Raw genomic sequence first — 54,801 nt, forward strand, 5'->3', positions numbered from 1 at the left:
GACCGACCAGACCCACCGCGTGGCCGATGCGGCCGGGTGTATTTTCCTGCAGGACCAGACATTGATAGACGGCCTGCGCCGCGCGCGCAGCGACTGGATTTTGTTCATCGAACCCGGTGCGCGGTTGATCGACGGCTGGATCGAGGCTGTCTCCCTTCATGTGGAACGCATGCAGGGCCCAGCCTGTTTCACCCGTTCCCACGCGCATCGGAAGCCGTTCTTCGCGCGGGTTTTCGCGCCCGGAAATCCTCTGGCCAATGGGCTGCTGATTTCAAAGCGTCAGGCGATGGCCTTGTCGGCTCCGGGCAAGAGTGCGGCGGACCTGGCGCGTGGTCTCGCCATGAAGCGTCTGCGGGCGGAGATTATTCCCGGCGCGGCGAAGTAACTGTCAGCCCCGTTTGAGATGTTCGTCCAGCCGAGGCATGATCTCGACGAAATTGCAGGGCATGTGGCGGTAGTCGAGCTGGAACTGGAGAATATTATCCCAGGCATCCTTGCAGGCGCCGGGTGAGCCCGGCAGCACGAAAACGAATGTTGCATTGACCACGCCGCCGGTTGCCCTGGACTGAATGGTCGACGTGCCGATCTTGTCGTAGGAAATGCGGTGGAATACCTCGGAAAAGCCGTCCATGCGCTTTTCGAAGATCGGCTCCAGGGCTTCAGGGGTCACATCCCGGCCGGTAAAGCCCGTACCGCCTGTGGTGATGACCACGTCCACATCGGGGCTGTTCGACCAGGCAAGCACCTTGTCGCGTATCGCTTCGCGGTCATCGGTCACGATGGCGCGGTCCACCAGGCGGTGTCCTGCTGCCGTGATGCGGTCGGCCAGCGTCGTGCCGGATTTGTCGTCATCGAGCGTGCGCGTATCGGAAACAGTCAGCACGGCAATCCCGACGGGTACAAAGGGGCGTGTCTCGTCAATGCGGGCCAAGATCAGTTCCCTTCCATAGTGCTGCTGGTGGCGACGACAAACCACGCGGGTTGGCTTTGGCGCAACCGCGTTGCGGCTGCATCAGCCGCCGCGTCATCGCTGTAGAGTGCAAAGCAGGTGCCGCCCGAGCCGGACATGCGCGCGAGCAGCGGATTGGTGTCCAGCAATGCCTGCATGCTGCCGTTGATCGAGGGCGCAAGCTTTTGCGTGGCTGCGAAAAGATGGTTGTCCGTCTGCCGAAGATAGGTGCAAACTTCCGCAAGGCATGTCAGGGGAGGCAGCGCGGGCAAGGGAGGATTGTCGCGGCGGGTCAGCGCGGAAAAGACCTGCGGTGTCGACACCGTCACCCCATTGTTGACGAGGACCATGGGCAGGCGCGGAAAGGCTGCGATGCGCTCGATCTCTTCGCCGATGCCGCGTGCGATCAGCGCCTCGCCGTGCAGGCACATCGGCACGTCGGCACCCAGCGGCAGGCCGAGTGCGGCCAGGTCCGTCAGGCTGGCATCGATAGCCCAGAGGGCTGCCAGAGCGCGCAGGGCAGCAGCAGCATCGCTGGAGCCGCCGCCGATGCCGGAGGCGACAGGGAGATGTTTTTCCAGATGGATGGCGACGGGCGTTGCCTGCCTGTCATACCGCCGGCGCAGGGCGTCTCGTGCCCGCAGCACCAGGTTCGTATCGTCGGCGGGAAGCCCCATGCCGTAGGGACCGGACAGGGTGAAGGAATCCGCCGCCGCTTTCGTCACGCTCAACCGGTCGCCGAAACGGGCAAACACGACGAGACTGTCGAGCAGATGGTAGCCGTCGTCACGTCTGCCGGTCACATGCAACGCGAGATTGATCTTGGCCGGGGCGGTCAGGCTGATTGTATGGTCAGGACTGGCAAGCATGGACGCTCAATCTTTGCGCAGGCGGTATTCACCGGTTTCGGGATCCTGGACCAGTGTTCCCTGCGCACGATTCTGTGCCTCTTTTTCGGCCTCGCGCACGCGCTGCGAGACGCGCTGTGCTTCCTTCTTGAACGAACGATAGCCGTAATAGGCGGCGGCGCCGACAAGAGCAAAAAAGATCAATTGTGGCATCGTCTGTAACCCTCAACTACCGATATCATTCCTGTCCGTATTCATAGCACGGAGTTCCGGCCTTGCCAAAAAATCCTGCGCCGGTTTACAGTCCGAAACGCGACCAGAGCGCCCGTTCCTCGGCTGCGTCCATCAGCCCATTGGCCAAACCGCTGCCAAGCCCTTCGATCTGCACGCTGGCGGATGGAATTCTGCGCCCGAACAGTCCGCGCGGCTGCGAGATCAGTTTTAGCTTGGTTTTGGGGCCATATTGCGACTGGAGATAGGAGCGCATGTCGCCAAGACCGTCGACCAGACCGAGTTCAACGCCGCGTGTTCCCGTCCAGAACTGGCCGGTGAAGAGATCGGCGCTGTCGCTCAGCTTGTCGCCGCGCCGTTCCTTGACCAGGGCGATGAAGGTGTCATGGATTTCCAGCTGCAACGCCTTCAGATGTTCGATATCAGCCTTGTTTTCCGGCTTGAAGGGGTCGAGCGTCGCCTTGTTCTTTCCTGCCGTATAGACGCGCCGTTCCACGCCGATCTTCTTGATCAGTTCCGTAAAGCCGAAACTTGCCGAGACAACGCCGATCGAGCCGACGATCGATGACGGATCGGCAATGATCTCGTCACCGGCAACGGCGATCATATAGCCGCCGGAAGCCGCGACGTCCTCGACGAAGACATAGACCTTCTTGTTCTTTTCGGCTGCAAGGTCACGGATGCGCCGGTAAATCAGCCGCGACTGTACCGGAGAACCGCCCGGCGAATTGACCGAAATCGCCACTGCAGGCGAATCCTTGTCGTCAAAGGCTTTTTCCAGAACCGATGCGACGGACGCAAGGGAAAGATTTTGCCGGAATTGACCACCGCCAGACATGATGGCGCCGTGCAGGCGAACCACCGGTATCTCCACGAAATCGGGGCGCCAGCGGCGCGGCAGCAATTTTCGGATCAATCGGGCCAATGCTTTCTCCTTTGATGCTTTCAGGTCATGCGCATGTAAGCGGTGCACATCAAATCACAATGGCACCGTGCGGAAAATGCTACAAAAGTGACGTCAGGCCATTGTTTATCGCCGTTGCGCGCTCGGTAAAGCCGTTGCCGGTCTCATGATGCATGATCAGGGCAGGAGCAAGCGTAAGGCCGGCACGGCTGCCGCGAATTCCCCGGATGATGATACGGATGGCCGCGTCCTGCGGTCTTGGCTGCACCGGCACGATAATCACCCCCCCGAAGCGGCGCTGCAAGGCGTCGAGCAGTTCGGCTATCGAAGCCGGGCGGGCGATGATGGCCAGCGCGCCGCCGGGTTTGACGATGGCAGCGGCTGTGCGGATCCATTGCTCCATCATGCCGTCGGTCATGACATGGGCTTCCGCTTTCACCGGATCGGGCGTTGCGCGGTCGGTGGGCCGGTTGAAGGGCGGGTTCATGATCACGAAGTCAAAGCTATTGTCGGCAAGCCCTGCCGCAACCCGTGCCTTGCCGGTCAGGGTGACATCCGCCTGCACAAGTTCGGTACGGGCAGCGATGGCGGCATTTTCTGGCAGAGCGAGCGATCTGCGGGCAAAGTCGGCCATGAAATCGGACCGTTCGATCAAGACCGCCTTGGCCTTGCTGCAGCGCGCGAGCACGGCAAGGCCTGCCGCCCCGGCACCGGCGCCAAGGTCGGCGACACGACCGGAAAAATCATCGGGTACGGCGCTGGCAAGCACCATGGCATCGACCCCCGACCGGTGCCCCTTCAGCGCGGGCTGGAGCAGGTGGAACCGGCCGCGATGGAATGCATCCAGCGTATGGGGCGTATCGGTCGATGGCATGGATCAGCCGCGCAGCTCGCGCTCAAGGCAGGCGTCTTTGAGCAACCGCCGGACTTCGTCCTCCCGGTTGGCATCGACCAGCACCCGGCGTGCGAGAATGCCGACGGAACCTTCAAGGACGCTCATGTTGGAATCGGCGATAAAGTGCCGGATGCCGGCATCCTTGAGCAGTGATTCGACAAAGGAGATGAGAACAGGATCGTTCGTACGCATGATTTCGATCATTGCCATTACCCATATGACTGGCCCGGAAGTGCCGTAAGTCCTGTAGCATATGTGTGGGCTTTATCACGAATTTGTAACCCCTGCCATTTTTGCGCGCCAATTCGCCGCTTGCGGGATATAGCCTGTCAAAATAAGGTGTCGCCGCATTATGCGAGAAGTTTAGGAGTTTCGTTTTGGGCGTTGTTGTCAGTCTGGACGATAAGAAGAGCAGCACGGGATCGGTGCAGCCGCTGATTGATCTTACCAAGGCCGACATGGCCCGTGTCAACGAACTGATCCTGTCGAAAGCAGGTTCGGACGTCGAGATGATTCCCGAAGTGGCGAACCATTTGATCTCGTCCGGCGGCAAACGTCTGCGCCCGATGATCACGCTCGCGGCTGCCCGCATGTTCGGTTACCAGGGTGATGGCCACGTCAAGCTCGCCACCAGCGTCGAGTTCATGCACACGGCAACGCTGCTGCACGACGACGTGGTTGACGAGAGCGACCTGCGCCGCGGCAAGAGCACGGCGCGCATGATCTGGGGCAATCAGGCCAGCGTTCTCGTCGGTGATTTCCTGCTCGGCCAGGCGTTCAAGATGATGGTGGATGTCGGCTCGCTCGAAGCGCTCGATGTGCTGGCAACCTCGGCTTCGGTCATTGCTGAAGGCGAGGTCATGCAGCTTGCGGCGGCAAAAAATCTCGAGACCACCGAAGATGAGTATCTGGCGGTGATCAAGGCCAAGACAGCCGCGCTGTTTTCCGCAGCGGCGGAAGTGGGGCCGATCATTGCATCCTCCTCGCGCACGGATCGCCAGGCACTGCGCTCCTATGGCCTCAATCTCGGCCTCGCATTCCAGTTGGTGGATGATGCGCTGGATTACGGCGGCAATGCCAAGGACCTCGGCAAGAACACCGGCGATGATTTCCGCGAAGGCAAGATTACCCTTCCGGTGGTTCTGACCTATCGTCGCGGCACGGCGGAAGAACGCATGTTCTGGAAGGAAGCGCTGGAGAACGGTGTCAACGACGACAAGGCGCTGGAAAAGGCCAAGGGCTTGATGACACGCTACGGCGCCCTCAGCGATACGATCCAGCGCGCCCGGCATTTTGGCGGCATTGCCCGCGATGCATTGGCCCCGCTCGATCAGTCGCCGCAGAAGGATGCCCTTCTGGAAGTCATCGACTTTTGCATCAGCCGGGTGAACTGATCTGTCGTGGATCGAACGCCTGCCATGGCCTCTGGCAGGCAATTGCCTTTATTCTTTCGATGAAACTTGAGAGTGGACCGTAAAAAGGCCATGCTTTTCCTGAGGATTCGGGCGATCATTTCATGATGACGACAATGAAGAGGGATTTTGTATATGCAGCGCAGTAAATTGCTTGGCTCCGTGATGGGCGCAACACTCGCTGCCTTGACCATCAGTGTCATTTCCGCACCGGCCGCGACCGGCAAAGATCTGGTAACTGCTGCGGGATCATTGTCCGGCGCCTTCCTCTCTGCCCGCACCGCTGAACGCAGCAATGATTTCGACAGCGCCATTTCCTTCTACCGGCAGGCTCTTGCCTATGATCCGAAGAACAAGGAACTGCGCCAGAGCCTCCTGCTGGTTCTCCTGACCGACGGTCAGTTCAAGGAAGCATTGCCGATTGCGCAGGAACTGAAATCGGTTCCGGAGATCGAACGTTTTTCGCGCCTGGCGCTCGGCATCGATGCCCTGAACAAGAAGCAGTACCAGAAGGTGGATACCCTGATGATGCTGTCGCTCCAGTCGGATCTCGACAGGATGATCACCGGTCTGATTTCGGCCTGGGCCAAGGCCGGGGCAGGCAAGCCCAATGAAGCGCTGGCCATGATCAGCAAGCTGAAGGGTCCGGATGGCTTTGCCCTGTTCAAGATCTACAATTCGGCGCTCATCGCCGACATGGCCGGACAGAAAGACAAGGCGGCAGCGTTCTATCAGAGCGCTCTCGAGGACCGCCCGAGCCTGGCTGCGGCGCCCGATACCTATGAGCGGCTGATCGAGGCCTATGCCTCGTTCAAAATGCGCAACGGTGACAAAGCCGGCGCGGAAACGCTGATCAAGGACGCATCGGAAGTGCTGTCCGGCCGCATGGTTCTGGTCGAATTCGGCAAGCAGCTTTCGTCGGGCAAGGCCGTCAAGCCGCTCGTGGAGACCCCGCAGCAGGGCGCGGCGGAAGTGCTCTATACCTTGGCAACCGCGATCAATCGCAGTGGAGCGGAGGCTTTTTCCAAACTCTATCTGCAGATGTCGCTGCCGCTGCGCCCCGATCACGATGCGACCCTTTTCCAGATCGGTGACATCAGTGCCAAGCTGGAGCAGCCGGAAAAGGCCGTCGAATACTTCACGCGCATTCCAGCTGATTCCGCCTACAACCGCGATGCGGAAATGCAGATTGCCATCAATCTTGCCATCTTGAAGCGCCACGACGAGGCGATCACGCATTTGAACGGACTTCTGGCGGCCGATCCGAAGGATATCCGCACCTATCTTGCCATCGGCAGCATCTATGCGCAGGACAAGAACTACGCCAAAGCCGCCGAAACCTACGACAAGGCTGTTGCGGCGATCGAAAAGCCCGAACGCAATGACTGGATGATTTTCTACCAGCGTGGCATTGCCTATGAGCGGCTGAAGCAGTGGGACAAGGCAGAGCCGAATTTCACCAAGGCGCTTGAACTCTATCCGGATCAGCCGCAGGTGCAGAATTACCTCGGCTATTCCTGGATCGACATGAATATCAAGCTGGAGCAGGGGCTGGACCTGATCAAGAAGGCTGTCGCCTCCCGTCCGCAGGATGGTTATATCGTCGACTCGCTCGGCTGGGCCTATTACCGGATGGGCAATTATGCCGATGCTGTCATCCAGCTGGAGCAGGCGGTGAAGCTGCGTCCCGAAGATGCAACCATCAATGATCATCTGGGCGATGCCTATTGGCGTGCAGGGCGCAAGCTGGAAGCGACTTTCCAATGGGCCCACGCCCGCGATTCCAAGCCTGAGCCGGAAGATCTGGTCAAGATCGAGGAAAAGCTGAAGAACGGCCTTCCCGATGCAAAGGAGCCGGGCGTTGCCAAGAATGGCGGCGGTGCCCCGAAAGCGCCGGAACCTCCAGCGCCGCAACCGGCTCCTGTCCCGGCTCCGGACAACAAGGGCTGATTATCGTGGAAAACAAGGGTGCTGTTCCCGGTACCCTTGCCATGATTTCCGCTGCGGGTGCCTGCGAAAGCCATTGTCATGGCTTCCTTTCTCTTGACCGGCCAGACGGCACGCCTTAGGACGGGCACTCCATTTCCGTTCGTCAAAAAGGCCTGACCGGTGACCGTCCCATTGCCCGATCATATGCACCCGACCCGTTCGTTCCAGGGTCTCATCCTGACGCTTCACAATTACTGGGCCCAGCATGGATGTGTCATCCTGCAGCCCTATGACATGGAAGTTGGCGCGGGTACGTTCCACCCGGCGACAACATTGCGTTCGCTCGGTCCCAAGCCGTGGAAGGCAGCCTATGTCCAGCCATCGCGCCGCCCCAAGGACGGCCGTTACGGCGAGAACCCCAACCGCTTGCAGCATTATTACCAGTATCAGGTGATCATGAAGCCATCGCCTGCCAACCTGCAGGAGCTTTACCTCGGCTCGCTGGCGGCCATCGGCCTTGATCCGCTGCTGCATGATGTGCGTTTCGTCGAGGATGACTGGGAAAGCCCGACGCTCGGCGCCTGGGGTCTGGGCTGGGAATGCTGGTGCGACGGCATGGAAGTGTCGCAGTTCACCTATTTCCAGCAGGTCTGCGGCATTGAATGCGCGCCTGTTTCGGGTGAGCTGACCTATGGTCTGGAGCGGCTCGCCATGTATATCCAGGGCGTCGACAGCATCTACGACCTGAATTTCAATGGCCTCGAGGGCGATGAAAAGGTCACCTATGGCGATGTGTTCCTGCAGGCGGAGCAGGAATATTCGCGGCACAATTTCGAACATGCCAACACGTCGGTCCTGTTGCGGCATTTCGAGGATGCGGAAGCCGAATGCGCGGCGCTTCTGCGCGCGGGCGCTCCCAAGGACGGTGACAACAGCCCGATGCACCGCATGGTCCTTCCGGCCTATGACCAGTGCATCAAGGCTTCCCATGCGTTCAACCTCCTCGATGCGCGCGGTGTGATCTCGGTGACGGAACGGCAGAGCTATATCCTGCGGGTCCGCAATCTCGCCCGGCAGTGCGGCGAGGCGTTCCTTTTGACCGAAGCCGGCGGCGTCAATTTCAAGAGTGAGTCCGTATAATGCCCGATCTTTTGCTCGAACTTCGCTCGGAAGAAATTCCCGCCCGCATGCAGCGCAAGGCGGCCGGTGATCTGAAAAAGCTTGTCACCGATGGCCTGGTCGAGGCTGGCCTCACCTATGAAGCGGCTGGTGACTACTGGACGCCGCGCCGTCTCACGCTGGATATCCGCGGCCTGACCGCACGGTCAAAAGACGTGCATGAGGATCGCAAGGGACCGAGCGTCAGCGCGCCGGAGGCAGCCATTGCAGGCTTTCTGCGTTCCGCCGGCCTGACGGATATTGCACAGGCCCACGTGCACACCGACCCGAAGAAGGGTGATTTCTACGTCGCCCATCTGACAAAGCCGGGCCGGCCCGCCGAAGAAATCATCGCGGAACTCCTGCCAAAGATCATTCGCGAATTTCCATGGCCGAAATCCATGCGCTGGGGGGCAGCCTCGGCAAAGGCTGGCAGCCTGCGCTGGGTGCGTCCGCTCCAGTCGATCGTCTGCATGTTCGGCGGTGAGACCGAAGAACCGGTTGTCGTCGATTTCGAGGTGAGTGGCCTGCGTTCCGGCAATATCACCTATGGGCACCGGTTCCTGAGCGATGGCCAGCCGATCACCGTTCGCCGCTTTGACGATTATGTCGCCAAGCTGGAAAAGGCCAAGGTCGTGCTCGACGCTGATCGCCGCAAGGAGATCATTCTGGCGGATGCGCAGAATATCGCCTTTGCGTCGGGCCTTGAACTGGTCGAGGATGAGGGCCTGCTGGAAGAGGTGTCGGGTCTCGTCGAATGGCCCGTCGTGCTGATGGGCGAATTCGAGGACAATTTCCTCGCCATCCCGCCGGAGGTCATTCGTCTCACCATCAAGACGAACCAGAAGTGCTTTGTCACGCGCAAAGCCGGCGAGACGGACAAGCTCTCCAACAAGTTCATCCTGGTTTCCAACATCGTTGCCAGCGATGGCGGCAAGGAGATCGCCTACGGCAATGGCAAGGTCGTCCGTGCCCGTCTTTCCGACGCGCTCTACTTCTGGACGACCGATCAGCACGATCTGCCCGATATGGAAAAGCTCGCGGCTGCCGCCATCCGCTTCGATCTCGATCTGAAGAAGCCGCTCGATCAGCGCATGGCGCGGCTCGATGCCCTGAATGTAACCTTCCACGCCAAGCTCGGCACCCAGGGCGAACGCGTCACGCGGATCAAGGCGTTGGCACGCGACATCGCGCCGCTGGTCGGGGCCGACCCGGTACTGGCCGCCCGTGCGGCCGCACTGGCCAAGGCCGACCTTACGACGGAAATCGTCGGCGAGTTCCCGGAACTGCAGGGTGGCATGGGCCGCAAATATGCGCTGCTGCAGAAGGAACATCCATCGGTCGCAGCCGCGATTGAAGAACATTACAAGCCGCAAGGGCCATCCGACTTTGTGCCGAGCGATGCGGTTTCCGTGGCTGTGGCGCTTGCCGACAAGCTCGATACACTGGTCGGTTTCTGGGCCATCGACGAAAAGCCGACGGGTTCGAAAGACCCCTATGCCCTGCGCCGTGCGGCGCTTGGCGTCATCCGCCTGCTGCTTTCAAGCGACTGGCAGATCGCGCTTCTTCCGCTGTTCCAGGCCGCCTTTGCGCAACTGCGCGAAGACGCCGTCGAAAAGCATATCGAGCGCTACGAGGCGCAGCAGGCCGCCCAGAATTCCGGCGATGTTGATGGTGAGGAAGATGTCACCAATGCCATTTCCGGTTTTGAAAAGCGTTTGCGCGGTGAGGTGGCCGAGCATGCGCAGCCGGTTCTGCTCGACCTTCTGGCGTTCTTCCATGATCGCCTGAAAGTGCATCTGCGCGAACTCGGCGCACGGCATGACCTGATCGATGCGGTGCTGACGGACGGCGCCGATAATCTTCTGCTGATCGCTCGCCGCGTTGAAGCGCTGGTGGTCTATCTCAACTCGGAAGAGGGCAAGAACCTTCTGGCCGGCACCAAGCGCGCGGCCAATATTCTGAGTGCAGAGGAGAAGAAGGGTACGGTTGTCGCCGATACGGTTGACCCGGCGTTGCTTGCACTCGATGCGGAAAAGACGCTCTTTGCCGCGGTGAATCAGGCTGAGAAGGACGCGGCGCAAGCCATTCAAAAGCAGGATTTTTCCGGCGCCATGATTGCACTGAGTGCTTTGCGTGAACCGGTTGATTCATTTTTTGAAGATGTGCTGGTTAATGACGAGAATCCGGCCGTTCGAGCCAATCGCCTGGCGCTGCTTGCCCGTATCCGCGCAGCCACGAACACGGTCGCTGATTTCTCGAAAATTGCTGGATAATCAACGGGCAGGCGCGAAAACCTCGCGCTTGTCCGCTGGCCTTGCGCTGGCTTATTGCATGCTGGAGCGCAGCGGCGTCGCTTCGACTGCAAGCAATCCGCTGGCGGCGGCGGGTGCCGCTGGTGCCGGCGTTGCCGTGGTTTGCGCGACTGGTGCTGCGTGTGCTGCCGGCAGTGTCGCTGCATTGGCGGTGGCGATAAAGGAGTCCGGTTTGGGGCCGTTGCCCTGAAGGCGGGCCATGTACTGGCGCGAGCGTTCGCGGCGTTCCAGATAGGCCTGAAGCTTGGCGGCTTCCGCCGCGCGCTGCTCGATGCAGGGCGTGCAGACCGGATTGCCATTGGCATCGAAACTGTCATAGCCGACAAAGGTGACCGAGTTTGGCCGTGCCGACGGGCCCTTGAGCTTGATGGATTCTCCGGCGTGCGCAATGGCCGGTGCAATCAGGGCAGCAGCTATGATGGCAAGCAGATGGCGGAACATGTGGCTCTATCCTCGTTGACCGCCCATCTCTATCAGCCAAACCTTGCTAATTTTTACCACGGGTGGATTCAATTTTACGCATCACCTCATACGGTGAGTTCATCAGCGCAGGCTTGCGGCGAGCCCTGCCCATCGTGTAGGCAATGCGCACGATCGGAGAAGCGCCCTTGGCCGAGACAATAGCACCAGATGAACAGGCAATTCTGAAGGCGGCCCAGACGCTGGCTGCAGGCCAGCTTGTCGCCATTCCGACCGAGACAGTCTATGGCCTGGCGGCTGACGCCACCAATGGCGATGCCGTTGCCGGCATCTTCGAAGCGAAGGGCAGGCCGCATTTCAATCCGCTGATCTGCCATGTCTCGGATATCGCCATGGCGGAACGCTATGCGGTGATCGATCCATTGTCTCGCAAACTGATGGATGCGTTCTGGCCCGGTCCCCTGACACTGGTCCTGCCGTTGCGGCCCGACACCCATATTCATCCCCTGGTGGCCGCCGGTCTCGATACGGTGGCATTGCGCATGCCGCGCGGTATCGCCGGAAAGATCATCGCAGCGCTCGGTCATCCCCTGGCTGCACCCAGTGCCAACACGTCGGGCAGGATCAGCGGCACCAGCGCACAGGCTGTGGCCGACGATCTCGGCAGCAAAATCACCCTGATCCTCGATGCGGGGCCGTCCGAGGTCGGGCTGGAGTCGACCATCGTCAAGGTGGATGGCGACGCGGTTCTGTTGCTGCGGCCCGGCGGGCTTGCCGCCGAGGAGATCGAAGTTTTGATCGGCCGGTCATTGCAGCGCATGGACCAGCGTGCCGCCATTGAAGCGCCCGGCATGATGGCCTCGCACTACGCTCCTGCCGCCGGTGTCCGCCTCAATGTGCACGAGGTGCGGGATGGCGAGGCATTGCTGGCCTTCGGTCCGGACCGCGCTGCGGATGCCGATAGGGCGAGCGCGTGTCTCAACCTCAGCGAGACGGGCAATCTGCGTGAGGCCGCCACCAATCTTTTCGATTACATGAAGCGTCTCGACCGTCTCGGCGGTGCCGTCATTGCTGTCGAGCCGATCCCCTTCACCGGACTGGGCGAAGCCATCAATGACCGCCTTGTTCGCGCTGCCGCGCCGCGCGTGCCTCCCATAGAAGAGTTGGAACAGATCAAATGACCCTGACGCCAGACCTTGTTGCCCGTTTTACTGCCATCGTGGGTGAGAAAAACGCCTTGCATGACGCGCAGGACATCGAACCCTACCTGATCGAGCCGCGGGAAAAATTCGGCGGCAAGACAGGGCTGGTTTTGCGGCCGTCCACCGTCGACGAGGTTTCGGCAATCCTCAAACTGGCGACTGAAACCGGTACGGCCATCGTGCCGCAGGGTGGCAATACCGGCCTTGTCGGCGGCCAGATGCCCGATGGGACAGGCCAGCAGGTCATCCTGTCACTGTCACGCCTGAACAAGATCCGCTCGGTCGAGCCCGCCGGCAATCTCATTATCGTCGAGGCCGGTGTCGTCCTGCAGAAATTGCAGGAAGCGGCAGAACAGGCCGGGCGCCTGTTTCCGCTTTCGCTGGGCTCGGAAGGCTCCTGCCAGATCGGCGGCAATCTCTCCTCCAATGCGGGTGGCACGGCGGTGCTGGCCTACGGCAACACGCGCGAACTCTGCCTTGGCGTCGAGGTGGTACTGCCGACCGGCGAGATTCTCAACGATCTGCGCTACGTCAAGAAGGACAATACCGGCTACGACCTGAAGGATCTGTTTGTCGGCGCGGAAGGCACGCTTGGCGTCATTACTGCGGCTGTCATGAAGCTCTTCCCGCTGCCCAAGGGCAAGGGTGTTGCCTATGCCGGGCTGAACAGCCCCGAGGACGCCTTGAAACTTCTGGGGCTGGCGCAGAGCCATGCGGGTGCGGCGTTGACCGGCTTCGAATTGATGCCGCGTATCGGCGTCGAGTTTTCGGTGGCGCATACGGAAGGTGTGCGCGATCCGCTGCAGGGCGTGCACAACTGGTATGTGCTGATCGATATTTCCTCGTCGCGCTCGGCTGAAGATGCGCGCGAGACCATTGAGGCCATTCTGACGGAGGCTTTTGAGGCGGGACTGGTCGAAGATGCCACGATCGCCGACAGCACCGCGCAGGAAAAATCCTTCTGGCATATGCGCGAAGCCATGTCGATGGCGCAGAAGCCCGAGGGCGGCTCGATCAAACACGACATTTCCGTGCCCGTGGCCCGCATCCCGGAATTCATTGCCGAAGCCGATGCCGCCGTGCTCGCGATGATACCCGGTGCGCGCATCGTTTCCTTTGGTCATATGGGCGACGGCAATCTGCATTACAACATCACCCAGCCCATCGGTGCCGACAAGGAAGCGTTCCTTGCGCGCTGGGGCGAGGTGAATGCCCGCGTGCACGGGATCGTCCGCGCCTACAAGGGATCGATCTCCGCCGAGCACGGCATCGGCCAATTGAAGCGCAAGGAATTGTCGGAAACCAAGTCGCCGGTGGCACTCGATCTGATGCGCCGGATCAAGGCATCCTTCGATCCGGCCGGCATCATGAATCCCGGCAAGGTGATCTGAGCGCGCTGATTCATGGTTTTATCGATGGCGGGGAAGCGTTTCGATGCAAGTCGAGCTTCCCCGTCAGTCTTTTGTTTATCTCTCTTTTTGAAACCTTACCGATGGTCGAATTTCGATAACCATTCCCCGCGATGAGAAACGGTTAACCGCGTTCGTTAAGCGGAAGCGGGGGGATTGGCGCCTATTGTTTCCCCATACGAGACCAGAAAAAATTGGTCCGCTTCTACAGGGAAATACAAAAGAGAAGACCGGAAAACCGGCTCTCAGGATCGACAGAAGGCGTCACATGAAAAAAGCCGGAGCAAAGCCGGTTTGGGCAGGCCAGGAATTCCGGCTCGACCCATTCCACCTGCCACAGACCGTCACCTACGCCACGCGCGATGACCGGGGCGACATTACCTTCTCGCTGCATGAGCGCGGCGCGGTGGTCAAGCGCGTACTGCCGAACAGCAACCTGCCGGTCTCGCTGGCCCTGCCCGTCTGCGCCTTTCAGGGCGTGACGGCCCGTGCCGCCGAGGACGAGCTTGGCGACATCACCGTGACGCTCGAACTGATGCACAGCGATCCGCATCTTTCGGTGCCGCTGCTGGTCGCCCATGATCTCAATGATATCGCGGCGGACTGGCGGGCCTGGTCCAATCTGTTCAAGCTGCCGATGATGCTGGTCGAGGAAGACGGCGAAGCCCGCCATCTCGAGCAGAGCATCGGACCGGTTGCCGTGGGCGAACCCGTGGAACGCCGCCAGGGCCGCGAACCGCGCCGCCGCCGTCCGCGTTTTCTGGCTCGCCGCAAGATGGGCGATCTCGGACTGCGTCTCGTCGTCGGCGGTGAGGAAATCATCGCCTCCGGCAACCGCTGAACAATCGGCTTCACCGTCCATTCCTTCATGCAGCTGTGACATTGGAGTCCTAATCAGGAACCAGATGGAACACAGCGCGTGAAGGATCGGTCCGATGCCAGGTATAGAACGTCGTCATTTTCTGATGGGCAGCGCGGCAACCGCGCTCGCCGCAACAATCGTCAAGGCATCAGCCATGGAAACAGCGGTGCTTCCTGCCGCCAATGACACGGCTATTGCCACGGACCGTGCCTATTGGGCCGCCGTGAGCGATCTCTACGATGTGGAGCGCTCGATCGCCAATCTTGAGAATGGCTATTGGGGTATCATGGCCCGCCCTGTGCTGCAGGCCTATCTGGAAAACACCCAGCGCGTAAACCGGCAGAATACGGTCTATGCCCGCAATGCCTTTGGCAAGGATGCCGAGGATGTGCGCAACCGGGTTGCCGGGGCGGTTGGTGCAGCGCCGGAGGAGGTCGCCCTGACGCGTGGCGCCACCGAAGCCCTGCAAAAGCTGATCACCGGTTACAACAAGCTGCAGCCGGGCGATGCGGTGATCTATTCCGATCTCGATTATGATTCCATGCAGTATGCCATGAATGCGCTGGCGGGCCGCAGGGGCGTCGAGGTCAAGACCTTCGCCATTCCGGAGCCGGCGACGCGGGAAGCCGTGCTGGATGCCTATCGCACGGTGCTGGAGGCGACCCCCAAGGCAAAGCTGCTGCTTTTGACCCATCTGTCCCATCGCACCGGGCTTGTCATGCCCATTCGCGAGATTGCCGACATGGCCCGTGCCCGCGGCGTGGATGTGGTGGTTGATGCAGCCCACTCCTGGGGGCAGATGGATTTCAAGGTAACTGATCTCGGCGCGGATTTCGTCGGCTTCAACCTGCATAAATGGATCGGCGCACCGGTTGGCATGGGCTTCCTGTACATTCGCAAGGAAAGGCTGGCCGATATCGACCGCGATCTGGCCGATGAAGACTGGCCGAAGGACGATATCCGCTCGCGTGTTCATACCGGTACGACCAACTTCGCCGCGACCTTGAGCGTGCCTGCCGCGCTCGATGTGCACGAGATGATCAGCTCGAAGCGCAAACAGGCACGCCTGACCTATCTTCGCAACTATTGGGTGAAACAGGCGCGGGCGATCGAAACTGTTGAAATCCTCACGCCCGACGATGATACCATGCATGCCGGCATCACGTCGTTCCGCATCAAGGGCAAGATCAGCAAGGACGATAACAACGCCTTGATGACGGCACTGCGCGACAAGCATCGTGTCCTGACCGTCCGGCGCACCGGGGTGGCCAAAGGCCAATGCCTGCGGGTTTCGCCCGCGCTCTACACGAGCGAGGCTGAGCTTGACCGTTTGGTTGAAGGCTTGAGTGCGATCAGTTCAAGCTAAAAGAACGGTTTGACCACCGTCCACAGCGCGCCGAGCACCAGTCCGGCAAAAATCAGCCAGCCGACAACCTTGTTGGAGTGGAAGAGGCGCAGGCATTGTGCGGGATCGTCGATGTCGAGCACCATGATCTGGCGGTACATATGTGCTCCTGCCGCCAGAAGACCGGCAACGGCGGGCATGGGCACTTCCGCCATGGCAAAGGCTCCGAGGAACAGCGCCAACGCGCCGCCATAGAGCACCATCAGCGCTTCGCGGGTGCGGCTGCCGAACAGCCGCGCGGTCGAACCCACGCCGACGAGGGCATCGTCTTCCTTGTCCTGATGGGCGTAGATCGTGTCATAGCCGATCACCCAGAGGATCGAGCCGGCATAAAGTAGCAGCGGCGGGAGAAAGTCTTTCAGCGTCGCTGGTGCCCCGAAATGCGCGGACCAGCCGACAAGGGCACCCCAGGAGAAGGCAAGCCCGAGCACAAGCTGCGGCCAGTTGGTGATGCGCTTCATGAACGGATAGATCGCAACGATCACCAGCGAGGCGATGGAGAGAAGAATGGTGAAGAGGTTGAACTGGATGACGACCAGCAGTCCCACAAGCGCCTGCAGCACTATAAAAATTTTGGCCTGTTTGCGCGTCACCTGGCCCGAAGGCAGCGGACGCGAACGGGTGCGCGCCACCTGGTTGTCGATGTCCTCGTCGGCCAGATCATTATAGGTGCAGCCCGCGCCGCGCATGGCGACCGCACCGATCAGGAACAGGGTGAGGTGCCACGGGGAAGGAATGATCGACCAGACGGAATCGCCGACCTTGGCGCCGGCACTTGCCGCCAGGGCGACGGACCACCAGCAGGGCCAAAGCAGGAGCCACCAGCCGATGGGGCGGTCCCAGCGCGCCAGCTGCGCGTAGGGCCAGAGCCAGGCTGGCAGTGCACGATAAACCCAATGTCCCGACGGCGCGTCGAAAACGCGGCCCCGGCCTTGGCTTGACTGTATGATGTCTTTTTCCGGTGTCATGGCGTGACCTTGCAGCGGGCGCTGCGCCAGTCAAGTAAATTACGCCTGAATTCGGGGCAAATCTGTGATTGCGCGCTTGACCCTTCGCGCCCGACGCCATACCGACACAGCAACCCCTTCATGCACGGAGCAGAAAACGATGAACGTCTTGCTTATTGGTTCCGGTGGCCGCGAACACGCTCTGGCCTGGAAGATCGCGGCGTCTCCTGTGCTGACAAAGCTCTACTGCGCTCCCGGCAATCCCGGCATTGCGCATGAGGCCGAATGCGTGGCGCTCGATCCGGCCGATCACGCCGCCATCGTTGCATTCTGCAAGGAAAAAGCGGTTGATTTCGTGGTTGTCGGCCCGGAAGCACCATTGGTTGCCGGTATCGCCGACGATCTGCGCGCCGCAGGCATTTCCGTATTCGGCCCGTCCAAGGCGGCTGCGCAGCTTGAAGGCTCAAAGGGCTTCACCAAGGATCTCTGCGCCCGCTTCAACATCCCGACCGGTGCCTATGGCCGCTTCAGCGATGCTGCAGCCGCCCGGGCCTATGTGGAAAAGCAGGGTGCGCCCATCGTGGTCAAGGCGGATGGTCTGGCGGCAGGCAAGGGCGTCGTGGTGGCCATGACCGTGCAGGAAGCCCTCGACGCGGTGGATGCCTGCTTTGACGGTGCCTTCGGTGGCGCCGGCGCCGAAGTGGTGGTGGAAGAATATCTCGATGGCGAGGAAGCCAGCTTCTTCTGCCTCTGCGATGGCAAGACAGCCCTTCCTTTCGGCACGGCACAGGATCACAAGCGTGTCGGCGACGGCGATACCGGTGCCAATACCGGCGGCATGGGCGCCTATTCGCCCGCACCTGTGATGACGCAGGCGATCATCGACCGCACCATGCGCGAGCTGATCGAGCCGACTATGCGCGGCATGGCGGAAATTGGTGCGCCGTTCAGCGGCGTGCTGTTTGCCGGCCTGATGATCACCGGGGACGGCCCGAAGCTGATCGAATACAACACCCGCTTCGGTGACCCGGAAACACAGGTGCTGATGCTGCGGCTGAAGGACGATGTGCTTCTCCTGTTGAAGGCAGCCGCCGATGGCGCGCTGGACCAGATGTCGGTGCGCTGGAACGACGATCCGGCGCTGACCGTCGTCATGGCCGCAAAGGGCTATCCAGCATCTCCGCAGAAGGGCAGCGTGATCCGGGGTGCCGATGCGGCGCAATCGGATACGGTAAGAATATTCCATGCGGGCACCGCCGAGAAAGACGGCGCGCTTGTCGCCAATGGCGGGCGTGTGCTTAATGTCACAGCGAGCGGCAAAACGGTGCAGCAGGCGCAGGACGCCGCCTATGCTGCGATTGCCCGGATCGACTGGCCGGAAGGCTTTTACCGGCGTGATATCGGCTGGCGCGCTATCGCCCGCGAGAAGGGTGAGGTATAGTAAAAACGCCGTTCATCCGGTTTTCAACATTGACATCGGCGGTTCGTAGCGCAATGTCTCATGCAAATCGGAACGAACGGTTCGCTGAGCCGAGTCCTCTGTTCAAACTGTCGGAGAAATTCACCGTGTCCATAACAGCCAAGCGAAGCCTCACTGCGATCCTGCTGATGACTTCGGTTCTGACAGCAACGCCTTCCATGGCCGAAACGATTTTCGGCGCGATGTCGAAGGCCTATCAGAACAATTCGACGCTGAATGCGAACCGCGCGGGCGTCCGGGTAACGGACGAGAACGTGGCGATTGCCAAATCCGGTTACCGCCCGAGGGTGACCGGCCAGGTCTCGGTCAATACAGAGCGCAGCAAAATTGATGGCCAAAGGGCAGTAACGAAAAGCTCCTCCACCGAAGGTGTCGAGGTTGACCAGATGCTGTTCGATGGTTTCCAGACCAGGAACAACGTTGCGGCGGCAGAGACCGGTGTGCTTGCGGCCCGCGAAAACTTGCGCGGCAGTGAGCAGAATATTCTGGCGACGACCGTGCAGGCCTATATGGATGTCTACCTCAACCGCCAGATTGTTGCTCTGCGCGAAAAGAACCTGGCATTCCTCAACGAGCAGGTGCGCTCCAACCGTGCACGGTTCGATGTGGGCGAGGGCACCCGCACCGACGTCGCCCAGGCAGAAGCATCGCAGGCGACAGCCGTCAACGACCGCAATACCGCCCGTGCCAATGTGAAGATTGCCGAAGCCACCTACATCCAGACCGTCGGGGCTACTCCAGGGTCTCTGACTGCGGCGGCAACCGCCAAATCCTTGCCGAAATCGCTCAATCAGGCCTATTCCATCGCCGATGCCAATCATCCGCTGATCGGGGCTGCGAAACTCAACACCGATGTTGCCGGGTATCAGGTCAAGGTGAACGAGGGTGTGCTGCTGCCGCAGGCCGGCGCCACGGGAACGCTCAGCCGGACGGATTTTTTCCAGGGCGGATCGGCGACCTCACCCAACAATTCCGCAGCATCGGCCAAACTGAACGTGACGATTCCGATCTATGGGGCCGGTCGAACAGCGGCAACAGTGCGCCAGTCGAAGGAAAATCTCGGCCAGCGGCGCATCGAGGTGGATGTGTCGAAAGACAGCGTCCGTCAGGCCGTTGCGGCCGCCTGGTCAAAACTGGATGCCGCGAGAGCCTCGATTGTGGCGCAGAGGAGCGTTGTGGCCGCAGCCCAGCTTGCGCTCAATGGCGTGATCGAAGAGCGCAAGGTCGGGCAGCGCACCACCCTCGACGTCTTGAATGCTCAGGCCGATGTCATCACAGGCCAGCTCGCGCTGGTGCAGGCGGAGCATGACAGCGTCGTCAGCAGCTATCAGGTTCTTTCCGCCATGGGCCGCCTGACGGCAAAGCAGGTTGGCCTGCAGGTTGCCGAATACAAGCCGGAAGAGCATTTTGACGCCGTGAAGGACAAATGGGGCGGTACAAAAACCCCCGACGGCCGCTGAACAGGCCCTTTGAGTATCCCAGATCCGGAGCGCCTTGGCAGGGGCGTTCCGGATTTTGCTTTACGGGATACGGTTCACACCCAGGATATCAGAACCCGAGGAGACATCCATGCAGGCAACGAGTGTTCCGTTTTCTCTGGTGGGCATCGATCATGTGGTCTTTCTCGTCGATGACATGCCGTCCGCGCTGAAATTCTACTACGAGGTTCTCGGCTGCCGGCCTGGCTATATCTATCCGGCGCTCGGGATGGAGCAGGTCTGGTGCGGGTCGGCGCTGATCGTCCTGTGGGACATGACCCACCCCGGCGCCGCCAGTGCTGTTCCGCCGGTGACGGGCGGGCGCAACGTCGATCATGTCTGCATCGCAACCGGGCCGTTCGATCATGAAGCGCTGCGCGCCCATCTCGATGCCCATGGGGTCGAGATCGAGCGGGAGGCGATGCATGGCGGCGCCCGCGGTATGGGACACTCGTTTTACATCCGCGATCCCTTCGGCAACAAGATCGAGATCAAGGGACCGGCGGTCTATCCGGACGGACGAGGCTAGATCAGCTCTTCTGCAGGGCGAGATGAACGCCGAGCCCCACCAGGATTGTTCCGCCGGCACGCTGCATCAGCCGCTGGGCATGGCTTGAGCGCTTCAGGCGCGTGACCACGGCTCCCGCCAGGATCACGCAGACCAGATCGGCGGAAGAGAACATCAGATTGACCATGGTTCCGAGCAGCACGAACTGCAGCCAGACCGGAAACGCCGCCGAGGTGTCGATGAACTGCGGCAGGAACGCCATGAAGAAAATCGCCGTCTTCGGGTTAAGAACCTCGACGCTGATGCTTTCAAGAAAGGCGCGGCGGGCGGATTTCTGCTCCACGCCCGGCATGGTGACATCGCCATTGACCTTGGCGCGAAACAGCGAAATGCCAAGCCAGACCAGATAGGCCGCGCCGCAGAATTTGACCGCGAGATAAAGCACCGGCACGGCATGGAACAGCACCGACAATCCGGCCGCCGCAGCAAACACATGCACATAGCCGCCGAGATGAATGCCGAATGCCGCCATCAGCCCGGACCAGCGGCCGCGCGCAATGGTTTGTGCCGCCGCGTACAGCATGGCGGGGCCGGGAATATAGGCAAAGATCGCCGTGGTGATGAAAAAAGCGATCAAAAGTTCGGTGGATGGCATGTGCTGCTCCGGACGTGGGTCCCAGGGGAATGGAACTGGAACTATAGACAAAAAGTGTCCGGGCGGAAGCGGCATTCGGTTTTGGCCGGGGTGTCATGTCGCCCATCCGTCTCTCCGATCATTCCGGTTGATTGAAAACGGCCTCGATGCGGTGTCCGTCGGGATCGATGACAAAGGCTGCGTAATAATGCGCGCCGTAATGAGGCCGCAAGCCGGGTTTGCCGTTGTCGCTGCCGCCATGGCTGAGAGCCGCCGCATGAAACCGGTCGACAGCTCGCCGATCCGGTGCGGCAAAGGCAAGGTGAAAGCCGGGCCCGGGCGCGTGTTGGCCCTCCGGGCGATGCTTGATCGCCAGCTTGTCGCCGCCACCCGGCGCGCCATAGCCGACCGCCTGATCCGCTTCACCCGGCCGCAAATCCTCCCAGACCCTGACATATCCAAGCGGGGCAAGCGCCGCGTCGTAAAAAGATGCCGCGCGCTCGATATCGGCAACGCCGAGCGAAATGTGATGAAGCATGTGCATGGCGGGGAACTCCGGCGCAGTTTGATAGGATGTGATGAGATGCTAAGCGCCCATCGATTGGGACACAAGCGGCGCCAACATCCGGAATACCTCCATGAGACGCGGTTGACATATTTCCTATATAGAGATAATTTCTCATATATGGAAAATGTCTCGATTGATACCGCTGCTATGGATCAACGCATCGCCAAGCGCCTCAAAGCATTGCGGGCGGAGCGCGAGTGGTCGCTGGATGAGCTTGCCCGCCGCAGCATGGTGAGCCGTGCGACGCTGTCCCGGCTCGAAAATGCCGAGGTCAGCCCCACCGCCCAGGTGCTCGGCAAGCTGTGCTCCACCTATGCCCTCACGATGTCGCGGTTGATGCATATGGTCGAGGATGAGTTCGCACCGCTGATCCGCCGCGATGCGCAAGCCGTGTGGATTGATCCGAGTGTCGGCTTCAAGCGCCGTTCCGTATCGCCGCCGGCGCAGACCCTGGCGGGAGAGATGCTGGAATGCGAACTCGATCCGGGCGCCAGCATTTCCTATGACAACCCGCCACGGCCGGGTCTCGAACACCATTTGCTGCTGATCGAAGGCCAGCTTGAGGTGACCGTCGATGGCCAGACCCATGCTCTCAATCCCGGCGACTGCCTGCGCTATCAGCTGTTCGGGCCCAGCGCCTTCGCCACATCCGAACATTCCGGTGCACGCTATGTGCTTTTCATGCTGTGAGGCCCCATTGACCAACGATAGTGCTGTTTTTCATGCCGATGACATCGAGGCCCATGCGCAGGCGCTCGGCGCGCTCCTGCATGTCTGTGTGCATGGCGGTGCCAGCATCGGCTTTGTCTTGCCGTTCTCGCAAGCGGACGCGGAGGCGTTCTGGATGATGAGCGTGCTTCCTGCGGTCCGGCAGGGCAAACGATTGTTGCTCGTGGTCCGTAAAGACGGAAGGATCGCGGGAACCGGCCAGCTTGATTACGATACGCCGCCCAATCAGCCGCACCGGGCCGAAATCCGCAAGGTGATGGTGCATCCGGATTTCCGCCGCCAGGGAATCGCCAAGGCGTTGATGGTCGAGCTGGAAAGTGCGGCGCACCGGTTGGGACGGGGGTTGATCACCTTGGACACGCGGACCGGCGACAAGGCGGAACCGCTTTACCTGGGTCTGGGTTATCAGATTGCCGGGATTATTCCGGACTACTGCCGTGATCCGTTCAAGGATCATCTCGACGCCACCACGATCATGTTCAAGGCCATCCCGGCCTAATCCTCTGCCGTCTCGAACACCGGAAGCACGCCGAGAATATTGGCCGAGCGCCGGATGATTTCCGCGGCCATCGGTGCCGCGTTGAGGCCGGCGCCGGCGGCGACCTGCCCGTCGACGGGCTTGGGTTCATCGATGATTGTCAGCACGACATAGCGCGGGTTCTCGATGGGGTAGGCGGCGATGAAGGTGTTGAAGCGCACGTCCTTCGAATAGCGTCCGTTGACGACTTTTTCGGCGGTTCCGGTTTTGCCGCCCACGCGATATCCGGGAACCTGCGTCCGGCTGGCGGAGCCGCCCGTGCCCTTCTGGGCATTCAGCCGGTAGAGATAGCGCAGATCATCGCTGGTCTTCTTGCTGACCACCCGCTTGGCCATGGTCCGCGCTTCTTCAATGCCGCGCGGCAGGAATGTCGGCGCGATCAACATGCCGCCGTTGAGCAGGGCTGCGGCACCGACTGCGGTCTGCAGCGGCGTGGTGGCCATGCCATGGCCGAAGGAAATCGTGATCGAGTGGACCTTCTTCCATACTTTCGGCTCTGTCGGCCGCGCCACCTCGGGCAATTCCGTCTGCATCCGGTCGAGCAGGCCGAGCCGGACCAGGAATTCACGATGCCCTTCGATACCGACCACATCCGCTTCCTTGGCTGAACCGATATTGGAGGAAAACAGGAATACTTCCGGCAAAGTCAGCACGCGGCGTTTGCCGTGGAAATCGTGGATGGTCTGGCGGCCGATGGTGATTGGGCGGGTGGCGTCGAAGGTGCTGTTGAGATCCACCTTGCCGGAATCGAGCGCCATGGCCGTGGTGAAGGTCTTGATGGTCGAGCCCATCTCGTAGACACCGGCCGACATGCGGTTGAGCCGGTCCTTCTCCAGCGCGTTGAACGGATTGTTCGGATCAAAATCCGGCACCGAACCCATCGCCAGGACTTCGCCGGTATCGGCGTCGAGCACCACGGCGCCCGCTGCAATGGCGCGGTAGCGTTCGACCGCATTGACCAGCACGTCGCGCACCACGTGCTGGACTCTGAGGTCAATGGAAAGCTTGACCGGTGCGAGCTTGCGCGCATGGGCAAGGCCGACATCGCGCAGGTCCGACAGACCCTGCGAGTCGATATATTTCTCCATGCCGGCAATGCCCTGATTGTCGACATTGACCAGGCCGAGAATATGCGCCGCCGTCGGGCCGCCGGGATAGAAGCGAGATTTCTCCGTGCGAAAGCCGATCCCGGGTATGCCCAGCGCCATGATCTGGCTCTTGTGCTTCGGTGTCAGGCCGCGCTTGAGCCAGGCAAAGCCGGCCTTGCCCTTCAGGCGGGCGTAGGTCTGCTCGAAATTGAGATCGGGCAGGACAGTGGCAAGCAGCTCGAACGCCTCATCCGGGTCGATGATCTTGCGCGGTTCGGCATAGAGCGAGACGGTGTTGATATCGGTTGCCAGCACCGCACCATTGCGGTCGAGAATGTCCGGACGGGAGGCCAGAATGGAGCCCGTCGGTCCATTGAAATCCACCGGATCGTCCTTCATGCCGTAAAAGACCAGCCGCCCGCTGATAATGCAGAAAATCCCGATGAAACAGGCCATGATGATCAGGATACGGTTTTGGGCGCGGGCGCTGCGTGGGGTCATTATCTCATTGTGAAACTGTGGATTGGGGCTGATCGCGCAAAGGTAGCATCCTTTGATCAGCTGCAATTCTCACGATTTCCGGAATGTCTTGTTAACCTGAACAAATGCTTAATATCGGTTTTTAGCGTGGATAACTCCGGGAAAATGCCGGTCACCTCTGGTCAAAATCCGGATGTGGCCGTTGCGCAAAACGGACCTTGCACACATCTTCCGCGAAGGCGGCAGGAGGTCCGGATGAGAAAAATTCATGCGTGCGCGTCGACCTGAAGGCATTGTAAATTTTACTTATAAATTTGAAATATTTTACAAGTAAAAATAGTATACATATTGTTTTTTGTTTTCATAAAACGACACTTGCTTGTCACATGTCCTTACATATACTCCGCCATCACAGGCTTTTTGGGAGATCATTTCGATGGCGAAAATAGTGGGTGGTGGCACAAGCGATGTTCTGCACGGAACGGACGAGAACGACAATCTCTGGGGTCTTGGCGGCAATGATATTCTCGACGGCGGCGCGGGCAATGACTTTCTCTATGGCGGGGCCGGGAATGACATTCTGACCAGTTCGAGCGGTTTTGACCAGCTTGAAGGCGGTGATGGAGACGACCGGCTGGTGTTCAACGGCGTTGGTGGCGCAGCGCGCGGCGGCGCGGGTATCGACACCCTTGCGGTCGATCTTTCCCACTCTGCCGAACCGGTCACGTTCAACGGTTCCAGCGGCCACCTCTTTTTCGGGGATGCGACGGTTCCGGCCAATCATCTCTATTTCATCGACCTGGAGCGGCTTGAGCTGACGACAGGAGCTGGCAACGACAAGATCATTGCGACGAATTTTTCCCATATCGATGTCAACGCCGGCGCAGGTGACGACCGCGTCGAAGGCGGCGACGGCAATGACCGCATATTTGGCGGCGATGGCAACGACACGCTGTTCGGCGGCGGCGGCAATGATGAGATCCATGGCGATGCCGGCAACGATTACATCGACGGCGGCAATGGCGATGACCGCATCTGGGGCGGTGACGGTAAGGATGTTCTTTTCGGCGGCCGCGGCAATGATTACCTCGATGGCGGTGCAGGCAACGATACGCTCAATGGCGGCGACGGCAATGACACGCTGCTGGGCGGTGCGGGTGACGACATCCTCAAGGGCGGCTCGGGCAACGATTTCCTGGATGGCGGTACCGGCACGGACCATCTCTTCGGTGGCGCGGGCGCGGATACATTCATATTCGATGCGAAAACTCTTGGCGGTGTTGACCACATCGCGGATTTCAATGTGGCGGAAGGCGATGTGATCAATCTTCGCGATTTCACCGCGGGCAGCACCGGCATTCACGATTTCGACAGTTTTCTCGCCGCGTCGCACGACACGGCTGACGGCGTCTATGTCAGCTTTGACGGCGATTCCAGCGGCATTCTGATCGAGCATGTGTCTCTTGCCGATCTCTCGCCGGATGACGTTGTTTTTTCTTGAGATTGCGCAAACACGCGGATGAGCTTTGAAGCAGGCGCATGCGCTCGCGTGCCTGCTTTTCTCTGAAGGTCAGCGCTGCATGGCATAGGCCGGCAGATGGCTCATGCCCGTGCTGGTTTCATCAAAGCAGAAACCGACCAAGCCGGCGATCAGATGGCTGTCCGGGTGGTCATCGGATGTTGTCATCGGTTCTCGCAGGCTGGTCCCGATCGTTTCCAGTGTCAGTTTTTCGCTTGGATGTGATTTGGCAATACGGATGACAGACGCCGTCACCATGGTATCGACCGCCTGCGGTGTGTCGCCGGGGCCATCGATAGAGGCTTGCACGGTAGCAGCCAATCCTTTCGCAGCGGCGATGAGCAGGTCCGGTATCTGCCGCAACCCGCTATAATCGACAAGCGGCGGCTCCATCGACGCCATCAGAATATCGCTGGGTAAGGCAGGCCGCTCGCCGGGTTTCGGCATGTCGTCGGGCAGCACCGCCGGTACGAGGGTGTCGAACGGCCATGCGCGTTTCAGTTCCGCAACGGTCATATCGGCGATGTTCACATCGATGTCGCGGTTCGTGCCATTGGGCCGGTAGGGACAGCGTGTCTTGCTGCAATTGTTCTGCGAGGCAAATTGCCAGAGCGCATAGTCCTGCCAGTTGCCTTTCGGGAAATGCGGGGCGATGTCGGTTTCATACCGCGCATACCAGAGCGGCAGGCGCGACAGGATCGGCAGTGCCAGCCGGTGATCGGCAATATATTTGGCCGTGGTGCCATTGGTGTAGAGCACGGGATAGCGGCCGGTGCGCAGCTTGATCTGGGCGACGAATATCTCGCCGTCCGCCAGCGACATGAACCGGGCGGGGTCATTGTCCTCGATATCGATGGCCATCAACTCGTCACTGGTCGGCTCGGCATAATCGATGAAATGGTTCGCCTGTTCTAGCGGGTTGCCGGGACGGGCCAGGTGGTAGGAGCCCCATTTCAGGCCGAGCGCTTTGGCCAGAACGCGCCGTGTCTGGTAGAGCTCGCGCGACACCGCGTAGTTGCGCCAGATGCGGCGGCATATTTCCTGATCCTTCACATCGGCAATGCGTCCGCAATGATAGGCGGCAGGCATGCCATCGGATGCCTTGTGAATGAAGGCGGCAATGCGCGGATCCTTGACGATTTCCGGGAGATTGAATGAATTGTGCTCATAGCCGTCGAGAACGATGGCGCGCTGCTGGTTGGACCAGGGGATCTGGAACTGGGAGTCCGCACGGGAAGGGGCGCTGGACATCAACGCGGTGACAAGGGCAGCAAGGGCGAAAACCTGCGCTCGGATTGTCAAATGCCTGTCCCTTCACACCTCGTGGTCTGCTGCTTCGGATACAAGCGCCCATGATCGCTGGTTCATGGTTAAAATGCCGTAAAGCACAAGGGTTGATCGGCGAGAACGCCTGTCGGAGTCGCGGGATCATGTATCTGCGGTGCCAAACAGACCGCGCCGCTGAAGGGTCAAAGGTCAGGTTTTCTTACGTTTACGTAAAAATCCACTTGCCTTGCCAGGCTGGGGGCGGCAATGTCTATCCGCAACGACGCAGCATCACTGGATGAGGAGACTTGTGATCAATGTACCGGGCGCCCGTCGAGGAAATCGCACACACACTGAAGAAAATTGCCGGTCTGGACGAGGCCATCGCTGCCGGGCGTTTTGCCGATCTTTCCGACGATCTGGTCGATGCCATCCTGGAAGAGGCCGGTAAATTCGCGTCCACGCGCGTTGCGCCGCTCCTGGAGGTTGGTGACAAGCACGGAACACCGCTGAAAGATGCCGAAGTCACCATGCCGCCCGGCTGGAAAGATGTTTACAGCGACTGGATCGGTGCCGGCTGGAACGCCCTGACCGGCAAGGAAGAGTTCGGCGGACAGGGTCTGCCGATGATGCTCGCGGTGGCGGCGCTGGAAATGTGGAATTCCGGTTCCATGGCTTTTGGCATCGGGCCGACATTGACGCTCGGCGCCATCGAGGCGCTCGAAGCCCACGCGACGGATGATCTGAAACACACCTATCTGCCAAAGCTCGTCTCCGGCGCGTGGATGGGAACCATGAATCTCACCGAACCGCAGGCCGGTTCCGATGTGGGAGCATTGCGCTCGCGGGCCGAGCGGGCCGATGACGGCACGTACCGTATTTTCGGTCAGAAGATTTTCATCACCTATGGCGAGCATGACCTTACGGACAACATCATCCATCTGGTTCTGGCGCGCCTGCCCGATGCGCCTGCGGGAACCAAGGGAATATCGCTGTTTCTGGTGCCGAAATTCCTGGTGAATGCCGATGGTTCGCTCGGCGCCCGCAATGATGTGTTCTGCAGCGGCGTCGAGCACAAGATGGGCATTCACGGCTCGCCCACCTGCACCATGATCTATGGCGATGGTTTTGCCAAGGATGCGAAGCCGGGGGCCATCGGCTGGCTTATCGGCGAAGAAAACCGCGGTCTGGCCTGCATGTTCACCATGATGAACAATGCAAGGCTGGCCGTGGGCATTCAGGGTGTGGCGGTTGCCGAGGCCGCCTATCAGAAATCCCTGGTCTATGCGCAGGAGCGCCGCCAGATGCGCGCGCCAGGCTGGACCGGCGAAGGCATGAGCCCGATCATCGAACACCCTGACGTGCAGCGCAATCTCCTGACCATGAAGGGCCTGACCGGCGCGGCCCGCTCCATCGCCTATGCCTGCGCCCACGCGTTGGATATGGCGCGGACCGGCGCAGATGACGACAAAAGGCACTGGGCGGATCGCGCCAACCTGCTGACGCCGGTCGCCAAGGCGTTTTCCACCGATGTGGGTGTGGACGTTGCCTCGATCGGTATCCAGATTCACGGCGGCATGGGCTTCATCGAAGAAACTGGTGCGGCGCAATTTTTGCGCGATGCCCGCATTGCCCCGATTTATGAGGGAACCAACGGCATTCAGGCCATCGATCTCGTCCAGCGCAAGCTGCCGCTCGATGGCGGCAACCACGCCAAGGCCTATATCGCCGAGCTGCGCACGGTGGCCGAAGCCGTTTCGCTGAGCAACAGCACCGATTTCGGCAACACGGCGGAGCGCCTGCAGGCCGGTCTTGACGATCTGGAGGCAACGACGCTCTGGCTGCAGCGGACCCTTGCCGGCGGTGACATCAGCAATGCGCTTGCCGGAGCGACGCCCTATCTGCGCCTCTTCGGCCTTGCTGCCGGTGCAACCTACCTCGCCAAGGGCGCGCTGGGTGGCGACAATGCCGGCCGGACGGCTCTTGCGCGGTTCTTTGCCGAAAATCTTCTCAACGAAACGTCGGCGCTGAGAGATCGCGTCATCAACGGTGCGCCGAGCCTGCTCGGTGCCCGCGCCGCATTGCAATAGGGAAACTTCATGTCAGATCATATCGTCATCGAGCGCCATGGCGCCGTCCAGACCATCCGGATGAACCGCCCGGACAAGAAGAATGCCCTGACACGGGCCATGTATACGGCCATGACCGGAGCGCTGGTGGAAGGCGATGCGAATCCGGATATCCGCACCCATGTTTTCCTGGGGGTGCCGGGCGCCTTCTCCTCCGGCAATGATCTGCAGGATTTCATGGCCTTTGCCACGTCGGGCACGATGGGCACCGAAGTTGTTGACTTCCTCATCACATTGACCAACAGCAGAAAGCCGGTTGTGGCGGGTGTGGATGGGCTTGCCATCGGCATCGGCTCGACGCTCAATTTCCATTGCGATCTGACCTTCGCCACGCCGCAATCCCTGTTCAAAACGCCCTTCGTCGATCTGGGTCTTGTACCCGAAGCGGGTTCGAGCCTGCTCGGACCTGCCCTGATGGGCCGTCAGCAGGCCTTTGCCTTCCTGGCGATGGGCGCCGGGTTGAACGCAGCCGAAGCGAAGGACGCCGGTCTTGTCTACCGGATCGTCGAGGCGGACCAGCTGGAAAGCACTGTTCTGGCCGTGGCGACGGAAATTGCCGCCAAGCCGCCGGAAGCCATGCGGATCTCGCGCGATCTCCTGCGCATGCCGCGCGCCGAAACGGTCGAGCGCATCAAACTGGAAGCCGGGCATTTTGCGGAACGGCTCCAGTCGGAAGAAGCACGGGGTGCCCTGATGGCCTTCCTGACGCGCAAGAAGGGCTGAAGAGCCCTATGGGTACAAGCGGGTTTTGCCCCAGTCGCCATCCGGCGTCGCGCGGCTGAAAACCACGCGGTCGTGCAGGCGGAAAGGCCGGTCATGCCAGAACTCGATGGATGTCGGGCGAATGCGGAAGCCCGACCAGTGGGCGGGCCGGGGTATCTCGCCGATGGCATAGCGGGCAGTGTATTCCGCGACGGCTTTTTCCAGGGCAAAACGGCTTTCCAGCGGCCGCGATTGCTTGGATGCCCAGGCACCGATACGGCTGCCGCGCGGGCGGGTGGCGTAGTAGGCGTCGGCTTCCGCATCGCTGACAATTTCCACGGGACCGCGCACACGCACTTGACGGCGCAGCGTTTTCCAATGAAAACACATGGCGGCCTTCATTGAGCCCAGTATTTCCTGACCTTTCTGACTTTCAAAATTTGTATAAAAAACAAAGCCTTGCTCGTCAAAACCTTTAAGAAGAACCATGCGGACATCCGGCAGGCCATCACTATCCACCGTTGCCAGAGCAACAGCATTCGGGTCATTCGGCTCGGATTTGGTTGCATCTTTGAGCCATTCGTCGAAGAGCGCGAAGGGTTCGGTTTTTTCTGTGAAGTCACCGGTTGTTAACTTCATTTCACCCATAGTCATAGCTGGTTGACCTTGTTAAAGAGAGATATGCGTTTGGCATTGGCAATACCAGATATCAAGAACCTTGGGGCGAAAATTCCGGTGCGGACTGCGCCGTTCGCCGCTGTTTTTGTGCTCTGTCTTCTCTCCGGCTGTGCCATGAAAAGCTTCAGCGTCGAGAACGCGGTCCCGGACAAGGCGACGGTGACGGGTTCGGTTGCTCCGGCGCCGCAGGTGGATGCCAAGGGTGCCGCCGACCAGTCGACGGTCCGCAATATCGTGTCTGCCCTGAACTTCACCCAATGGGGCAACAAGCCGCTGCCATGGTCCAATCCGGAGACCGGCAGTCAGGGCACGATCACGGCAATCGCCGAGAAGAAGACCGAGACAGGGCTCTGCCGTGAATTCCAGACATCGCGCGAATCTTTTGACGGGGTCATGCTCTACAAGGGTGAGACCTGCATGCAGGACGGCGGACAATGGACGCTGAAATCCTTCGCGCCGATTTGATTCTCTGCAACTGAATGATATTTTCGATGGAACCGGGCAGCGATTGCAGATTTCTTGACAGAAAGTCTGGAATTTCTTCCTATCGATGCGCATATAACGGGCAAATCCCCAACGCACCCCGTTTATGCCAGTGGAACGAATGTGACATTCGCATCCCATTGTACATGACGAGGAATATGCGAATGTCACATTCGTTCCACTAGGAAGGGCACACACATGCGCGATCCTTATACCGTGCTGGGCGTCGCCAAGACGGCGAAGCCTGAAGAAATCAAGTCGGCGTTTCGCAAGCTCGCCAAGAAATATCATCCTGACCAGAACCAGGATGACCCGAAGGCGCAGGCAAATTTCTCCGAGATCAACCAGGCCTATGAGATCATCGGCGACAAGGACCGTCGCGGGCAGTTTGACCGGGGCGAGATCGACGCCGAGGGCAAGCAGCGGGCGCCGCAGGGTTTCGAAGGGTTTTCCGGCGGCGGCGATCCCTTCGCCGGTTTTGGCGGTGCACGCGGTGCGCGGTCCGGAGGATTCGACTACCGCAGCACGGCCGGTTTTGGCGCTGAAGATATCCTAAGCAGCCTCTTCGGCGAGGGCGCCGGCGCTTTCGGCGGCGGACAGCGCCGCGCAGGCCCACGCAAGGGCACGGACCTCCAGGCCACTATCGACGTGACGCTTGAGCAGGCTGTCGGCGCCGAGAAGGTTGAGGCGGTTTTTCCAAACGGTAAAAGGCTGGCGATCAAGCTGCCCGCGCAGGTTGAAAATGGTCAAACGATTCGCCTGAAGGGGCAGGGCGAGGCCATTCCCGGCGGAACACCCGGCGATGCGCTGGTCACGATACGTTTCAGGCCGCATCCGAAATTCAAGGTGGAAGACCACGACCTGCATCTCGACCTGCCGGTGTCATTGCGCGATGCGGCACTCGGTTCCCGGCAGGAAGTCGAGACCCTGAATGGCCGTGTGGCGGTGAAAATAGCGCCATGGACCAGTTCTGACCGGGTTTTGCGCCTGAAAGGCAAGGGTTTGCCGAAAAAGCCGGATGGTCACGGCGATCTCTTTGTTCATGTTCGCGTCATGTTGCCCGAGCATGGTGATGCGGCATTGGAAGCATTTCTGCGCGATTCGAGTCTCTGAAAATCAACGGTTCCCGAAAATCCTTGACGAAACTGACACGATGCTTGAAGCCCGGCGCGGGCTGTGCGATACCGCAAATCAATCATATGTCTTTCGTGAAGGGTTGGTAAATGACCGCCAAAACTGGTTTGATGCAAGGTAAACGCGGACTTATTATGGGCGTTGCCAATAATCGGTCGATCGCCTGGGGCATTGCCAAGGCGGCCCATGATGCCGGTGCCGAGCTTGCTTTCACCTATCAGGGTGATGCGCTGAAGAAGCGCGTCGAGCCTCTGGCGCAGGAACTCGGGGCTTTTCTCTGCGGCCATTGCGATGTTTCGGATGCCTCCACCATCGATGCGTGCTTTGCCGCTCTGGAAGAGAAGTGGGGCAAGATCGACTTTCTGGTGCATGCCATCGGTTTCTCCGACAAGGACGAACTGACCGGCCGCTATGTCGATACATCGGAAGCGAATTTCACCAAGACCATGCTGATTTCGGTGTTTTCGCTGACGGCCGTTGCCAAGCGTGCGGAAAAGCTGATGACCGATGGCGGCTCGATCCTGACGCTGACCTATTACGGCGCGGAAAAGGTCATGCCGAATTACAACGTCATGGGCGTTGCCAAAGCGGCGCTGGAAGCCAGCGTGAAATATCTGGCAGTGGATCTCGGCCCGGACAATATCCGCGTCAATGCGATCTCCGCCGGTCCGATCAAGACGCTGGCCGCGTCGGGCATCGGTGATTTCCGCTACATCCTCAAATGGAACGAGTACAACGCCCCGTTGCGCCGTACCGTTACCATCGAGGAAGTCGGCGATGCGGGCCTGTATTTCCTCTCCGACCTGTCCCGTTCGGTCACGGGCGAAATTCACCATGCCGACAGCGGCTATCATGTCGTTGGCATGAAGGCTGTGGACGCGCCGGATATCTCTGTCGTCAAGGACTAGCTCCAAAGTGCATCTGCCGGACTCGATTGTTTATTTCTCGCGTCACGGCGAGACGGACTGGAACGTGTCCGAGCGAATCCAGGGGCAGGAAGACGTCGATATCAATGCGCGCGGCCAGCAGCAGGCCGCACGCAATGGCGATATGCTCAAATCGCTGATCGGGGAGGGCGCGGGTTTCGACTTTGTCGCCAGCCCTTTGCGCCGCACGCGCGATACGATGGAGCGCATCAGAACCCGCATGGGGATCGATCCCTGGGCCTACCGCACCGATGCCCGCCTCATGGAGGTGAATTTCGGCGCTTGGCAAGGTTATATGCTGGAAGACATCGAAGCCCGTTCTCCCGACCTTGTGGCCGCACGGGCCCGGGATAAATGGAACTTTGTGCCGCCGGGACCTACCGCCGAAAGCTACGCCATTCTGGCGATACGGATAGGGAACTGGCTGTCAGAAGTGCGGGAGCCAACCGTATGCGTGACGCATGGCGGCTGCATGCGGACGATTTTCCAGATGGTGGAGGGCCTTGATGGCCACGATGCGGCGAACCTTGCCATCACCCAGGATAAAATTCTGCGCCTTGAGAAGGGCAATCTGACCTGGATGTAACCATCCAGGCCTCGGCTTGTGACGAACAGGTGCTTATTGCACCGATTCTTCGATATCGGTGATGAAGCGCTCTTTGTTGACCAGATCGAACATGATCGTGACCTTCATGCCCTTGTCGATGGCGCTGAAGTCGAATTCGCCCGGCAGCTTGTAGACCTTGCCATCGTCGAGGGTAATCGTCGAATTGTCTTCGTCGATTTTGGTAATGGTGCCCTGCGCATCGTCAGCGAGCGCGCCGACCGGAAGCAGGGAAGCGACGAACATGAAGGTCGCGACGATGAAACGCATTTTGATATCCTCTTTAATCAAAATCTGGTGGCCGATTTGTCCGTCACCTTAAAGCGCGCATTTGTGGCAAAACAATTGCTTTTTTCGTGGTGGACGAAGGAATTTCAGCGGCGGGTTTGACCACAGGCGTAAACGCTCATAAAACCCCCTGACATAACGCCGGGTAATCTCATGTCGCATAATACTTTCGGTCATCTTTTTCGTGTCACCACCTGGGGTGAAAGCCATGGAATCGCGCTTGGTTGCGTGGTCGATGGCTGTCCGCCCGGCATCAGCTTTACCGAAGCCGAGATTCAGGCCTATCTCGACAAGCGCAAGCCCGGCCAGTCGAAATACACCACCCAGCGGCGCGAGCCGGATCAGGTGAAAGTCCTGTCCGGCTTCATGCTGCAGGATGACGGCGTCACCATGATCTCCACGGGCACGCCGATTTCGATGATGATCGAGAACACGGACCAGCGCTCCAAGGATTATGGCGATATCGCCCGCCAGTATCGTCCCGGCCACGCCGATTACACCTATGACGTCAAATACGGCATCCGCGACTATCGCGGCGGCGGGCGCTCGTCGGCGCGGGAAACCGCGGCGCGCGTTGCCGCCGGGGCCATTGCCCGCAAGGTCGTCCCCGGCCTGATCGTGCGCGGTGCGCTGGTGGGCATGGGCATTCACGCGATCGACCGTGACCGCTGGGACTGGGACGAGGTGGACAACAACCCGTTCTTCACGCCTGACCCCGGCTCCGTCGACCTCTTCGCCGGATATCTCGACGGTATCCGCAAGGCGGGTTCCTCCATCGGCGCCGTCGTTGAAATCGTCGCTGACAATGTACCGGCGGGGCTTGGTGCGCCCGTCTATGGCAAGCTCGATCAGGATATTGCCAGCTATCTCATGTCCATCAATGCGGTGAAGGGCGTGGAAATCGGTGATGGTTTCGCAGCGGCCACGCTCAGCGGCGAGGAAAACGCCGACCAGATGCGCATGGACAATCACGGCAAGCCGATTTTCCTGTCCAATCATGCGGGCGGCATTCTCGGCGGCATTTCCAGCGGCGCACCCATCGTCGCGCGCTTTGCCGTCAAGCCCACCTCATCCATCCTCACCCCGCGCCAGAGCATCGATGCCGATGGCAAACAGGTTGATGTGATGACCAAGGGTCGGCACGATCCCTGCGTCGGCATCCGCGCTGTTCCCATCGGCGAAGCGATGGTTGCCTGCGCGATTGCCGATCATTATCTCAGACATCGCGGCCAGACCGGCCGCATCTAAAGCATCTAATCAAGAGGCGCATACATGGCTTACAATCAGAAACGGGTCGTCGATGCGCTGCGTGCATTCGAACGCGGTGAAATCGTCGTTGTCATGGATGATGACGGGCGCGAGAACGAGGGTGACCTGATCGTCGCGGCGGTGCATTGCACCCCGGAAAAGATGGCGTTCATCGTGCGCCACACCTCCGGCATCGTCTGCACGCCGATGCCGCGCGACCACGCCAAGCGCCTCAATCTCGCGCCGATGGTGGCCGAGAACGACGCGCCGCATTCCACCGCCTTCACGGTGACCGTCGACTACAAGCACGGCACCACCACGGGCATTTCCGCCGATGACCGCACTCTGACCGTGCGCAACCTCGCCAATCCCAATGCCGGCGCTGCCGATTTCGTGCGTCCGGGACATATTTTCCCGCTGATCGCGCGCGAGGGCGGCGTGCTCATGCGCTCCGGCCACACGGAAGCCGCCGTTGACCTGTGCAAGCTCGCCGGCCTGCCGCCGGTCGGCGTCATCTGCGAACTCGTCAACGACGACGGTTCTGTGATGCGCGGCCCGCAGGTGGCAAGCTTTGCCGAGACGCATAAGCTGCACCAGGTGACGGTGGCCGATCTCATCGCCTACCGCCAGCGCAAGGAAACCCTGATCGAGCGCATCGGCGAATATGAGATCGATACCTGCGCCGGACAGGCAAAGGCGATCACCTATGCACTGCCATGGGAGCCCATGCACCATGCCGCCATCGTTTTCGGCGATATCCGCGACGGCGAGGATGTGCCTGTGCGCCTGCAGCGCGAGGACATTCTCAGCGACGTCTTTGGCGCGCGCAACACGCTCGACAGCATCATGAAGCGCATTGCCGAGGAAAAGCGCGGCGTCATCGTCTACCTGCGCGAGGGCTCCGTCGGCGTCGGCCGCGATGACGACCGCAACCGCGCCACGCTGCAGGACCGCGAGGCGCATGCGGAAGCCAAGGTGCGCGAGGAAGAATGGCGCCAGATCGGCCTTGGCGCGCAGATCCTGAAAGATCTCGGCATCACCTCGATCCGTCTCTTGTCGTCCCGTGAGCGGCACTATGTCGGTCTCGAAGGCTTTGGCATCCAGATCACGCGGACGGATATTATCTGACGCGTGGCTTCCTGCCTCTTATGGATATCAAGAAGCGATTTGGTCTGGCTGTGAAGGAAAGACGGGGATCCCTCGGCATCTCGCAGGAAGAATTGGCGATGCGTATTGGCGCAGATCAGGCTTATGTCAGCATCATGGAAGCGGGCCGGACGAATGTTACGCTTGAAACCGCCGAGCAGGTTGCAACGGCAATGCATTGCGACGTTGCAGAGCTGCTTGGCGAAGCCGGATAATGTGTTGATGAGGTTTCCGGGGGAAGACTGATCGGAGCGGTCAGGCTCTTCTTTGAACCTTCTTCTCATCATGCACGAGATGATAGGGCTGTACGAGAAGTTCGGCAGGAATATGCCATTCGCGATTAAGCTTGAACACCATATCCATCGTTAGCGCGCGCTTTCTGGCCATGACTTCAGAGGCTCTTGGCGCAGAGCCAAGAACCTCTGCCAGGGCCCGGCGATTCAGCCCGGCCATTTCCATGTGCGCGGCGATGGTGGAAATTGGGTCCAATGCCGGAATGGGATAATGCTTGTCTTCATAGGCTTCGATCAAAATTGCAAGAACGTCGAACCGGTCACCCTCAGGTGTTCCCGGCTCGGGTTGATTGTCGAAATAGTGCGTGATTTCACCAATCGCCCAGTCATAGTCTTCTTCAGTTTTGATCGGCCGAATGTTTTTCATCACACAGTCTCCGGGTCGATAGCATCGTACTCTTTATGCGTGCCGACAAATTTGATGAGCACACGTTTGAACGGGTAGGCGACATGCACGATAAGGCGGTACTTGTTGCCGGCAATGTCAAAGATCACCCTGTTGTCGCGGACAAAGTCGACAGAGTTGCCGAATTGCTTTTTTACGTCCGCCGGTGTTTTCCATTCAGCCCTGCTCACAGCCACATACCAAGCCGTTAAGGGTACTTCAGCCTGATTGTGCACCAGCCAAAATGCCCGCAGTGCTTTCTTGGCTATGATCTGCATCAGGCATGTATAGCAGCTTCCCATATTGGGAACAAGTAAAAATTCCCATTTTGGGATTGAATGACCTAGACCCGCCGCTCCTTGATCGTGTTCATGACAAAGCTGGTCTCGATGGAGGCGACGCATTTCAGCCGGGCGATCTTCTCCTTGATGAAGCGCTCATATTGTTCCAGCCCGGCGCTCATGACTTTCAGCACATAATCGCGTGAACCGGTGACAAGGTGGCATTCCAGCACCTCATCCCAGCCGCGGATCGCCTCCTCGAACATGACGATCTCATCCTCATGCTGGCGGCTGAGCCGGATCGTGGCGATGGCCGCCATGGTCCAGCCCTCGATGACCGGGTCGACAAGGGCCGTGTATCCGCGGATGATGCCGGCTTCCTCCATTCGCCGCAGGCGGCGCAGACAGGGGGAAGGGGACAGTCCGACCCGCTCGGCCAGATCGTTGTTGGTGATCCGCGCATCCGCCTGCAATTCCCTGAGAATGCGCCGGTCGGTCTCGTCAGCAATTTTCTGTGTCATAATCTCTCATTCATGGCAATTGTTAGCGTCAATCAATGCAATTTGATCGTAAAAAGCAAGGATTGATCCCTGCATTTGATATAATTTGCTTGATAGCACCCCACCCCTCACGCGAGGAGATTCGCATGGCCGCTCCCCATCCGTCCAAAACCCATATCGGCAACCACAAATTGCATCCTGAAACATTGATGCTGAACTATGGCTACGATCCGGAACTGTCGGAAGGCGCGGTCAAGCCGCCGGTGTTCCTGACCTCGACCTTCGTGTTCAAATCCGCCGAGGAAGGCCGCGATTTCTTTGATTTCGTCTCCGGCCGCAAGGAGCCGCCGGCCGGCGTCGGTGCCGGCCTCGTCTATTCGCGTTTCAACCACCCCAACAGCGAAATCGTCGAGGACCGCTTGGCCATCTATGAGCGCACGGAAAGCTGCGCGCTGTTCTCCTCCGGCATGTCGGCCATTGCGACGACCCTGCTGGCCTTCGTGCGCCCGGGTGATGCGGTGCTGCATTCGCAGCCGCTCTATGGCGGCACGGAAACCCTGCTGGCGAGGACATTCCTCAATATGGGCGTGGCTGCCGTCGGCTTTGCCGATGGCGTCAACGAAGCCTCGGTGCAGGCGGCCGCCGATGAGGCGATGAGCAGGGGCCGCGTGTCCATCATCCTCATCGAAACGCCCGCCAACCCGACCAACAGCCTGGTCGATGTGGCGATGATCCGCCGCATTGCCGACGCCATCGGCAAAAAGCAGGGGCACACGCCGGTGATCGCCTGCGACAACACCCTGCTCGGACCGGTTTTCCAGCGCCCGATCGAGCATGGCGCCGATATCTCCCTGTACTCGCTGACAAAATATGTCGGCGGCCATTCCGATCTGATCGCCGGTGCGGCGCTCGGCTCGAAGGCCGTGATGAAACAGGTCAAGGCGCTGCGCGGTGCCATCGGCACGCAGCTCGACCCGCATTCCTGCTGGATGCTTGGCCGCTCGCTGGAAACCCTGAGCATCCGCATGGAAAAGGCCGATAACAATGCGCTCGCCGTCGCGGATTTTCTGCACGATCATCCGAAAGTGGAAAAAATCCACTACCTGCCCTATCACGATGCGAACTCACCGCTCGGCCGCACCTTTGCCGCGCAATGCACCGGTGCCGGTTCCACCTTCTCGTTCGATATTCGTGGCGGCCAGCCCGCAGCCTTCAAGTTCCTGAATGCGCTGCAAATCCTCAAGCTGGCGGTCAGCCTCGGCGGCACCGAATCCCTTGCCAGCCACCCCGCCACCATGACCCATTCCGGCGTGCCCGTGGATGTGCGCCAGCGGATCGGCGTGCTCGATTCGACCATCCGGCTGTCGATCGGTATCGAACACCCCGACGATCTGATCGCCGACCTTACCCAGGCCCTGGCGGCGGCCTGACCGGCGGAGCGCCCTCCAGTTCCAGTGGGAAGGGCGTTGGCTCCCAGAATTTCTCCAGTTTGCATTTCTGGACAGCCAACGCCTCCCATTCGTGCAGAATCCTGGCGATTTCTACGCGGTCTCGCGCCAGCAGGGCCGGGCAGAAAGACGGCGCCAATCGCGCGAGATAGTGTTGCATGCCCGGCAATGGTTCGACGATGGATTGAGCAAGGTCCAGATTGCCTGTCGCTGTCGCAACCAGCATCTCAAAGAAGCGATCCCAGTCATAATAGTCACCCGAAGCTTCGTACTGCGCCGCTAATTCTCGATAATGATCAAATGTCGTTGTGGAACGAAGCTTTGGCAGAATCTTTTCTTCGAGCAGATCGAAAAGCCGCTGAACGGAGTCCGGATTCGTAGCGTCCCAATATCCTGTTTTGGGATCGGAAAGGAAATCACCGAACCCCAGCGTGATGACGTCACTTGGCGGAATTAGGAGATCCACGACGGTTATCGGATCAAACATCCAAGGTGTTCGGCAATAATCCAGATAAATTCCACGTCGAAGGTGGTGAATGGGTTTGACGACCATGAAACGCCCCACCATCGCCAGATCATCGTGACGTTCGAGCAATGGTTTTACCATCTTGCGAATTTCAGCGCCTGTTGTCATCAGCCTCCATCCATTTCCAGCGGGAAGGGCGTTGGCTCCCAGAATTTTGTGAACTTGAGATTCTTGATTGTCTTTGCTTCCAGATCATGCAGACATTTGGCCAGTGCCGCCCGGTCTTCGGAAAGCAGGGCCGGACAGAATGCTGGATAATGGACCTCAAAGCTTTGCCTTAGTCCCTCCCTTTTGCCGACGATGTATCTTGCCGTCTCGAAATCGCCGGTGGCTGCGGCCATTAGCAGCCGTGGATAATACATGAATTCAAACGGCGTCAGATTGTTCTCGTAGCGGCGGGCAAACTCCATCATTTGCTCGAACGTGACCATCGCGCGTAACGATTGCAACGCCGCCTCGGTGAACCGCAGCATCAGTTCAATATTCTCGGGATAGCGTATGTCCCAGACGCCGAAGCGCGGGTCGTTTTTCCGTTTATCGACGAGGTCAGGATCGGCGTCCTCAAAGGAACGGTAGGTGAACCGGTCACCCCAGCCGATGCCCTGTTCGGTGTCGCCATCAAATGTAAGACAGACACTCAGCGTCGGCACAAATGCGTGTTGATCGATGCTGCGATCGATGAAGACGCCGCGAACAAAATGCCGCACAGGCGTCAGGATGAGGTATCGCCCCACCAGCGCCAGATCAGAATGGCGAGCGAGCAGAGGCTGGACGGCTTGTTTGGTTTGCGTGATCGTGGTCATTCGAACGGTTTCATCCCCATGACAAAGAATTGTGTGCCTTCGCCAAAATACCTGGCGACTGTTCTGCCGATTTCACCCAACCGCGGAACCGTGATATCTCTTTTCCCGGTTTTTGCGTCATAGACACAGACAAGTTTTTCCGAGGCCCTGTCATAGACATCGACGCGAATTGTCCCCTTGCCCGCATATTTTGCCCACCTGGATGGGTCGTTGTGCGATGGATAAATGCGATCTGCCAGTGATCCGCTGAGCGATTTAAGAGCGGATATTTCAGCGCGCAGGTCGGGACTTCCGATGTTCTCGACTTTCTGCTTGAGCAGGGAATGAATCGCTGTACCCCGAAGCGTCGTCGAGCCAAAATTGGAAACCGGTCCGGCTTCTCTCGCCGCCTCATTCAGCATGGTCTGAACTCTCAGGAAGTTGGGGCAATATTTTGCCGCCTCTTCCCGTGAGAGGGCCGCGACGGCGGCCCAGACTTTCGCGTCGTCTTTGCCCTTGGTATAGGCTTGCGCACGGGACGCGATAATAGGAACGAGACGAGCATCGTCCCCAACTTCTGCGGTCAGTTCGTTATATTCTTCGACTTGACTGCCAATGTCGTCGTTCCACCGTATGCGTGGCACGATTGCTGACAGAGTGGCAATGCCACGAACATTTCCGGATGACAGCTTTGGCGTATTGGCGGGATTACGAAGCGCTGGTATAGCGGGTTGAGAGCCCTGCGCATGGGTACCTGCCGCGGCTGCTCCCAGTACGGCACTTGCGCCCGCCGCATCGGTCCACTGTCCACCCTCCGGTACTCCGGCTGGCTCGCGCGGCTGGTCGGGATCGTATTTCCGCAGAAGATCGATTTCCTCCTGCAGCCTGAGTTCGGCCTCCAGCAAGGCGCGCTGATAGTCGAGCTGGCGGTACTGATCGCTGCGCAGGCTGTTGGGCGGTGCGAGTTTCAGCGCCTTGAGCTGGAGCGCGTTGGCGGAAAGATGCCAGCGGAGCCGGAGGTGTCTGGAAGAATGTTCATTCTGCAAATTCATGAATACTATCCTTTAAAGGGATAATATTCCTACATCGGGTGGGAGGCCGTCAATTAGACATTGGTCGAGGTTTTCGCTGAAATATGCAAAATTTCAGGCGCGGCGGCACCGCTGATCCCGCCCGAAGTTCGGGAAAACCATGCAAGGTCCGCTGCTTTGGCTCTTGTGCGAAGCGCGGTGTCTGTGCACATTCTCCCGGCGCAACCCAAGCCTTGTGCCGATGTCCATTCACAGTTGCAGAAAGCCGATATGGTCACCCGTCTTTATACGCACCCGATCTATCTCGAGCATTTGACGCCCGTCGGCCATCCAGAGCGGCCGGACCGGCTGCGGGCGCTGAACAAGGTGCTGGAGGACAGTGCGTTCGATGCCCTGGACCGGGTGCTGGCGCCGCCGGGCGACGCGGCAGCCATCCTCTATGCCCATCCGGATCATTATCTCGAGCGGGTCCGTGCGGCCATTCCGGACGCGGGAATCACCCGGGTCGATGCCGATACCTCCGTCAGCCCGAAGAGCTGGGAAGCGGCGCTTGCCGCCATCGGCGCGGCCAATGCGGCGGTCGATGATGTCTTTACCGGCCAGGCGGACAATGTATTCGTCGCATCGCGCCCGCCGGGGCACCATGCGGAGCGCAACCGGGCCATGGGTTTTTGCCTGTTCAACAATGCCGCCATCGCCGCCCGCCACGCCCAGAAGGTGCATGGGGCGGAGCGGATCGCCATCGTTGACTGGGATGTGCACCACGGCAATGGCACGCAGGACATTTTCTGGGACGATCCGTCCGTGCTTTACTGCTCGACCCATCAGATGCCGCTCTATCCCGGCACCGGCGCCAGGGATGAAACGGGCGCGGGCAATATCGTCAATGCACCGCTCGCCCCCCAGACCGGGAGCGAGGATTTCCGCGAGGCGTTCAAGACGCGTATCCTGCCGTCGCTCGACAGCTTCCAGCCGGATCTGATCATCATTTCGGCCGGTTTCGATGCGCATCATCGCGATCCGCTGGCCGAGATCAATCTGGACGAGGATGATTTCGACTGGGCCACCGGCGTTTTGCTGGAAAGAGCTGGGAAGTACGCGTCGAACCGGCTTGTCAGCCTGCTGGAAGGCGGCTACGACCTCAAAGGCATGTCGCTGTCTGCCGGCGCACATATCAAACGTTTGATGAAAGGTTGAAACCATGGCCGATGTACAACCCAATGCCGATATCGCCGCCATGAGCTTCGAGCAGGCGCTCGATCAACTGGAAAAGATTGTCGATGATCTCGAGCGCGGCGATGTGCCGCTTGAGCAGTCGATCCGCATCTATGAACGCGGCGAAGCCCTGAAAAAACATTGCGATACGCTGTTGCGCGCCGCGGAGGACAAGGTCGAAAAAATCCGGCTGGGCCGCGACGGCCAGCCCGCCGGCACCGAGCCGCTCGACCCGGAATAGACCGCGGCTGTTCAGCCGGGCTGCGAGACGCTATGATGCGGCTCCGATGAGTTGGAGCAGCGTTGATGAGTTTTTTCCCCGGCAATGATCCGCAACCCGGCGACACTACGGCCGTTGATTCGATTGAAACGCTGATCATCCCGCGCACGAGCGATGTCGGCGGCCTGCAGGTTCGCCGTGCGCTGCCCTCCGCCAAGCGGCGGCTTGTCGGCCCGTTCATTTTCTTTGACCGCATGGGACCGGCCATCCTGCGTCCCACCGATGCGCTCGATGTCCGGCCGCATCCGCACATCGGCCTGTCCACGGTCACCTATCTGTTTGACGGCAATATCCGTCATCGCGACAGTCTCGGCACCGAAATGGTCATCCGGCCGGGTGACGTCAATCTGATGACCGCCGGCCGCGGTATTGTCCATTCCGAACGCTCGCCGGAAGAGCTGCGCACCCAGCCGCTGCCCATATCTGGCCTGCAGACATGGCTGGCGCTGCCCGATCATCTCGAGGAAATCGACCCCACCTTTGCCAATACGGCGGCGGGCGAACTGCCGGTGCTGCGCGAGGCCGGCATGGAAGCCCGTGTGGTCATGGGAACATTCCATGGCGCGGGATCGCGGGTAAAGCAGCATGCCGAGACACTCTACGTCGATATCCGCCTGCAACCGGGCGGGCATATCCAGATACCGGCGGACGCCGCTGAAGAGCGGGCAATCTATACGCTGGATGGGTCCGTGGAGATTTCCGGGGAGAGTTTTCCTGCCGACCGCCTGCTGGCCTTCCGCGCCGGAGACGAAATTGTCGTATCGGCACCGCAGGGTGCGCATTTCATGCTGTTCGGCGGCGCGACCATGCCATCCAAGCGCTATGTCTGGTGGAATTTCGTCTCTTCATCGAAAGAGCGGATCGAACAGGCGAAAGAGGAATGGCGCTCGGGCCGTTTCGATATGGTGCCGGGCGACGAGGAAGAATTCATCCCTCTGCCTGAAAATTGACATGCGCAGCGGGAAGGCTGGACTGCTTGCTGCTTCGGCGGAATTCATCTAGGAAGCGCCAGCCTTCTGGCAAGAATTGACCTTGGAACTGGAACCTGTGCTTTGGCGAAAAAACTGGAAACACCGCTGCTCGACCGCGTCATAATCCCCGCGGATTTGCGCGCCTTGCCGGAGACCGACCTGCCGCAACTGGCACAGGAGCTGCGGGCGGAGTTGGTGGATGCCGTTTCGACCACCGGCGGTCATCTGGGAGCCGGTCTTGGCGTTGTCGAGCTGACGGTTGCGCTGCATCACGTTTTCGATACGCCGCATGACCGGATCATCTGGGATGTCGGCCATCAGGCCTATCCGCACAAGATACTGACAGGCCGCCGTGACCGTATCCGCACGCTGCGGCAGGAGGGCGGGCTTTCCGGCTTCACCAAGCGCAGCGAAAGCCAATACGACCCTTTTGGCGCCGCTCATTCTTCGACGTCCATTTCCGCCGGTCTCGGCATGGCGGTTGCCAGCGATCTTTCCGGCATCAAGCGCAATGTGATCTCGGTTATCGGCGACGGCGCCATGTCGGCGGGCATGGCCTATGAGGCGATGAACAATGCCGGTGCGCTCGATGCGCGGCTGATCGTGATCCTCAATGACAATGACATGTCGATTGCGCCGCCGACGGGGGCCATGAGCGCCTATCTGGCGCGGCTGGTCTCCGGCCGGACCTACCGCTCCATTCGCGAGACCGCCAAGCAGCTGGCGAAGAAACTGCCGAAATTCCTGCAGGAAAAGGCCCGGCTCTCGGAAGAATATGTGCGCGGTTTCTGGACCGGCGGCACGATGTTCGAGGAACTCGGCTTTTACTATGTCGGCCCGATTGACGGGCACAATCTCGACCACCTCCTGCCGGTTCTGAAAAATGTCCGCGATACGATGGATGGCCCCGTGCTGGTTCACGTGGTCACCCAGAAGGGCAAGGGCTATGCTCCCGCGGAAGCCGCCGCCGACAAGTATCATGGCGTCAACAAATTCGACGTCATCACCGGCGCACAGGCCAAACCGCCAGCGAACGCGCCGAGCTATACCAAGATTTTTGCCACGAGCTTGATCGAAGAAGCCCGCCACGACGACAAGATCGTCGCCGTCACCGCCGCCATGCCGGGTGGCACCGGGCTCGATCTCTTCGGCGAAGTCTTTCCCGACCGGGTGTTCGATGTCGGCATTGCCGAGCAGCACGCCGTCACCTTTGCCGCGGGCCTCGCGACGGAAGGTTTCAAGCCGTTTGCCGCGATCTATTCCACCTTCCTGCAGCGCGGCTACGACCAGGTCGTGCATGACGTTTCCCTGCAGAATCTCCCGGTGCGTTTCCCGATTGATCGCGCGGGGCTGGTCGGCGCCGACGGTGCGACCCATGCGGGCTCGTTCGACACGGGTTTTCTCGCAGCCCTGCCGGGTTTCGTGGTGATGGCAGCCTCGGACGAGGCCGAGCTGCGCCACATGGTGCGCACAGCGGCGGAATATGATGAGGGCCCGATTTCATTCCGCTATCCGCGCGGCGACGGCGTGGGCATCGATCTGCCCGAACGTGGGCAGATCCTGCAGATCGGCAGGGGCCGCATCATCCGCGAAGGCAGCAAGGTCGCATTGCTCTCCTTCGGCACGCGCCTGCAGGAATGCCTGGCGGCTGCCGATGAGCTGGATGCCGCAGGGCTTTCCACCACGGTCGCGGACGCCCGCTTCGCCAAGCCGCTGGATGAAGACATGATCCGCCGTCTGGCGCGCGAGCATCAGGTGCTTGTGACGGTGGAAGAGGGGGCAATCGGCGGCTTTGCTTCACACGTCCTGCACTTCCTCAGCCGCGATGGCCTGCTTGACCATGGCTTGCGCGTCCGCACTCTGACCTTGCCTGACCTCTATCTCGATCACGCCAAGCCGGAAGCCATGTATGCGCGTTCGGGGCTTGACCGGGCTGGCATCGTCCAGACCGTCTTCGGGGCGTTCGGCCGCGACTATCTGGCAGCGCCGGCCAGGGCATAGGCGGCAATGCGGCTGGATCAACTGCTTGTCGAAAAGGGCCTGTTTGCCAGCCGTTCGCGGGCAAGAGACGCGATTGTGCGCGGCACGGTCACCGTCGACAATGCGGTGGTCACCAAGCCCGGAGCAACGTTTTCCGGCACGGCCGTCATCGGTGTCGACGACCCGGCAAGTGGTTACGTCTCGCGCGCCGCATTGAAACTGATTGCCGGTCTTGACCAGTTTTCCATCGATGCGTATGGCCTCGGTGCGCTGGATATCGGCGCATCCACCGGCGGTTTCACCCAGGTCCTGCTGGAGCGCGGCGCAACGCACGTCATTGCCGTCGATGTTGGCCACGACCAGCTGCATGACAGCCTGCGCACCGATCCGCGCGTCACCAATCTCGAAGGCCTGAATGCACGGGTGCTGTCCCGCGATCATCTGGGCGGGCAAAGCATCGGGCTGGTGGTGTCGGATGTCAGCTTCATCTCTCTGAAACTCGCTTTGCCGCCCGCGTTGGAATTAGCCGAACCCGGCAGTCACTGCGTCCTCCTGGTCAAGCCGCAGTTCGAGGCCGGCCGCGAGGCGATCGGCAAGGGCGGCATTTTGCGTGATCCAATGGATGGCGAACGCGTTGCAAATGCTCTAAGGAACTGGCTGGATGGATTGCCGGGCTGGAAAGCCCTGGGGCTGTGCCCTTCGCCCATAGAAGGCGGCGATGGCAATCGCGAATATCTTCTGGCCGGTTTGAAGAGAAAAGATTGAAGAGCTGATGAGCACGCGCGTAACAATTGAGCGGATGGGCGCCGGTGGCGACGGCATTGCCGCAACGACGGCAGGCAGTGTCTATGTGCCGTTCTCGCTGCCCGGTGAGGTCGCCAATGTCGCGCTGGAAAACGGCCGTGCAACGATGATGGCCCTGCTTGAGGCATCGGCAGAGCGGATCGATCCCGCCTGCCGCCATTTTGAGGAGTGCGGCGGTTGCGCGCTCCAGCATTGGCAGGACAGCGCCTATCAGGACTGGAAGCGGTCGCTGGTGCAGGACGCGCTCGGCGGGCGCGGACTGCAGTTCAAGCTTGATCCGCTCGTGCCCTGCGCGCCGCAGAGCCGCCGCAGGGCAGTCTTTGCCGTCCGCACCAGCGACCATGGCGCCGTGCTCGGGTTCAACAGACACCAGAGCCACGAACTCATCGACATCACGGAATGTGCTGTCACGGTTCCGGAAATCGTTTCACGGCTGGATGACCTGCGCGAAGTGGTTGCGGTGTTGGGTGGCGGCATGAAGCCGTTCAAGCTGACTGTCACGGCCACTGCCTCCGGGCTCGACATCACCGCATCGGGATGCGGCGCGCCTGATGCTGCCAAGCGGCATGCCCTGACGAACCTTGTTCTGAAAAAGGGCTTTGCCCGGTTGAGCTTCGAGGGTGAAATCATCGTCGAGCCGAAAAAGCCGCTGGTGCATTTCGGCAAGGTTCCGGTCTATCTTCCGGCCGGCGGATTCCTGCAGGCAACCGTCGAGGCGGAGGAGGCTATGGCTGCGCTGGTGACAGGGCATCTCGCCAAGGCCAAGAAAACCCTCGATCTGTTCTGCGGCTCCGGCACGTTCGCGTTGCGGATGGCGGAAAAGTCTGCCGTTCATGCCGTGGAAAGCGAACAGGTCGCGATTGATGCGCTGGATCGTGGTGCGCGTCATGTTCAGGGCTTGAAGCCGGTCAGCGTCGAGCGCCGCGATCTGTTCCGCCGGCCGTTTCTGGCGCGTGAGCTTGCTCCCTATACCGGGCTGGTCTTCGATCCGCCGCGCGCCGGTGCGGAAGCCCAGGCCATCGAGATTGCAAAATCGAATGTGCCGAAAGTGGCTGCGGTCTCCTGCAATCCGGTGACGCTCGGGCGCGATCTGAGCATCCTCGTCAAGGGCGGCTACAAGATCGACCGCGTCGTGCCCATCGACCAGTTTCTCTGGTCGTCGCATGTCGAAGCCGTGGCGCTGCTCTCGAAGAAATAGGCAGGAGAACGGCGGTTCAGACCGCCGTTCCACCTACAGTCATCTGATCCATGCGCAGGTGCGGTTGGCCGACGCCGACCGGCACCCACTGGCCGCCCTTGCCGCAATTGCCCATGCCCGTGTCGAGCTGCAGATCGTTGCCGATCATGGAAATGCGCTGCATGGCATCGGGGCCATTGCCAATCAGCATTGCGCCCTTGACCGGCGCGCCGATCCTGCCGTTCTCGATCATGTAGGCCTCGGTGCAGCCGAACACGAACTTGCCTGACGTGATATCCACCTGGCCGCCGCCGAACGAAACCGCATAGATGCCGTTCTTGACCGAGGCGATGATTTCTTCCGGCGTCTTGTCGCCGTCGAGCATATAGGTGTTGGTCATGCGGGGCATCGGCGCGTGCGCATAGGATTCGCGCCGTCCGTTCCCGGTGGGCTGCATGCCCATCAGGCGTGCGTTCTGCCGGTCCTGCATATAGCCGACGAGAATGCCGTCATCGATGAGAACGGTCTTGTTGGTTGGCATGCCTTCGTCGTCGACGGTCAGCGAGCCGCGACGCTCGGAAATCGTCCCGTCATCGACGACGGTAACGCCCTTCGACGCCACTTTCTGACCGAGCAGACCGGCAAAGGCCGATGTCTTCTTGCGGTTGAAATCGCCCTCGAGCCCATGGCCGACCGCTTCGTGCAGCATCACGCCGGGCCAGCCGTTGGACAGGACAATATCGAATGTTCCCGCCGGGGCAGGAATGGCCTCGAGATTGACCAGAGCCTGGCGCAGCGCTTCATCCGCCGCGTGCTGCCATTTTTCGGCAGTGATGAACTCGCCAAAACCCTTGCGCCCGCCCGCTCCATAGGAACCGCTTTCCTGGCGGTCGCCATCGCCGACGACAACGGACACGTTGAGCCGGACCATGGGGCGGATGTCGCGGACGAAATGCCCGTCGGCACGTAGGATTTCCACCTGCTGCCACGATCCTGCCAACGATACGCTGACCTGCCGGACCTTCGGGTCCTTGGCGCGCAGATAGGCGTCGATTTCCTGCAGCAGTTTGACTTTGGCTTCGAAGCTGGGCGAGCCAATCGGGTTCTCGTCGCCGTAAAGGCTGCGGTTGGTTCCGGGAGGGGCAGCGGTGTAGGCGCCGGCGTAGCCGGTGCGCACGGCCGAGGCCGCATCGGCGGCGCGCTTGAGCGCGCCCAGCGAAAGCTCGCCCGCATGCGCATAGCCGACAGCTTCACCGGCAACAGCGCGCAGACCAAATCCCTGATCCTGATTGAAGGTACCGTTCTTCAGACGGCCATTGTCGAAGGCAAGACCTTCCGATTCCCGGTATTCGATGAAAAGCTCGCCGTCATCAGCGCCCTCAAGGCTTTGCTTGACGGTTTCGAGGATTTTTTCGCGCGGTGCGTCAAAACTGTCGATGAGGCTTTTCATGATCATTCATCCGTTCAGGTGATTATGAAGCGGATGTAGGGCCTCGCCCGGCCCGCTACAACAGAAAACTTATGGAGCGATCAGGGGAGGGCGTCGAAACCTTCGCCAAATCCATTGAGTTCGACGGGAATACCGATGCCTTCTTCCGGCGTCTGGAAGACGATGAACGTTGCGGCCTTGCCGGTCTTGAAGGTCTGGACCAGCTGATCTTCCAGGATGACTTCCGCATAGCAGCCGTCTTCGAAGCAGCGGACGAAATAGGCGCGGCCGATATCTTTGCCATCCACGTTCAGGCCAAGCCCGTTGGGCAGGAGCACGCCGAGCGGTGCAAGCACACGCAGGATCTTGGCCTTGTTGTCGGCGGTTTTGAGAACCACGACCGAAAGACCCATTTCCGGGCGATCCGCCGCGACGACATTCTGAATCAGGGCGCATTGCTCTGATTTCGCGCCTGCCGGCGTGTCGCACAGGATCGACCATGCGCCGTGAGTGGATTTGACCGTGCCGCTCTGCTGCGCTGCCATGGCACCGCCGGAAAAACCGGCAATGGACAGGGAAAGCAGACCGAGGGCGATGCTACGTAGCGCGAAAGAGGACATGTAGGCTCCAAAACGAATCATCCAGACGTTAAACCGCCACGGCCCGGATGAAAAGAATACCGCTCAAACACTCCCCAGCATACAGCGGCTCTGTCATCTCTGGTGTAATGCAAAAATGGCCGGATTGTGAGCCCTACACGTGTCGCTGGTCAAAATCGTCCGGAAAGTGAAAAAAGATACGTCTTTACAAGATGCTGTCATCCACAGGCGGCGCGCTGCGCGCAAAAATGCCGCACGGCATCACGTTCGCCTTCCTTGCGATGTAGGCTAATGTGTGATTTGAACGCGGCATATCGCCGGGCCACTTTTGAAGCCCGGTCTTAACGTATGGAATTGAAGCTTCATTCGGGAGATTTCTAGGTGAAGAAGAACATTGTCACGCTGATGGGTGTCCTGGGGGGCCTGTTAAGTGCCGGTACTGCATATGCTGCACAGCCTGAGCCTTGGCAGATGACGTTCCAGCCGGCAGGGTCTGCCATTATGGAGCAGATCATCTGGTTCGAGCACTATACATTGTGGTTCATCGTCCCGATTACACTGTTCGTGATGGTCCTTCTGGGCTGGGTCATGATTCGCTACCGCGCCAGTGCCAATCCGGTTCCGTCCAAGACGAGCCACAACACGGCGGTGGAAGTGGTCTGGACCGTTGGTCCGGTTGTTATTCTTCTGTTCCTGGCAATTCCTTCCTTCCAGCTTCTGACCGCGCAGTATTCGCCCGAAGAAGCCAAGATGACGATCAAGGCGACGGGTTACCAGTGGTATTGGGGTTATGAATACCAGGTGGGTGATGCACCGGTCTCCTTCGACTCCGTCATGCTCAAAGATGCTGATCGCGCCGCCGCAGGCAAGGAAGACCGCAAGGCCTATCCCCGTCTGCTTGCCGTGGACAATGAAATGGTTGTTCCTGTGAACACAACCGTTCGTCTTCTGGTGACGGGTGCCGACGTGATCCACTCCTTCTCGATGCCGGCCTTCGGCGTCAAGATGGATGCTGTCACCGGCCGCAGCAATGAAACATGGTTCAAGGCAGACAAGGAAGGCATGTATTATGGTCAGTGCTCGCAGATTTGCGGCAAGGATCATGCGTTCATGCCGATTGCGATCCACGTGGTTTCGCAAAGCCAGTATGATGCGTGGTTTGCTGCTGCCGGGAAGGATCTTCCAGGCGCATACAAGACACTCACCGCTAAAATCGACGCAGACAAGAACATAAACGTAGCCGGCAACTGAGCTGGTTGACGCGAATTATTGAGGAACGGGAGCACTTTGATGGCAGGTTCTGCAGCTCACGAGGACCATGGCGCTCATAAGCCGACAGGCTGGACGCGCTGGGTTTATTCGACCAACCACAAGGATATCGGCACGCTCTATCTGATCTTCGCGATCGTTGCCGGCATCATTGGCGGTTGTCTTTCGATCGCCATGCGTGCCGAGCTTCAGCAGCCCGGCATCCAGATTTTCAGCGGTCTTGCATCGATGGTCTACGGCTTCCAGGGTGATGCCGCCATCGATGGTGGCAAGCAGATGTACAATGTGTTCTCGACGGCACATGGTCTGGTCATGATCTTCTTCATGGTCATGCCTGCGCTGATCGGCGGTTTCGCCAACTGGATGGTTCCGATCATGATCGGCGCACCTGACATGGCCTTCCCGCGCATGAACAACATCTCGTTCTGGCTGCTTCCGCCCGCACTGCTTCTGCTCCTCCTGTCCATGTTCGTTCCGGGTCCTGCCGGCGGCTACGGCACGGGTGGCGGCTGGACAATCTATCCGCCGTATTCGACAACCGGCCAGCCCGGCCCGGCGATGGATTTTGCCATCCTGTCGCTGCATATTGCCGGTGCATCGTCGATCCTGGGTGCGATCAACTTCATCACCACGATCTTCAACATGCGTGCCCCCGGCATGACGCTGCACAAGATGCCGCTGTTTGCCTGGTCCGTGCTGATCACCGCGTTCCTGCTGCTGCTGGCTCTGCCGGTTCTGGCAGGCGGCATCACCATGCTTTTGACCGACCGCAACTTCGGCACGACGTTCTTCTCACCGGAAGGTGGCGGTGATCCGCTGCTGTTCCAGCATCTCTTCTGGTTCTTCGGTCATCCCGAAGTGTACATCATGATCCTGCCGGCCTTCGGCATCATCAGCCACATCGTCTCGACATTCTCGCGCAAGCCGATCTTCGGTTATCTCGGCATGGCCTATGCCATGGTTGCCATCGGCGTGGTCGGCTTCATCGTCTGGGCGCACCATATGTATACGGTTGGCCTTTCGCTCGACACACAGCGTTACTTCGTCTTCGCGACGATGGTCATCGCCGTGCCGACGGGCGTGAAGATCTTCTCGTGGATCGCGACCATGTGGGGCGGTTCCATCGAGTTCAAGCCGCCGATGGTCTGGGCAATCGGCTTCATCTTCCTGTTCACCGTTGGTGGTGTAACGGGCGTGCAGCTGGCCAATGCCGGTCTCGACCGTGCGATGCATGACACCTACTACGTGATCGCGCATTTCCATTACGTGCTGTCGCTGGGTGCTGTATTCGGAATTTTCGCGGGCTGGTACTACTGGTTCCCGAAGATGACCGGCTACATGTACAACCACACCATTGCGCACACGCACTTCTGGGTGATGTTCGTCGGTGTTAACCTGGTGTTCTTCCCGCAGCATTTCCTCGGACTTGCCGGCATGCCGCGCCGCTACATCGACTATCCCGATGCATTCGCCGGCTGGAATGAAGTATCGTCCATCGGTTCCTACATCTCCGGTGTTGCCGTGCTGATCTTCCTCTTCGGTGTCTTCGAGGCTTTTGCCAAGAAGCGTGAAGCCGGCGCCAACCCCTGGGGTCCAGGTGCGACCACACTGGAATGGCAGCTGTCTTCGCCGCCCCCGTTCCATCAGTGGGAACAGCTTCCACGCATCAAGTGACAATACAACCGGGCCGCTGAACCCCAGCGGCCCGGGCATCTTCAAGTTGAAACGACTGAAACAACAAGACTGATCGAATGGCCCTGATTGAGAAAAACGCAACCGTAGATACCGCGATTGGCCTGTCTGAAGCCAATGCGTCGGACTATATTGCCTTGCTCAAGCCGCGCGTGATGTCGCTGGTTGTCTTCACCGCCATTGTCGGCATGATGGCCGCGCCCGGTCATATCAATCCCATTCTCGGTGTTATCGCCATTCTCTGCATCGCCGTCGGTGCCGGAGCTTCTGGCGCGCTGAACATGTGGTACGATTCCGATATCGATGCCGTGATGAAGCGCACCGCCAATCGTCCCATTCCGGCCGGCCGGATCACGCGCGAAGAGGTGCTGACCTTCGGTCTGCTGCTGTCCGCGTTCTCGGTGGTCACGCTCGGCCTTTTCGTCAATCTTCTCTCGGCGTTCCTGCTGGCCTTCACCATCTTCTTCTATGCGGTGGTCTATACGATGTGGCTGAAGCGCTCGACGCCGCAGAACATCGTCATCGGCGGAGCTGCGGGTGCATTTCCACCCATGATCGGCTGGGCTGCCGTGACCAATTCGGTCGGCATCGAAAGCATCGTGCTTTTCCTGATCATCTTCCTGTGGACGCCGCCGCATTTCTGGGCGCTGTCGCTGTTCATGTCGGATGATTACGAGAAAGCCAAAATCCCGATGATGCCCAATGTCATGGGCGAAGCGTCGACGAAGTTCCAGATTTTCCTCTATACGCTGCTGGTGGCGCCGGTTGCCGTGCTGCCCTGGGTCATGGGCTTTGCCGGCATTGTCTATGGCGTGTTTTCCATCGGCGCCGGAGCAATGTTCCTTTTCTACGCCTGGACCGTCTGGCGTGCGCCGGTTGGCGCGCCGATGATCAAGCCGGCGAAGAAGATGTTCGCTTTCTCGATCTTCTATCTTTTCAGTCTCTATGCCGTACTTCTCGGCGAAATCCTTGTGCGCAAAGCACTTTTCCTGGCAGGTGCATGACATGAGTGATGATCGCGTTACACTGACACCCAAACAGAAAAGGGCGCAGCGCAGCCGCTCCATCGCGCTTGCCCTGGCCTTGGCCGCGTTTGTGATCCTCGTTTATGTCGGCACATGGGCCAAGCTCGGTGCCAGGATTCTCGAACGGCAGATGTGATGAGCGCTCCTGTGGAAGATAACCAGACACCAGCGGCGGATAGCACCCCTGCGCCAAAGCGCCGGGTTTCCGACCGGACAATCGCGATTTCCTGCCTTGCTTTCTTCTTCGGCATGGTGGGCATGGCTTTTGCGGCCGTGCCGCTCTACGCCATGTTCTGTCAGGTCACCGGTTATGGCGGCACGACCCAGCGGGTCGAGCAGATGTCCGATACGATCCTCGACAAGAAGATCACGGTTCGCTTCGACGCCAATACCTCTGATGGGTTGGCGTGGCAGTTCAAGCCGGTGCAGCGCGAAGTGACGATGAACATTGGCGAGACCAAGCTCATTCACTACGAAGCGATCAACAAGCTGGACAAGCCGTCTGCCGGCCGCGCAGCCTTCAATGTCACGCCGCAGGCCGCCGGTGCCTACTTCAACAAGGTCGAGTGCTTCTGCTTCACCGACACCGTCCTGAAGCCGGG

Annotated in this window: 57 protein-coding genes and 1 pseudogene (2 of these 58 running past the window's edge); 36 read left to right on the top strand and 22 right to left on the bottom strand. The window is 59.9% G+C overall.

The annotated features are described in order from the left end of the window. Positions 1–385: the 3' portion of a glycosyl transferase family 2 gene (locus ACIQWS_RS03670; protein ID WP_346308338.1), read on the top strand. It extends 122 nt beyond the left edge of the window; only the last 385 of its 507 coding nucleotides appear in the window; its start codon lies beyond the left edge, outside the window; it ends in the stop codon at positions 383–385. Positions 386–388: 3 nt separating this feature from the next. On the opposite strand, the gene moaB is transcribed toward ACIQWS_RS03670, so the two are convergent. From moaB to ACIQWS_RS03700, 6 genes are all read right to left on the bottom strand, one after another. Beyond that, positions 389–931: a molybdenum cofactor biosynthesis protein B gene (moaB, locus tag ACIQWS_RS03675; RefSeq protein ID WP_346308337.1), complete on the bottom strand. Its 543-nt coding sequence runs from the start codon at positions 929–931 to the stop codon at positions 389–391. 2 nt (positions 932–933) lie between these two features. Next, positions 934–1,818, bottom strand: coding sequence for a 4-(cytidine 5'-diphospho)-2-C-methyl-D-erythritol kinase (locus tag ACIQWS_RS03680; RefSeq protein ID WP_403170297.1), 885 nt, complete (start codon positions 1,816–1,818; stop codon positions 934–936). 6 nt (positions 1,819–1,824) lie between these two features. After that, positions 1,825–2,010 carry a hypothetical protein gene (locus ACIQWS_RS03685; RefSeq protein WP_091880998.1) on the bottom strand — a complete coding sequence of 62 codons (186 nt, stop codon included), beginning with the start codon at positions 2,008–2,010 and terminating at the stop codon, positions 1,825–1,827. Between the two features lie 85 nt (positions 2,011–2,095). After that, positions 2,096–2,953: a S49 family peptidase gene (locus ACIQWS_RS03690; RefSeq protein WP_346305769.1), complete on the bottom strand. Its 858-nt coding sequence runs from the start codon at positions 2,951–2,953 to the stop codon at positions 2,096–2,098. 79 nt (positions 2,954–3,032) lie between these two features. Continuing rightward, positions 3,033–3,806, bottom strand: coding sequence for a tRNA1(Val) (adenine(37)-N6)-methyltransferase (locus ACIQWS_RS03695; RefSeq protein ID WP_403170303.1), 774 nt, complete (start codon positions 3,804–3,806; stop codon positions 3,033–3,035). A 3-nt stretch (positions 3,807–3,809) separates the two neighbouring features. Continuing rightward, a complete protein-coding gene (locus tag ACIQWS_RS03700; protein WP_117282345.1) occupies positions 3,810–4,031 on the bottom strand; it encodes a DUF2007 domain-containing protein in 222 nt (73 codons plus the stop codon). Positions 4,032–4,204: 173 nt separating this feature from the next. Here ACIQWS_RS03700 and ACIQWS_RS03705 point away from each other — a divergent pair, with 173 nt between their 5' ends. The 4 genes from ACIQWS_RS03705 (at position 4,205) to glyS (ending at position 10,602) form a co-directional block, all read left to right on the top strand. Continuing rightward, entirely contained in the window at positions 4,205–5,221 is a 1,017-nt protein-coding gene (locus tag ACIQWS_RS03705; protein WP_403170306.1) for a polyprenyl synthetase family protein, read from the top strand. A gap of 153 nt (positions 5,222–5,374) precedes the next feature. After that, a complete protein-coding gene (locus ACIQWS_RS03710; protein ID WP_403170309.1) occupies positions 5,375–7,189 on the top strand; it encodes a tetratricopeptide repeat protein in 1,815 nt (604 codons plus the stop codon). Between the two features lie 183 nt (positions 7,190–7,372). Then, positions 7,373–8,308, top strand: coding sequence for a glycine--tRNA ligase subunit alpha (locus ACIQWS_RS03715; protein WP_223612383.1), 936 nt, complete (start codon positions 7,373–7,375; stop codon positions 8,306–8,308). Next, complete coding sequence (glyS, locus tag ACIQWS_RS03720; RefSeq protein WP_403170311.1) at positions 8,308–10,602, top strand: glycine--tRNA ligase subunit beta; 2,295 nt, start codon at positions 8,308–8,310, stop codon at positions 10,600–10,602. The genes ACIQWS_RS03715 and glyS overlap by 1 nt, the downstream gene beginning before the upstream one ends. Before the next feature lie 51 nt (positions 10,603–10,653). Here glyS and ACIQWS_RS03725 read toward each other — a convergent pair whose 3' ends face one another. Beyond that, positions 10,654–11,082, bottom strand: a complete 429-nt coding sequence (locus tag ACIQWS_RS03725; RefSeq protein WP_403170315.1) for a hypothetical protein — start codon at positions 11,080–11,082, stop codon at positions 10,654–10,656. Between the two features lie 167 nt (positions 11,083–11,249). Here ACIQWS_RS03725 and ACIQWS_RS03730 point away from each other — a divergent pair, with 167 nt between their 5' ends. The 4 genes from ACIQWS_RS03730 (at position 11,250) to ACIQWS_RS03745 (ending at position 15,900) form a co-directional block, all read left to right on the top strand. Continuing rightward, positions 11,250–12,242: an L-threonylcarbamoyladenylate synthase gene (locus ACIQWS_RS03730; RefSeq protein ID WP_403170319.1), complete on the top strand. Its 993-nt coding sequence runs from the start codon at positions 11,250–11,252 to the stop codon at positions 12,240–12,242. Continuing rightward, entirely contained in the window at positions 12,239–13,654 is a 1,416-nt protein-coding gene (locus ACIQWS_RS03735) for an FAD-binding oxidoreductase (RefSeq protein WP_403170322.1), read from the top strand. Before ACIQWS_RS03730 ends, ACIQWS_RS03735 begins: the two co-directional genes overlap by 4 nt. Before the next feature lie 286 nt (positions 13,655–13,940). After that, on the top strand, positions 13,941–14,513 hold the full coding sequence (locus ACIQWS_RS03740) for a DUF6101 family protein (protein ID WP_346305761.1): 573 nt from the start codon (positions 13,941–13,943) through the stop codon (positions 14,511–14,513). A 94-nt stretch (positions 14,514–14,607) separates the two neighbouring features. After that, the gene (locus tag ACIQWS_RS03745) at positions 14,608–15,900 is read left to right on the top strand and encodes an aminotransferase class V-fold PLP-dependent enzyme (RefSeq protein ID WP_346305760.1); all 1,293 of its coding nucleotides are present in this window, start codon (positions 14,608–14,610) and stop codon (positions 15,898–15,900) included. Here the strand turns inward: ACIQWS_RS03745 and ubiA are convergent. Further along, positions 15,897–16,907 carry a 4-hydroxybenzoate octaprenyltransferase gene (gene ubiA / locus ACIQWS_RS03750; RefSeq protein ID WP_403170328.1) on the bottom strand — a complete coding sequence of 337 codons (1,011 nt, stop codon included), beginning with the start codon at positions 16,905–16,907 and terminating at the stop codon, positions 15,897–15,899. The two genes, ACIQWS_RS03745 and ubiA, sit on opposite strands and share 4 nt — an antisense overlap. 139 nt (positions 16,908–17,046) lie before the next feature. Between ubiA and purD the strand changes: the two genes are divergently transcribed. The 3 genes from purD to ACIQWS_RS03765 all read left to right on the top strand — a co-directional run bounded on the left by purD (position 17,047) and on the right by ACIQWS_RS03765 (position 20,373). Beyond that, positions 17,047–18,327: a phosphoribosylamine--glycine ligase gene (gene purD, locus ACIQWS_RS03755; protein WP_346305758.1), complete on the top strand. Its 1,281-nt coding sequence runs from the start codon at positions 17,047–17,049 to the stop codon at positions 18,325–18,327. Positions 18,328–18,494: 167 nt separating this feature from the next. After that, complete coding sequence (locus ACIQWS_RS03760; protein WP_346305771.1) at positions 18,495–19,826, top strand: TolC family outer membrane protein; 1,332 nt, start codon at positions 18,495–18,497, stop codon at positions 19,824–19,826. A gap of 109 nt (positions 19,827–19,935) precedes the next feature. Then, the gene (locus ACIQWS_RS03765; protein WP_346305757.1) at positions 19,936–20,373 is read left to right on the top strand and encodes a VOC family protein; all 438 of its coding nucleotides are present in this window, start codon (positions 19,936–19,938) and stop codon (positions 20,371–20,373) included. Position 20,374: 1 nt separating this feature from the next. Here ACIQWS_RS03765 and ACIQWS_RS03770 read toward each other — a convergent pair whose 3' ends face one another. Both ACIQWS_RS03770 and ACIQWS_RS03775 read right to left on the bottom strand, forming a co-directional pair. Continuing rightward, entirely contained in the window at positions 20,375–21,007 is a 633-nt protein-coding gene (locus ACIQWS_RS03770; RefSeq protein ID WP_346305756.1) for a LysE family translocator, read from the bottom strand. Between the two features lie 118 nt (positions 21,008–21,125). Further along, a complete protein-coding gene (locus tag ACIQWS_RS03775; protein WP_346305770.1) occupies positions 21,126–21,524 on the bottom strand; it encodes a VOC family protein in 399 nt (132 codons plus the stop codon). Positions 21,525–21,701: 177 nt separating this feature from the next. Between ACIQWS_RS03775 and ACIQWS_RS03780 the strand changes: the two genes are divergently transcribed. Together ACIQWS_RS03780 and ACIQWS_RS03785 are read left to right on the top strand one after the other, a co-directional pair. Then, on the top strand, positions 21,702–22,244 hold the full coding sequence (locus tag ACIQWS_RS03780; RefSeq protein WP_403170335.1) for a helix-turn-helix domain-containing protein: 543 nt from the start codon (positions 21,702–21,704) through the stop codon (positions 22,242–22,244). Positions 22,245–22,251: 7 nt separating this feature from the next. Further along, positions 22,252–22,782, top strand: a complete 531-nt coding sequence (locus tag ACIQWS_RS03785) for a GNAT family N-acetyltransferase (protein WP_346307639.1) — start codon at positions 22,252–22,254, stop codon at positions 22,780–22,782. On the opposite strand, the pseudogene ACIQWS_RS03790 reads toward ACIQWS_RS03785, so the two are convergent. Beyond that, positions 22,779–24,392: pseudogene (locus tag ACIQWS_RS03790) on the bottom strand (peptidoglycan D,D-transpeptidase FtsI family protein); the annotation flags it as partial. The gene ACIQWS_RS03785 and the pseudogene ACIQWS_RS03790 overlap by 4 nt on opposite strands. A 433-nt stretch (positions 24,393–24,825) precedes the next feature. On the opposite strand from ACIQWS_RS03790, the gene ACIQWS_RS03795 reads away from it, so the two are divergent. After that, entirely contained in the window at positions 24,826–25,890 is a 1,065-nt protein-coding gene (locus ACIQWS_RS03795; protein WP_346307638.1) for a calcium-binding protein, read from the top strand. Between the two features lie 69 nt (positions 25,891–25,959). Here the strand turns inward: ACIQWS_RS03795 and ACIQWS_RS03800 are convergent, their stop codons facing one another. Beyond that, positions 25,960–27,210, bottom strand: coding sequence for a glycoside hydrolase family 25 protein (locus tag ACIQWS_RS03800; RefSeq protein WP_403170340.1), 1,251 nt, complete (start codon positions 27,208–27,210; stop codon positions 25,960–25,962). A gap of 281 nt (positions 27,211–27,491) precedes the next feature. Between ACIQWS_RS03800 and ACIQWS_RS03805 the strand changes: the two genes are divergently transcribed. Continuing rightward, positions 27,492–29,264: an acyl-CoA dehydrogenase gene (locus ACIQWS_RS03805; RefSeq protein WP_403170342.1), complete on the top strand. Its 1,773-nt coding sequence runs from the start codon at positions 27,492–27,494 to the stop codon at positions 29,262–29,264. Between the two features lie 9 nt (positions 29,265–29,273). Then, on the top strand, positions 29,274–30,026 hold the full coding sequence (locus ACIQWS_RS03810) for a crotonase/enoyl-CoA hydratase family protein (RefSeq protein WP_403170345.1): 753 nt from the start codon (positions 29,274–29,276) through the stop codon (positions 30,024–30,026). 6 nt (positions 30,027–30,032) lie between these two features. Here ACIQWS_RS03810 and pdxH read toward each other — a convergent pair whose 3' ends face one another. Beyond that, positions 30,033–30,653, bottom strand: a complete 621-nt coding sequence (gene pdxH, locus ACIQWS_RS03815) for a pyridoxamine 5'-phosphate oxidase (RefSeq protein ID WP_403177461.1) — start codon at positions 30,651–30,653, stop codon at positions 30,033–30,035. A gap of 144 nt (positions 30,654–30,797) precedes the next feature. On the opposite strand from pdxH, the gene ACIQWS_RS03820 reads away from it, so the two are divergent. From ACIQWS_RS03820 to ACIQWS_RS03835, 4 genes are all read left to right on the top strand, one after another. After that, a complete protein-coding gene (locus ACIQWS_RS03820) occupies positions 30,798–31,148 on the top strand; it encodes an RT0821/Lpp0805 family surface protein (RefSeq protein ID WP_223611556.1) in 351 nt (116 codons plus the stop codon). A 216-nt stretch (positions 31,149–31,364) separates the two neighbouring features. Next, complete coding sequence (locus ACIQWS_RS03825) at positions 31,365–32,279, top strand: DnaJ C-terminal domain-containing protein (RefSeq protein WP_403170348.1); 915 nt, start codon at positions 31,365–31,367, stop codon at positions 32,277–32,279. 110 nt (positions 32,280–32,389) lie between these two features. Beyond that, a complete protein-coding gene (fabI, locus tag ACIQWS_RS03830) occupies positions 32,390–33,208 on the top strand; it encodes an enoyl-ACP reductase FabI (RefSeq protein ID WP_091880942.1) in 819 nt (272 codons plus the stop codon). Positions 33,209–33,221: 13 nt separating this feature from the next. Further along, positions 33,222–33,812, top strand: coding sequence for a histidine phosphatase family protein (locus tag ACIQWS_RS03835; protein WP_403177464.1), 591 nt, complete (start codon positions 33,222–33,224; stop codon positions 33,810–33,812). A 33-nt stretch (positions 33,813–33,845) separates the two neighbouring features. Here the strand turns inward: ACIQWS_RS03835 and ACIQWS_RS03840 are convergent, their stop codons facing one another. Continuing rightward, complete coding sequence (locus ACIQWS_RS03840) at positions 33,846–34,100, bottom strand: DUF1344 domain-containing protein (protein ID WP_182547647.1); 255 nt, start codon at positions 34,098–34,100, stop codon at positions 33,846–33,848. 171 nt (positions 34,101–34,271) lie between these two features. Between ACIQWS_RS03840 and aroC the strand changes: the two genes are divergently transcribed. From aroC to ACIQWS_RS03855, 3 genes are read left to right on the top strand one after another with little or no spacing between them, the layout of a single operon-like run. Beyond that, positions 34,272–35,366: a chorismate synthase gene (aroC, locus tag ACIQWS_RS03845; protein ID WP_403170353.1), complete on the top strand. Its 1,095-nt coding sequence runs from the start codon at positions 34,272–34,274 to the stop codon at positions 35,364–35,366. A gap of 24 nt (positions 35,367–35,390) precedes the next feature. Continuing rightward, the gene (gene ribB / locus ACIQWS_RS03850; RefSeq protein ID WP_229490889.1) at positions 35,391–36,494 is read left to right on the top strand and encodes a 3,4-dihydroxy-2-butanone-4-phosphate synthase; all 1,104 of its coding nucleotides are present in this window, start codon (positions 35,391–35,393) and stop codon (positions 36,492–36,494) included. Between the two features lie 20 nt (positions 36,495–36,514). Beyond that, positions 36,515–36,727, top strand: a complete 213-nt coding sequence (locus ACIQWS_RS03855) for a helix-turn-helix domain-containing protein (protein ID WP_403170357.1) — start codon at positions 36,515–36,517, stop codon at positions 36,725–36,727. 40 nt (positions 36,728–36,767) lie between these two features. On the opposite strand, the gene ACIQWS_RS03860 is transcribed toward ACIQWS_RS03855, so the two are convergent. From ACIQWS_RS03860 to ACIQWS_RS03870, 3 genes are all read right to left on the bottom strand, one after another. Further along, on the bottom strand, positions 36,768–37,172 hold the full coding sequence (locus ACIQWS_RS03860; RefSeq protein ID WP_403170360.1) for a type II toxin-antitoxin system HigA family antitoxin: 405 nt from the start codon (positions 37,170–37,172) through the stop codon (positions 36,768–36,770). Further along, positions 37,172–37,468: a type II toxin-antitoxin system HigB family toxin gene (locus ACIQWS_RS03865; protein ID WP_403170363.1), complete on the bottom strand. Its 297-nt coding sequence runs from the start codon at positions 37,466–37,468 to the stop codon at positions 37,172–37,174. The genes ACIQWS_RS03860 and ACIQWS_RS03865 overlap by 1 nt, the downstream gene beginning before the upstream one ends. A gap of 65 nt (positions 37,469–37,533) precedes the next feature. After that, positions 37,534–37,992, bottom strand: coding sequence for an Lrp/AsnC family transcriptional regulator (locus tag ACIQWS_RS03870; RefSeq protein ID WP_229490883.1), 459 nt, complete (start codon positions 37,990–37,992; stop codon positions 37,534–37,536). A gap of 125 nt (positions 37,993–38,117) precedes the next feature. Between ACIQWS_RS03870 and ACIQWS_RS03875 the strand changes: the two genes are divergently transcribed. Further along, on the top strand, positions 38,118–39,401 hold the full coding sequence (locus ACIQWS_RS03875) for a cystathionine gamma-synthase family protein (RefSeq protein ID WP_403170367.1): 1,284 nt from the start codon (positions 38,118–38,120) through the stop codon (positions 39,399–39,401). Here ACIQWS_RS03875 and ACIQWS_RS03880 read toward each other — a convergent pair. Genes ACIQWS_RS03880 through ACIQWS_RS03890 form a run of 3 tightly spaced genes read right to left on the bottom strand, consistent with a single transcriptional unit; the run spans position 39,376 to position 41,779 of the window. Then, positions 39,376–40,053 (bottom strand): hypothetical protein, encoded by a 678-nt coding sequence (locus ACIQWS_RS03880; protein WP_403170369.1) that lies wholly within the window; start codon positions 40,051–40,053, stop codon positions 39,376–39,378. The two genes, ACIQWS_RS03875 and ACIQWS_RS03880, sit on opposite strands and share 26 nt — an antisense overlap. Next, entirely contained in the window at positions 40,053–40,748 is a 696-nt protein-coding gene (locus ACIQWS_RS03885) for a hypothetical protein (protein ID WP_403170372.1), read from the bottom strand. The genes ACIQWS_RS03880 and ACIQWS_RS03885 overlap by 1 nt, the downstream gene beginning before the upstream one ends. Then, positions 40,745–41,779, bottom strand: coding sequence for a hypothetical protein (locus tag ACIQWS_RS03890; RefSeq protein WP_403170375.1), 1,035 nt, complete (start codon positions 41,777–41,779; stop codon positions 40,745–40,747). Before ACIQWS_RS03890 ends, ACIQWS_RS03885 begins: the two co-directional genes overlap by 4 nt. Positions 41,780–42,028: 249 nt before the next feature. Here ACIQWS_RS03890 and ACIQWS_RS03895 point away from each other — a divergent pair, with 249 nt between their 5' ends. The 6 genes from ACIQWS_RS03895 to ACIQWS_RS03920 all read left to right on the top strand — a co-directional run bounded on the left by ACIQWS_RS03895 (position 42,029) and on the right by ACIQWS_RS03920 (position 48,206). After that, positions 42,029–42,955 carry a histone deacetylase family protein gene (locus tag ACIQWS_RS03895; protein WP_403170378.1) on the top strand — a complete coding sequence of 309 codons (927 nt, stop codon included), beginning with the start codon at positions 42,029–42,031 and terminating at the stop codon, positions 42,953–42,955. 4 nt (positions 42,956–42,959) lie between these two features. Beyond that, a complete protein-coding gene (locus tag ACIQWS_RS03900; RefSeq protein WP_105736989.1) occupies positions 42,960–43,214 on the top strand; it encodes an exodeoxyribonuclease VII small subunit in 255 nt (84 codons plus the stop codon). 65 nt (positions 43,215–43,279) lie between these two features. Further along, complete coding sequence (locus ACIQWS_RS03905; RefSeq protein ID WP_403170381.1) at positions 43,280–44,203, top strand: pirin family protein; 924 nt, start codon at positions 43,280–43,282, stop codon at positions 44,201–44,203. A gap of 102 nt (positions 44,204–44,305) precedes the next feature. Further along, positions 44,306–46,225 carry a 1-deoxy-D-xylulose-5-phosphate synthase gene (gene dxs, locus ACIQWS_RS03910; protein WP_403170383.1) on the top strand — a complete coding sequence of 640 codons (1,920 nt, stop codon included), beginning with the start codon at positions 44,306–44,308 and terminating at the stop codon, positions 46,223–46,225. 6 nt (positions 46,226–46,231) lie between these two features. Continuing rightward, a complete protein-coding gene (locus ACIQWS_RS03915) occupies positions 46,232–46,969 on the top strand; it encodes a TlyA family RNA methyltransferase (protein ID WP_403170385.1) in 738 nt (245 codons plus the stop codon). A gap of 7 nt (positions 46,970–46,976) precedes the next feature. Further along, positions 46,977–48,206 carry a class I SAM-dependent RNA methyltransferase gene (locus ACIQWS_RS03920; protein ID WP_403170388.1) on the top strand — a complete coding sequence of 410 codons (1,230 nt, stop codon included), beginning with the start codon at positions 46,977–46,979 and terminating at the stop codon, positions 48,204–48,206. 16 nt (positions 48,207–48,222) lie between these two features. On the opposite strand, the gene tldD is transcribed toward ACIQWS_RS03920, so the two are convergent. Together tldD and ACIQWS_RS03930 are read right to left on the bottom strand one after the other, a co-directional pair. Then, positions 48,223–49,635, bottom strand: coding sequence for a metalloprotease TldD (gene tldD, locus ACIQWS_RS03925; protein ID WP_403170390.1), 1,413 nt, complete (start codon positions 49,633–49,635; stop codon positions 48,223–48,225). Between the two features lie 80 nt (positions 49,636–49,715). Then, complete coding sequence (locus ACIQWS_RS03930; protein ID WP_223611539.1) at positions 49,716–50,234, bottom strand: invasion associated locus B family protein; 519 nt, start codon at positions 50,232–50,234, stop codon at positions 49,716–49,718. 384 nt (positions 50,235–50,618) lie between these two features. Here ACIQWS_RS03930 and coxB point away from each other — a divergent pair, with 384 nt between their 5' ends. The 5 genes from coxB to ACIQWS_RS03955 all read left to right on the top strand — a co-directional run. Continuing rightward, positions 50,619–51,464: a cytochrome c oxidase subunit II gene (coxB, locus tag ACIQWS_RS03935; protein WP_105737343.1), complete on the top strand. Its 846-nt coding sequence runs from the start codon at positions 50,619–50,621 to the stop codon at positions 51,462–51,464. 39 nt (positions 51,465–51,503) lie between these two features. Next, positions 51,504–53,156, top strand: coding sequence for a cytochrome c oxidase subunit I (gene ctaD / locus ACIQWS_RS03940; protein ID WP_346306384.1), 1,653 nt, complete (start codon positions 51,504–51,506; stop codon positions 53,154–53,156). A 77-nt stretch (positions 53,157–53,233) separates the two neighbouring features. After that, on the top strand, positions 53,234–54,178 hold the full coding sequence (gene cyoE, locus ACIQWS_RS03945) for a heme o synthase (protein ID WP_223611537.1): 945 nt from the start codon (positions 53,234–53,236) through the stop codon (positions 54,176–54,178). 1 nt (position 54,179) lies between these two features. Continuing rightward, positions 54,180–54,335, top strand: coding sequence for a hypothetical protein (locus tag ACIQWS_RS03950; RefSeq protein WP_165401776.1), 156 nt, complete (start codon positions 54,180–54,182; stop codon positions 54,333–54,335). Next, a protein-coding gene (locus tag ACIQWS_RS03955) for a cytochrome c oxidase assembly protein (protein WP_403170395.1) crosses the window boundary here: on the top strand, positions 54,335–54,801 show its 5' portion. 175 nt of this gene lie beyond the right edge of the window; 467 of the gene's 642 nt are visible here — the first part of the coding sequence; it begins with the start codon at positions 54,335–54,337; the stop codon falls past the right edge of the window. The genes ACIQWS_RS03950 and ACIQWS_RS03955 overlap by 1 nt, the downstream gene beginning before the upstream one ends.

It is taken from the genome of Phyllobacterium sp. NPDC097923, from assembly GCF_044760925.1.
GTDB classification, from domain to species: Bacteria; Pseudomonadota; Alphaproteobacteria; order Rhizobiales; family Rhizobiaceae; genus Phyllobacterium; species Phyllobacterium calauticae.

What these genes read in the sequence shown, in the direction of transcription:
- fabI (WP_091880942.1), top strand. Translation starts at nt 32,390, where the DNA reads ATGACCGCCAAAACTGGTTTGATGCAAGGTAAACGCGGACTTATTATG.
- ACIQWS_RS03915 (WP_403170385.1), top strand. Translation starts at nt 46,232, where the DNA reads ATGCGGCTGGATCAACTGCTTGTCGAAAAGGGCCTGTTTGCCAGCCGT.
- ACIQWS_RS03760 (WP_346305771.1), top strand. Translation starts at nt 18,495, where the DNA reads ATGACTTCGGTTCTGACAGCAACGCCTTCCATGGCCGAAACGATTTTC.
- glyS (WP_403170311.1), top strand. Translation starts at nt 8,308, where the DNA reads ATGCCCGATCTTTTGCTCGAACTTCGCTCGGAAGAAATTCCCGCCCGC.
- ACIQWS_RS03740 (WP_346305761.1), top strand. Translation starts at nt 13,941, where the DNA reads ATGAAAAAAGCCGGAGCAAAGCCGGTTTGGGCAGGCCAGGAATTCCGG.
- ACIQWS_RS03820 (WP_223611556.1), top strand. Translation starts at nt 30,798, where the DNA reads ATGAAAAGCTTCAGCGTCGAGAACGCGGTCCCGGACAAGGCGACGGTG.
- ACIQWS_RS03865 (WP_403170363.1), bottom strand. Translation starts at nt 37,468, where the DNA reads ATGCAGATCATAGCCAAGAAAGCACTGCGGGCATTTTGGCTGGTGCAC.
- ACIQWS_RS03905 (WP_403170381.1), top strand. Translation starts at nt 43,280, where the DNA reads ATGAGTTTTTTCCCCGGCAATGATCCGCAACCCGGCGACACTACGGCC.
- ACIQWS_RS03885 (WP_403170372.1), bottom strand. Translation starts at nt 40,748, where the DNA reads ATGACCACGATCACGCAAACCAAACAAGCCGTCCAGCCTCTGCTCGCT.
- purD (WP_346305758.1), top strand. Translation starts at nt 17,047, where the DNA reads ATGAACGTCTTGCTTATTGGTTCCGGTGGCCGCGAACACGCTCTGGCC.
- ribB (WP_229490889.1), top strand. Translation starts at nt 35,391, where the DNA reads ATGGCTTACAATCAGAAACGGGTCGTCGATGCGCTGCGTGCATTCGAA.
- ACIQWS_RS03780 (WP_403170335.1), top strand. Translation starts at nt 21,702, where the DNA reads ATGGATCAACGCATCGCCAAGCGCCTCAAAGCATTGCGGGCGGAGCGC.
- ACIQWS_RS03870 (WP_229490883.1), bottom strand. Translation starts at nt 37,992, where the DNA reads ATGACACAGAAAATTGCTGACGAGACCGACCGGCGCATTCTCAGGGAA.
- ACIQWS_RS03735 (WP_403170322.1), top strand. Translation starts at nt 12,239, where the DNA reads ATGACCCTGACGCCAGACCTTGTTGCCCGTTTTACTGCCATCGTGGGT.
- ACIQWS_RS03825 (WP_403170348.1), top strand. Translation starts at nt 31,365, where the DNA reads ATGCGCGATCCTTATACCGTGCTGGGCGTCGCCAAGACGGCGAAGCCT.
- ubiA (WP_403170328.1), bottom strand. Translation starts at nt 16,907, where the DNA reads ATGACACCGGAAAAAGACATCATACAGTCAAGCCAAGGCCGGGGCCGC.
- ACIQWS_RS03860 (WP_403170360.1), bottom strand. Translation starts at nt 37,172, where the DNA reads ATGAAAAACATTCGGCCGATCAAAACTGAAGAAGACTATGACTGGGCG.
- coxB (WP_105737343.1), top strand. Translation starts at nt 50,619, where the DNA reads ATGGGTGTCCTGGGGGGCCTGTTAAGTGCCGGTACTGCATATGCTGCA.
- ACIQWS_RS03855 (WP_403170357.1), top strand. Translation starts at nt 36,515, where the DNA reads ATGGATATCAAGAAGCGATTTGGTCTGGCTGTGAAGGAAAGACGGGGA.
- ACIQWS_RS03695 (WP_403170303.1), bottom strand. Translation starts at nt 3,806, where the DNA reads ATGCCATCGACCGATACGCCCCATACGCTGGATGCATTCCATCGCGGC.
- ACIQWS_RS03875 (WP_403170367.1), top strand. Translation starts at nt 38,118, where the DNA reads ATGGCCGCTCCCCATCCGTCCAAAACCCATATCGGCAACCACAAATTG.
- ACIQWS_RS03890 (WP_403170375.1), bottom strand. Translation starts at nt 41,779, where the DNA reads ATGAATTTGCAGAATGAACATTCTTCCAGACACCTCCGGCTCCGCTGG.
- ACIQWS_RS03805 (WP_403170342.1), top strand. Translation starts at nt 27,492, where the DNA reads ATGTACCGGGCGCCCGTCGAGGAAATCGCACACACACTGAAGAAAATT.
- ACIQWS_RS03900 (WP_105736989.1), top strand. Translation starts at nt 42,960, where the DNA reads ATGGCCGATGTACAACCCAATGCCGATATCGCCGCCATGAGCTTCGAG.
- pdxH (WP_403177461.1), bottom strand. Translation starts at nt 30,653, where the DNA reads ATGGGTGAAATGAAGTTAACAACCGGTGACTTCACAGAAAAAACCGAA.
- ACIQWS_RS03765 (WP_346305757.1), top strand. Translation starts at nt 19,936, where the DNA reads ATGCAGGCAACGAGTGTTCCGTTTTCTCTGGTGGGCATCGATCATGTG.
- ACIQWS_RS03810 (WP_403170345.1), top strand. Translation starts at nt 29,274, where the DNA reads ATGTCAGATCATATCGTCATCGAGCGCCATGGCGCCGTCCAGACCATC.
- ctaD (WP_346306384.1), top strand. Translation starts at nt 51,504, where the DNA reads ATGGCAGGTTCTGCAGCTCACGAGGACCATGGCGCTCATAAGCCGACA.
- ACIQWS_RS03680 (WP_403170297.1), bottom strand. Translation starts at nt 1,818, where the DNA reads ATGCTTGCCAGTCCTGACCATACAATCAGCCTGACCGCCCCGGCCAAG.
- ACIQWS_RS03715 (WP_223612383.1), top strand. Translation starts at nt 7,373, where the DNA reads ATGCACCCGACCCGTTCGTTCCAGGGTCTCATCCTGACGCTTCACAAT.
- ACIQWS_RS03725 (WP_403170315.1), bottom strand. Translation starts at nt 11,082, where the DNA reads ATGTTCCGCCATCTGCTTGCCATCATAGCTGCTGCCCTGATTGCACCG.
- ACIQWS_RS03775 (WP_346305770.1), bottom strand. Translation starts at nt 21,524, where the DNA reads ATGCTTCATCACATTTCGCTCGGCGTTGCCGATATCGAGCGCGCGGCA.
- ACIQWS_RS03895 (WP_403170378.1), top strand. Translation starts at nt 42,029, where the DNA reads ATGGTCACCCGTCTTTATACGCACCCGATCTATCTCGAGCATTTGACG.
- ACIQWS_RS03930 (WP_223611539.1), bottom strand. Translation starts at nt 50,234, where the DNA reads ATGTCCTCTTTCGCGCTACGTAGCATCGCCCTCGGTCTGCTTTCCCTG.
- ACIQWS_RS03950 (WP_165401776.1), top strand. Translation starts at nt 54,180, where the DNA reads ATGAGTGATGATCGCGTTACACTGACACCCAAACAGAAAAGGGCGCAG.
- ACIQWS_RS03770 (WP_346305756.1), bottom strand. Translation starts at nt 21,007, where the DNA reads ATGCCATCCACCGAACTTTTGATCGCTTTTTTCATCACCACGGCGATC.
- tldD (WP_403170390.1), bottom strand. Translation starts at nt 49,635, where the DNA reads ATGAAAAGCCTCATCGACAGTTTTGACGCACCGCGCGAAAAAATCCTC.
- ACIQWS_RS03710 (WP_403170309.1), top strand. Translation starts at nt 5,375, where the DNA reads ATGCAGCGCAGTAAATTGCTTGGCTCCGTGATGGGCGCAACACTCGCT.
- ACIQWS_RS03840 (WP_182547647.1), bottom strand. Translation starts at nt 34,100, where the DNA reads ATGCGTTTCATCGTCGCGACCTTCATGTTCGTCGCTTCCCTGCTTCCG.
- ACIQWS_RS03745 (WP_346305760.1), top strand. Translation starts at nt 14,608, where the DNA reads ATGCCAGGTATAGAACGTCGTCATTTTCTGATGGGCAGCGCGGCAACC.
- ACIQWS_RS03795 (WP_346307638.1), top strand. Translation starts at nt 24,826, where the DNA reads ATGGCGAAAATAGTGGGTGGTGGCACAAGCGATGTTCTGCACGGAACG.
- aroC (WP_403170353.1), top strand. Translation starts at nt 34,272, where the DNA reads ATGTCGCATAATACTTTCGGTCATCTTTTTCGTGTCACCACCTGGGGT.
- ACIQWS_RS03880 (WP_403170369.1), bottom strand. Translation starts at nt 40,053, where the DNA reads ATGACAACAGGCGCTGAAATTCGCAAGATGGTAAAACCATTGCTCGAA.
- ACIQWS_RS03920 (WP_403170388.1), top strand. Translation starts at nt 46,977, where the DNA reads ATGAGCACGCGCGTAACAATTGAGCGGATGGGCGCCGGTGGCGACGGC.
- ACIQWS_RS03685 (WP_091880998.1), bottom strand. Translation starts at nt 2,010, where the DNA reads ATGCCACAATTGATCTTTTTTGCTCTTGTCGGCGCCGCCGCCTATTAC.
- cyoE (WP_223611537.1), top strand. Translation starts at nt 53,234, where the DNA reads ATGGCCCTGATTGAGAAAAACGCAACCGTAGATACCGCGATTGGCCTG.
- ACIQWS_RS03700 (WP_117282345.1), bottom strand. Translation starts at nt 4,031, where the DNA reads ATGATCGAAATCATGCGTACGAACGATCCTGTTCTCATCTCCTTTGTC.